Raw genomic sequence first — 55507 nt, 5'->3', positions numbered from 1 at the left:
GAAGAAATCGCACAGGCCTTGTGGGATCTGGCGGTTCTGATCGAGGATGGCACGCTGGCCGATGCGCTGGAGCGGATGCGCCGCGCACAGGAACGGCTGACCGAGGCGATGCAGAACGGGGCCAGCGACGAAGAGATCGCCGAGCTGATGCAGGAACTACGCGAGGCGACGCAGGATTACATGCGTCAGTTGCAACGTCTGGCGCAGGAAAATGGTGAGACGCCGCAGGGCCAGCAAGGGCCCAACGGCGAAACCCTGCAAATGACGCAGGATGACCTGCAGCGGATGATGGACCGCATTCAGGAACTGATGGAACAGGGCCGCATGGCCGAGGCGCAGCAGGCGCTGGAAGAGTTCCAGCAGATGATGGAAAACATGCGCGTCACCCAAGGGCAGGGTCAGGGGGGCCAATCCGAAGGGCAGCAAGCCATGGAAGGTCTGGCCGAAACCCTGCGTGAACAGCAGGGCCTCAGCGATCAGGCGTTCCGCGACCTGCAGGAACAGTTCAACCCCGGCGCGCAGGCCGGTGAAAATCAGGGCAACGAAGGCCGCTCGGGCGGTCAGGGCCGCGGCCAAAGCCACGAAGGTCAGGGCGGTCAGGGTCAAGGCCAGGATCAGGCGGGCGAAGATCAGCAGGGTCAGGGATCCTTGGCAGACCGTCAGCAAGCCCTGCGGGATGAATTGCAACGTCAGCAACAGGGCCTGCCGGGTGGCGGCAGCCCCGAAGGCGAAGCCGCGCGCGATGCGCTGGATCGTGCCGGTCGCGCCATGGACGAGGCCGAACAGGCCCTGCGCGGCGATGATCTGGCCGAAGCGATCGACCGCCAATCCGAAGCGATGGAAGCCCTGCGCGAGGGGATGCGGTCGCTGGGCGAGGCGCTGGCGCAAAACCAGCAGAACCAGCCGGGGCAGGGCACCGAGGCCGGTGACATGCAGGCCGACAACCGCGATCCGCTGGGCCGCGCACCCGGGTCCGCAGGCTCGATCTCAACCGAAGACAATCTGCTGCAGGGCGAGGACGTCTATCGCCGTGCCCGCGAGTTGCTGGACGAAATCCGCCGCCGGACCGGTGAAACCGACCGGCCGCAGATCGAACTGGAATACCTCAAACGGTTGTTAGAGCGGTTCTGACCGCCGGAAACGCCTGCGGCGCTCCCGGAACGCTATAGCTTCGCGGCACGAGTCAAATAAACCCGGAAACGCTTTAATTCTGCGCCGCGCCACCGGTTTGCGCCTCAAGCCACAGACGGGCCTGATCCACAAAGGACACGTAGGATTTCAGCACCGGGTCAGCCTGCGGAACAGCCTCGCTGATCTGGCTGGCGTTGCTGTAGACCAGCAACAGGATGATCCCGATAATCACGATCAACGCGAATCCACGCAGGAAGCCGCCCGATTTGCGCGGGGCCTCGGATGCCGTTTCTTTCGATTTGGCATCGCTGCCGCTTTTCAGCCCGGTATTGATGGCCTGAACATCCGGCAGTGCGTTTTTCTGGCCCGAATCCTCAGCAGTCGCCGTAGCCGCCGGTCGCTTGGGTTTGACCTTCGGTTCCTCGGGCGGGTCCAGCGCAAGATCGGGTTGGCTTTCCAGACTGCTGCCTTCCTGCGCCCGCAGCTCCGCCTCGCGCGCCGCCTCTTCCTTGAGGATGTTGGCGACACTGGGATCCACATTGCCGGTATCTTCCGCCTTTTCCGGCTCCGGCGCGACCTCATCGGCTGGCGCTGCGGCGGCATCCCCGACCGGCTCTGCCACCATGGCTTCGACCGTGTCGGGCTGATCCTTCGCGGTTTCGGGATGTTTCGGCTGAAACCATGTCTGCTCGCAATTCGAACACTGCACGTCACGCCCGTTCTCCGGGATGACGTCGTCCGGCACTTCGTACTGAGCGCTGCAATTCGGACACGTAAGTCGCATACTGCCTCCTGGCCTGACTGCGGGCCTGATAATAGTTTTTTTTATAATGATATTCCGTTAAGCCCCAAGCGCAAAGCGTGTTTTCGGTTTCCCGGACCAACTGTCACCAATTGGCCCCGTCCGGGGCATTGAAACCCGCGCCACGCTGGGGCAAGACAGGCAAATAACAAAGGGGACAGGCGTGATCGAGCTGGAAAGTGTCAGCTACAGCTACGGCGGCGGCGAATTGCTGAGCGATGTGTCGCTGCAACTGCAGTCTGGGTCGTTTCATTTTCTGACCGGCCCGTCGGGCGCAGGCAAGACCACGCTGCTCAAGCTTTGCTATGGCGCATTGCTGCCGACCTCGGGCAGGCTCAGCGCCTTTGGGGATGACATCGCCGGGCTGGATCGCGACCAGATGGCCGTGCTGCGGCGGCGCATCGGCATGGTGCATCAGGATTGCCGGTTTCTCGACCACATGACGCTGGCTGAAAATGTGGCGCTGCCGCTGATGGTTTCGGGCCGTGCTCTGGACACCGAACAGGACAACCTGACCGAGTTGCTGAACTGGGTTGGCCTTGGCAGTCGGCTTGAGGCGCATCCGCCCGAGTTGTCCGGCGGCGAGCGTCAACGCGCCGCCTTGGCCCGCGCCGTCATCCTGTCGCCCGATATCGTGCTGGCCGATGAACCAACCGGCAATGTCGACTGGGAGATGTCGCAACGCCTGCTGCGTCTGCTGGTCGAGTTGAACCGCATGGGCAAAACCGTTCTGATCGCCACCCATGACCTGTCCCTGATCCGCGCCGCCAAAAGTCAGGTGCAGGCGCGGGTGTTGCGGATTTCACAGCGCAGGCTGCAACTGGCGGGGGCAGATCTATGAGTGGTGAAGACATCCGCGCCCTGCTGCGCCGCGACACCCGCGCCGACCGCGTCGTGCCGCCCACCGGGTTTACCGCGCATCTGACGCTGTTCGTATCCGGCGCGATGGCGTTTCTGGCGGTGTTTGCGCTGGCGCTGTCACTGGCCTCGGGGCGCTTGGCGGATCGCTGGGCCTCGGAACTGGCCGGTGCCGCAACCCTGCGCATCAACGCACCGGCAGATCAGATGGCCGCCCAAACACAGGCCGCACTGACCGTCTTAAAGCAAACCCCCGGCGTCGCGTCTGCCCGTGCGCTATCGACCGAGGAACAGGCCGCCCTGCTGGCCCCCTGGTTCGGCCCCGACCTGCCGCTGGATACGCTGCCCATCCCGCAGTTGATCGAGATCACCGAGGGCGAACCCGGCCTCGACGCGGCGGGCCTGCGCCTGCGACTGGGGGCCGAGGTGCCGGGCGCGGTGCTGGACGACCATTCCCGCTGGCGCGAGCCGCTGGTATCCGCGGCCAACTCGCTGCGGCGGTTGGGCTGGGTGTCGATCCTGCTGATTGGTGGGGCCACGGCGGCAATGATTACGCTGGCCGCAAACGCCTCGCTCGCGGCAAATGCGCAGATCATCGAAGTGCTGCGTCAGGTCGGCGCAAAGGATGGCTTTATCGCGGGCGCCTTTGTACGCCGCTTCACCTTTCGCGCCCTGTTCGGGGCCGCCGTCGGCACCCTCTTGGGCATGAGCGGCGTTCTGCTGCTGCCCGAAGCCTCGGAAGAGGGTGGGTTTCTGACCGGCCTCGGCTTTCAGGGCATCGGCTGGCTGCTGCCCGCGCTCATCCCCGTTCTGGGGGCCGCCGTTGCCTTTGTCGCCACATGGTCTGCCGCGCGCCGCAAGTTAAAGGAGCTTTCGTGATGTTCATGGCCGTGCAATGGGTGCGATCGCTGATTTTCATGATCACGATCTACGTATGGATGCTGATCCTGGGTATCGTCTTTGCGCCCTACGCTCTGTTTACCAAACGCGGCGCGCTGCGGGCGTGCAAAACCTACGCCCGCACAACGATGTGGCTGGCCCGCTGGATGGTCGGTATCCGCTGCGAAACACGCGGTTCGGTTCCGACCGGCGAGGTTGTCATCGGTGCCAAACACCAGTCCTTCCTCGACATCATCATGATCTTCGACGCAATTCCGCACGGCAAGTTCATCATGAAACGCGAACTTCTCTGGACCCCTGTGATTGGCATGTATGCCCGCCGTCTGGGCTGTATCCCGGTCAATCGCGGCAAACGCGGCGCGGCGGTTGCGAAAATGGTCAAAGACGTTGCCAAGGAATTCAGCGAACCCGGCCAGCTGGTGATCTACCCCCAAGGCACGCGTGTGGCTCCGGGCGTGCAAAAGCCCTATAAGGTCGGCACGGCGGTACTCTACGAAGGGCTCGGCTTTCCCTGCGTTCCCGTGGCGACCAATGCCGGGGTGTTCTGGCCGCGCACCGGCGTGTTGCGCAAGCCCGGTCTGGCCATTGTCGACTTTCTTGATCCGATCGATCCGGGCATCGGGCGCAATGAATTTCTGGCACAGCTTGAGACTGTGATCGAAACACGCTCGGACGCGCTGATGCGGGAAGTGGGGTTTGATCCTGATGCAGTACATTGACGACATCGCAACGCTCGAAACGCTATACGGAGAGCCGGGTTCCGCATCGCTCCGCAAGGTCGCCCGCCGCCTGACCCCGCTTTATCGCAAATGGATCATGACCGCGCGCCTTTGCGTGCTCTGTACGGTCGGGCCCGAAGGGGTGGATGGCAGCCCACGCGGCGACGATGGCCCCGTGGTTCTGGAGCTTGATCCCGGCACGCTGGCACTGCCGGACTGGCGCGGAAACAACCGGCTGGACAGCCTGCGCAACATTGTCCGGGATGAACGGGTATCGTTGATGTTCATCGTCCCCGGCTCAAACAATGTGGTGCGCGTGATCGGCACCGCACGCCTGACTGCGGATGAAGACCTGCGCGCCCGGTTTGAAAAACAGGGCAAACAGCCCGCAACGGTTATCGTGATCAAAATCTCGGAAATCTACACGCAATGTGCACGCGCCCTGATCCGTGCCGGGACCTGGACCAGCGGTGATGAAAGCGCAGACTTGCCGACCGCGGGCGAAATTCTGGCCGAGATGACCGCAGGCGAGGAAGGCGGCGCGCGCTACGATTCCGAGTGGGGTGCGCGCGCGGCCAAAACCATGTGGTAGAGGGGGCTCTGCCCCCGCCGCGGCAAGCCGCGACTCCCCCGGAGTATTTTTGAAAAGATGAAGCCGGGATCCGCTCTTCATCTGTCTCTAAATATCCCGGAGCGCGAGGCAGAGCCTCGCATCCCGAACTTTCAACCCGCGCAGGTTTACGAGTGGATCGGACCGTCGCCACAAGCCAGTGCCGCTTCGCGCACGGCCTCGGAATAGGTCGGATGCGCGTGGCAGGTCAGGGCCAGATCCTCGGCGGATGCTCCGAATTCCATCGCCACGCAGACCTCGTGGATCAGGTCTCCGGCGGCGGGGCCGATGATGTGTGCGCCCAGAATGCGATCGGTTTCCTTGTCGGCAAGGATTTTGACAAACCCATCGGCGGCAAAGTTCGCCTTGGCGCGGCCATTGCCCATGAACATGAACTTGCCGACCTTGTAGGCGCGGCCCTGTTCCTTGAGCGTCGCTTCGGTTTCGCCGACATTCGCAACTTCGGGCCAGGTGTAGATCACGCCAGGAATGACGCCGTAATTCACATGCCCATGCTTGCCCGCGACCTGCTCGGCGGCGGCCATGCCTTCATCCTCGGCCTTGTGGGCCAGCATCGGGCCTTCGGTCACGTCGCCGATGGCGTAGATGCCGGGCACGTTGGTTTGCCAGTCTGCACCCACCTTGATCTGACCGCGCGGCGTCATTTCGACACCCAGCGCCTCAAGTCCCAAGCCATCCGAGAACGGTTTGCGCCCGGTGGCAACGAGAACGGTGTCGGCGTCGATCACATGCTCACTGTCATCCTTCAGCAGCTTGTAAGTGACCTTGGCCTTGGTCTTCGTGGCTTCGGTCTTTTGCACCGCCGCGCCCATGACGAATTTCAGGCCCTGTTTCTTAAGGATGCGCTGGAAGGTCTTCTGCACTTCGGGGTCCATGCCCGGTGTGATTTCCTTGAGGAACTCGATCACCGTCACCTCGGCCCCAAGACGGCTGTAGACCGAGCCCAGCTCCAGCCCGATCACGCCCGCGCCGATCACCACCATCTTCTTCGGGATCTTGCCCAGAGACAGCGCCCCGGTCGAGGTCACAACGACCTTCTCGTCCACGGTCACACCCGGCAGCGATGAAGGCTCGGACCCCGAGGCGATGATGATGTTCTTGGCTTCATGCACCTCATCCCCCACCTTGACCTGACCGGCAGCAGGGATCGAGCCCCAGCCTTTCAGCCAGTCGATCTTGTTCTTCTTGAACAGGAACTCGATGCCCTTGGTGTTGCCCTCGATCACTTCGTCCTTATAGGCCTGCATCTGCTTCCAATCGACCGAAGGCGATTTGCCCTTCAGGCCCATCTTGGCAAAGTTATGCTCGGCCTCATGCAGCTGGTGGCTGGCGTGCAGCAGCGCCTTTGACGGGATGCAGCCCACGTTCAAACAGGTGCCGCCCAGCGTCTCGCGCCCCTCGACAACGGCTGTCTTTAGGCCAAGCTGCGCGCAGCGGATGGCGCAGACATAGCCGCCGGGGCCGGCTCCGATTACGATAACGTCATAGCTGGACATTGGGGCACTCCTTGATGTGTCTTGACCGCGCCCGGATCATGGGCGCGGCAGTCAGGCCTTACAAGGCCGTAAGATATAGATAAACGGTTGCAAGAAATCCTGCCAGCCAGACAAGCGTGCGCAGGAACGGGACCGGGATGGCAAAGGCGTATACCGGGACAAAGACGATACGGGCGACCAGAAAGACCTGAGCTGCCAGCAGCGTTCCGGGCGTGAAGCTGTCGCTGACGGCAAGGATCAGCACAGCAGGCGCAAACAGCGCCATGGCGACGACCGAGTTCGACAGCGTGCGCTCAACCCGCGCGGCAACGCCCGTCAGCGGCGGCATGTCGTCCCGCGCGCCGCCCAGCGTCATCAGCCCGACCTGAGACATGGCGGTCAGGATGTTCAGCAGAATGATCACCACGACCAGCAGACCGTAAAGCGCAAGAATGGAAAGTTCCGAAGACATGGTCACATATCCTTTTTCAATGAATGTCCGGGTCCGGGACTAACATTTCGAAGGCTCATGGGCAGGCGGGGTTCACGCGTAAGTGCTGTTGCGTGTGCGGGAAAGGCCCCGCACACGCGGATTGTCAGACGGGCTCCAGCACTTTGACCTGAATATGCGCGACACCGCCGCGTTCATGGTGCATGGCCAGTTCTTCGGATTCCAGAAAGTCCTGCGCCCGGTTCAGATCGGTGACCTCGAACATCGCAACCGCATGGTCGCGCTGGTCGGGGTCCTTCCAGATGTGCAGGTCGCGGATGCCCGCGGCCTCGCGCATCGGTTTGTCGTCCCGGAACACCTTCAGCCAGGCATTGAAATCGGCCACATCGGCCTGCCAGAGTATATGTGTCGCCATGATTACAGATCCATCAACAGGCGGCGCGGGTCTTCCAGCGCCTCTTTCACGCGGACAAGGAACGTTACCGCGCCTTTACCGTCCACGATCCGGTGATCATAGGACAGCGCCAGATACATCATCGGGCGGATCTTGATCTCACCATTCACGACCATCGGACGGTCTTGAATCTTGTGCATCCCCAGAATACCCGACTGCGGCGGGTTCAGGATCGGCGAGGACATCAGCGAGCCATAGACGCCACCGTTCGAGATGGTGAAGGTACCGCCCTGCATTTCCGCCATGCTCAGCTTGCCGTCACGGGCGCGCTGGCCTTTTTCGGCGATGGCTTTTTCGATAGCGGCAAAGGACATCGAATCCGCATCGCGGATCACCGGCACCACCAGACCCTGCGGCGTACCGGCGGCCACGCCCATATGGACGAAGTTCTTGTAGACGATATCGGTGCCGTCAATCTCGGCATTGACTTCCGGAACCTCTTTCAGCGCATGGCAGCAGGCCTTGGTGAAGAAGGACATAAAGCCCAGCTTCACGCCGTGTTTCTTCTGAAACAGCTCTTTGTATTCGTTGCGCAGGGCCATCACCTCGGTCATGTCCACCTCATTATAGGTGGTCAGGATCGCAGCCGTATTCTGCGCATCCTTCAGGCGCTTGGCGATGGTCTGGCGCAGGCGCGTCATGCGCACGCGTTCCTCGCGGGCGGCGTCATCCGCAGCAACCGGGGCGCGCGGAGCCTGGGCAGCGGGGGCGGGCGCAGCCGCCGCAGGAGCTGGGGCCGAAGCCGCCGCCGCAACGGCTTTTGCCACATCCTCTTTCATGATGCGGCCATCGCGGCCCGTGCCGGTGACCTGATCGGCGGACAGACCAGCCTCGGCCATGGCTTTCTCAGCCGAAGGCGCATTGGCTACGTCCTTGCCCGTTGCAGCCGCCGCCGGGGCCGCTGCCGCTGCGGCGGGGGCCGGGGCCGCACCGGCTGCCGCGCCCGAGATCACCGCCAGTTTGGCACTTGCATCCACGGTTGCGCCTTCGGGGGCCACGATTTCGGCCAGAACGCCCGCCGCCGGGGCCGGAACCTCGACCGAGACCTTGTCGGTTTCCAACTCGCACAGCATCTCGTCCTGCGCGACGGCGTCGCCAACTTGCTTGAACCATGTCGAAACGGTTGCTTCGGTCACAGATTCGCCCAGCGTGGGCACCATGACATCAACGCTGCCGCCCGACGCTGCCGGGGCTGCCGCTGCAGGTGCCGCCGCCGCTGCAGGGGCCGGTGCGGCCCCGTCGCCGGCTGCGATCGTGGCCAGCAGGGCATCGACACCAACGGTTTCACCTTCGGCGGCGACAATCTCACCCATCACACCCGCGCTTGGGGCGGGCACTTCGACCGTGACCTTGTCGGTCTCAAGCTCACAGAGCATCTCATCTACGGCAACCGCGTCGCCGGGTTTCTTGAACCATGTCGCAACCGTGGCTTCGGTGACGGACTCGCCCAGCGTGGGAACTCGAACTTCAATGGACATCGATTATTTTCCTTCAATGCTCAGCGCTTCGTTCACCAGCGCTTCTTGTTGGGCTTTGTGTTGGCTGGCCAGACCCGTCGCGGGCGAGGCCGAAGTGGCGCGGCCGACATAGCGCGGCCTTTTGTACTCGGCCTTGATACGGCCAAGCACCCATTCAATATTGGGCTCGATAAAGTTCCAGGCTCCCTGGTTCTTGGGCTCTTCCTGACACCAGACCATCTCGGCCCCCTTGAACCGTTCAAGCTCGTTGATCAGCGAATGCGCGGGGAACGGATAGAACTGCTCGATCCGCATCAGATAGACATCGTCGATCCCGCGTGCATCGCGTTCCTCCAGCAGATCGAAATAGACCTTGCCCGAACACATGACCACACGCTTGATCTTGTCATCGGCCACCAGCTTGGTGTCCGAGTTTCCGTGCTGCGCATCGTCCCACAACACCCTGTGGAAGCTTGACCCGGTGGTGAACTGGTCGGCGGTGCTGACTGCCAGCTTGTGGCGCAGCAACGACTTGGGCGTCACCAGAATCAGCGGCTTGCGGAAGGTCCGGTGCAGCTGACGTCGCAGGATGTGGAAATAGTTCGCAGGCGTTGTGCAATTCGCCACGATCCAGTTGTCCTGACCGCACATCTGCAGGAACCGCTCCAGCCGCGCGGACGAGTGTTCGGGGCCTTGCCCCTCGAACCCGTGCGGCAGCAGACAGACCAGACCGGACATGCGCAGCCATTTGCTCTCGCCCGAGCTGATGAACTGATCGAACATGATCTGCGCGCCGTTGGCAAAATCGCCAAACTGTGCCTCCCATAAGGTCAGAGCATTGGGTTCGGCCAGCGAATAGCCATATTCAAAGCCCAGCACCGCATATTCCGACAGCATCGAGTCGATTACTTCGTAGTTCGACTGGCCTTTTCGAATATTGTTCAGTGGGTAGTAGCGTTCTTCACTTTCCTGATGCACGAAACCGGAATGGCGCTGGCTGAACGTGCCGCGCGTTGCATCCTGCCCGGACAAGCGCACCGGATAGCCCTCGGTCAGCAGCGAGCCAAAGGCCAGCGCCTCGCCCGTGGCCCAGTCAAACCCGGTACCCGTTTCGAACATCTTCTTCTTGTGGTCCAAAAGACGGGCCACCGTCTTGTGCACCGCGATGTCGTCGGGCGCATGGGTCAGCGCCTGACCAATCTCGGCCAGCGTTTCCGGCTTGATCGCGGTCTGACCTCGGACATATTCGTCCTTGTTCTTGTCCAGATGCGACCAGCGCCCGTCCAGCCAATCGGCCTTGTTGGGCTTGTAATCCTTGCCCGCTTCAAACTCATCATTCAGATGCGCCTGGAACGCGGCTTTCATATCTTCGATCTCGCCCTCGGGGATCAGCCCGTCCCGGACCAGACGCTCGGTGTACAGCGACAGTGTGGTCTTATGCGTCTTGATCTTCTTGTACATGATCGGGTTGGTGAACATGGGCTCATCGCCCTCGTTATGACCAAACCGGCGATAGCAGAAGATGTCGATGACCACGTCCTTGTGGAACTTCTGACGGAATTCGGTTGCCACCTTGGCGGCGTGCACCACCGCTTCGGGGTCGTCACCGTTGACGTGGAAAATCGGCGCCTCAACCATCAGCGCAATATCCGTCGGATATGGGCTGGACCGGCTGAAATGCGGCGCAGTGGTAAAGCCGATCTGGTTGTTCACCACGATATGCATGGTGCCACCGGTCTTGTGCCCGCGCAGACCGCTTAGGCCAAAGCCTTCGGCCACCACGCCCTGACCTGCAAAGGCCGCATCACCATGCAGCAGAATGCCCATGACGGCGGTACGATCTGTGTCCTTCAACTGATCCTGCTTGGCCCGCACCTTGCCCAGAACCACGGGGTTCACCGCCTCAAGGTGGCTGGGGTTCGCGGTCAGCGACAGGTGGACGCTGTTGCCATCAAATTCCCGGTCGCTTGACGCCCCAAGGTGGTATTTCACATCGCCCGAGCCATCCACGTCTTCGGGTTTAAAGCTGCCGCCCTGAAACTCGTTGAAGATCGCGCGATAAGGCTTGCGCATCACATTGGCCAGAATGTTCAGACGGCCCCGATGCGGCATCCCGATCACGATGTCCCGCACACCCAAAGCGCCACCGCGCTTGATGATCTGCTCCATCGCCGGGATCAGGCTTTCGCCGCCGTCCAGACCGAACCGCTTGGTGCCCATGTATTTGACGTGCAGGAACTTTTCGAACCCTTCGGCCTCGACCATCTTGTTCAGGATCGCCTTGCGGCCTTCCTTGGTAAACGCGATTTCCTTGCCGTAACCTTCGATCCGCTCTTTCAGCCACGCGGCCTCTTCCGGGTTCGAGATATGCATGTATTGCAGCGCAAATGTGCCACAGTAAGTCCGTTTCACGATCTCGACGATCTGGCGCATCGAGGCCACCTGCAGCCCCAGCACGTTGTCGATAAAGATCGGGCGATCCATGTCGGCATCGGTAAAGCCATAGGTTTTGGGGTCCAGTTCCGGATGCGTGCTGGCCGCGCGCATCCCCAGCGGGTCCAGATTTGCAGCCAGATGACCCCGGATACGATAGGCCCGGATCAGCATCAGCGCCCGCAGACTGTCCAGCACCGCGCGCTTGATCTGGTCTTCGCTGACCGCAACGCCCTTGTCCGCCGCCTTGTCCTTGATCTTCTTGCCAGCCGCCTTCGCGTCGATCTCAGCCCATTCCCCGGTCAGCGCCCCCGTCAGGTCATCGGTCGGCATCGGGGGCCAGTCGCTCCGTGCCCAGGAAGGCCCCTCAGCCTCGCGCTGCACGTCCGGTGTGGCATCACCCATCGCGCCGAAAAACTCGACCCAGGCGGCATCCACCGCACCGGGATCCTTGGTGTATTGGGCATAAAGCTGTTCCAGATATTCGGCATTATGCCCCTGCATAAAGCTCGAGGCATGAAACTGGTCGTTAGGGCTGTGTTCGGTCATGGGGCTACCTCTGTTGGGTTGGGACCGTATTTGTTGGTGCCGGGTTCGCTGGGACGGGCCAGCCACCAGAGCACCAGAAGGGGTGACACCACCAGAACGATGAGTGTCGGGATGACGATAAGCAACGTGGCCTCGGTCAGCAGGATGTCCAGCGTGCCGCCATGGAACTGGCTGGCAAGGCCGATGCCAAAGATCAGGACGGCCAAAGCACCAAGGATCAGCAGGATCGGCAACAAGGCATAAAGCCCGCTGCGCCCGGTATCATGCATCCGCCGCCAGGCGACAGCCAGATGCGGGAAGAAAACGATCAGCGCCACAATGGACTGCACCGGCCCCGAGGACGTGGCCGCAACGGATGTAGATGCCTCGGTCTCGGACACCGCGACCTGCGTGAAAAACTTCAGATCAACGACTCCGGCGATGATGCTCCAGATCAGAATGAAGAGGAAAAAGAACCAGTATTCGGGCCGCGAGGCACGGCCTGAGAAGGTGAAGAACTTGGCGAAACAGGTGCGGATGGCGTCAGAGAAGGTCATCTTCATAATCCGCAAACTATGCTCGCGCGCTGATTGTCGCGCAACCTGTCAAGGAATGTCGGCTCCAACTCTGAAACAACCGGCGTATCGCCGCAAAGCTGCCTGCCAAATGTGAACAATGCATCCGAAGAAATCAGACTTGGATCATAGGACACGATGTTCGGATCGCTTGGAAAATCGACCAAGACCACTCTGACCCCGCCTGGCGCTTCTTCCTGAGCCAAGCGCTCTGGAAACGACACGGCCCAGAACAACAAGGCAAAAAAGCCGCCTAGAAGGCAGCACAGAAAGCCTATGATCTTGAGAAACCTCATCTCAGATGTCCCGCCCGGCGGCAACGCCGGGCAGCGCCCGACCCTCCCCCCGGGAGGGCGCTTGCAGCACCCACCCAGGGTCCGGCGCTGCCCTCAGCGCCTGTTGAGGGTCGGTCAGCTATCATCCAATCGCTTCCAGCACAGCCTCACCCAGCTGCGCCGGGCTTTCCGCCACGACGATACCGGCGCTGCGCATGGCTTCGATCTTGTCCTCGGCACCGCCCTTGCCACCGGCGACAATCGCGCCCGCGTGGCCCATGCGGCGGCCCGGAGGGGCCGTGCGGCCTGCGATGAAACCAGCAACCGGCTTTTTGCGGCCCTTCTTGGCCTCGTCCGCCAGGAACTGCGCGGCTTCTTCTTCGGCCGAGCCGCCGATCTCACCGATCATGATGATCGAGTGGGTCTCGTCATCGGCCAGGAACCATTCCAGCACGTCGATATGCTCGGTGCCCTTGATCGGGTCGCCGCCGATGCCCACACAGGTGGACTGGCCCAGACCCACGTCCGTCGTCTGCTTGACGGCCTCATAGGTCAGGGTACCCGAACGCGACACAACACCAACCGAACCGCGCTTGTGGATGTGGCCGGGCATGATGCCGATCTTGCAGGCATCGGGTGTAATAACACCGGGGCAGTTCGGTCCAACCAGGCGCGATTTCGAGCCTTCCAGCGCGCGCTTGACCTTCATCATGTCCAGAACCGGGATGCCTTCGGTGATCGCCACGATCACCTCCATCTCGGCATCAATCGCCTCGAGGATAGAGTCTGCCGCAAAGGGCGGCGGGACATAGATCACGCTGGCATTGGCCTCGGTCACATGCTTGGCCTCGTGGACCGAGTTGAACACGGGCAGGTCAAGATGCGTCATCCCGCCTTTGCCGGGGGTCACGCCGCCGACCATCTTGGTGCCATAGGCGATGGCCTGTTCAGAGTGGAATGTGCCCTGCGAGCCGGTAAAGCCCTGACAGATCACTTTGGTATTTTCGTCGATGAGGACTGCCATCTGGCGTTCTCCTTTGATTTTCGTAGGATGGGTGCTCGCACCCATCATCTCAATTAAAGATGGGTGAAATCACCCATCCTACGTTCACTTTCCCTATGGCGACTGTATCGGAGCTTTGACCGCAACCCGGAAGTATCGCAGACCGTCAGCCTCAACCCTTGAGGTCACATCCACACCGGGTGGAACAGGGTAAACCATCGACACTGTTCCTTTGGCCAGTTGCGAAACGGCTGCATCAACAGGTTCGTCTGTAGCGAAAACCATCGAGCATTGGCCGTTTGCGACTTTCACCGAAAGATTAGCCCGGTTGTGATAGTAAGTTCCGGTCTGGGAATTTTGCGTCACGTTGTGGACCCGGACACCCTCTAGTGCATCTTCAAAATTAGTTCCGCGTATCAGACAGGTATCTGCAAATATGACCCCAGCGTCATATGGGGACATCAGATGTTGACCAGGCCCAGCATCAGGGCTTTTTGAAACTGTCTGGCTGTTCGCCGTGCAGGCACACAAGGCTAAAGTCGCGATCAGAGAGAGAGTTACCGAGCGCACAGACCTCAACCCTTAACCGCCTTCACGATCTTTTCGGCACCGTCTTTCAGGTTGTCCGCCGCGATCACGTCCAGGCCCGAGGTGTTGATGATCTCTTTGCCCTTCTCGACATTCGTGCCTTCCAGACGCACGACCAGCGGGACCTGCAGGCCGACCTCTTTCACGGCCGCCACAACGCCCTCGGCGATGACGTCACAGCGCATGATGCCGCCGAAGATGTTGACCAGAATGCCTTTGACGTTCGGGTCCGAGGTGATGATCTTGAACGCTTCGGTCACTTTTTCCTTGGTCGCACCGCCGCCCACGTCAAGGAAGTTGGCAGGCTCGGCCCCATACAGCTTGATGATGTCCATCGTGGCCATCGCCAGACCGGCACCGTTGACCATGCAGCCGATCTCACCATCCAAGGCGATATAGTTCAGGTCATACTTTGAGGCTTCCAGTTCCTTGGGGTCTTCCTCGGTCGTGTCGCGCAGCTCGGCAATATCGGGGTGGCGATAGACCGCGTTGCCGTCGAAACCGACCTTGGCGTCCAGCACCTTGAGATTGCCGTCATCGCCGACGATCAGCGGGTTGATCTCCAGCATCTCCATATCCTTCTCGACAAAGGCATTGTAGAGCTGGTTCATCAGCTTGACGCATTGCTTGACCTGCGCGCCCTGCAGGCCCAGCGAAAACGCGATGCGGCGACCGTGATAGGGCTGATAGCCCGTCGCGGGGTCAACCGAGAATGACAGGATCTTTTCAGGCGTGGCAGCCGCCACTTCCTCGATATCCATGCCGCCTTCGGTCGAACAGACAAACGAGATCCGGCTGGTCTGACGATCCACCAGAAGGGCCAGATACATCTCGGTCTGGATGCCCGATCCGGCCTCGATATAGATGCGGTTGACCTGCTTGCCCGCAGGGCCGGTCTGATGCGTGACCAGTGTGCGACCCAGCATCTTGCGGGCTTCCTCAGCTGCTTCCTCGACCGAATTGGTCAGACGGACGCCGCCCTTTTCCCCGGCGCCTGTTTCTTTGAACGACCCCTTGCCGCGCCCCCCTGCATGGATTTGCGCCTTGACGACCCACAAAGGCCCATCCAGTTCACCGGCTGCGGATTTAGCCTCCTCGGCGCGCAGAACCGCGCGACCGTCGGAGACCGGAGCGCCATAGCTGCGCAAAAGAGCTTTGGCCTGATATTCGTGAATATTCATCGAAAATTGTCCCGTCTGACTACGATTGCCTTTTAATAGGCGTGTCTAAGGGTCAAGTTTAAAGAGTTTTTTGACGTGTCACGGGAAATTGCGGAAGATTTTCGACATTTGTGATCACGGTGTTTTGGGGTGTGATCACAAAGATCAGGCGCGCATCATCACGATTCGATCTGGTTCCCAGAGGTGTAAAAACCCATTCAAAAAAGGCATGGGCGGCGTTTGCGCCAACATACCCGACACGGATGCGCCGAACGTCAGGCGGCTTTGGTTCTCTTTGGTCTGATTTTAGATTCCTCTCCACTGGGGGTGTGATGGAATAAAGGTCTAAGAGCCGGTCATTCTGATAGGATGGCAGCAGTGCGGACAAAACGGCCATTGCTTTGGAGCTATCCAACGGCCGCTTCTGAGGGCTAAGTCTTTCGCGCCAATCGCTATTCAGTTGATAACCTGGCAAGCACCACCTTGAAAGCGGCGCCGAACTCGATCCGACCATCTGCCTTGCGGTATGGAGCGATGGCCGAACGATGCGCTTCATCCACCGCATCCTTGCCTGCCAAGCTTATTGCTTTGGCAGCTACGCCAGATGCGGCAAGACCCGCGATTGCAGCCGGTTCATCGGGATAAGACCAAGGACTGTCGACATCGAATACATCGAATGCTTCGAACCCGCCGTTCTCAACGAACTGACGCAGAACTTCGTCATCAGACAAAGCGAACGGGCCCGGTGCGTTGGGTGGCGGCGGCGGCAATAGCGGCTTCAAAACTGTGACTACCTCAGCGGCTTCCATGCCTTCTGGGTCGCCCCAAGTCGCGATGGCAATTGTGCCACCGGGTGCAAGGACGCGTTTCACTTCGGACAAAGCCTCGGCGACATCCCCAGCATATTGGATCGCGTTGAAGCTTGTCACCAGATCAAAGCTGCCATCTGGAAATGGGAGCTGCTGCAAATCCCCTACGTGAAAGGCTGCTGCCGGTAACCGGGATTGGGCAATGTCGATCAATGCACTTGATGCATCTAGACCAGTCACCAACGCTCCCAGCGCGCTGGCTTTTGCGGCCGCCATTCCTGTCCCGCAGCCGATATCAAGATATCTTGTCCCCTCGCTCACGCCAGTATGGTCGAGAACCGCGTCAAATACAGGTGCACTGGAGGCCTCCTGATACTTGGCCCAATCCTGCGCCCGATGGCCCCACATCTCTCCGTTAGCGACCCCTGTCATGGTGCTGTTCCGTGTCATCGTTTTCTCCTCACTTTGCGATGACCAACTCAACCATGGCGCAGTTCAGTCAGAGTAGTGCGTGGAAGGTACTGATGCTGGTACTTCAGGCGTACTAGCCCAAGTGCGTTTGCTGGGTATGATGGGCAGTGAGGAGTTTCTTATGAACGTCAAACCATACGGTCTTCTATGCCCGATTTCCCGTGCCAGCCAATTACTGGAACCAAGATGGACTATTCCAATCCTGACTGAGATTTGGGCCGGAGCCACCAGGTTCAACACATTGCGACGACGTCTGGGCAGCATCTCTCCCGGCGTACTTTCACGGCGACTTTCGGAGATGGAGCACAATGGTCTAGTTGAGCGTGTCGAAGACAAAGCAACGGGTGCTGTGGACTATTTCCGTACGCCGAAGTCCGAAGCGTTGGAACCTGTCATCAAAGCGCTCGGGGTCTGGGCACAACAGAACATTGAGGCAGAGGTCGCGCTCGCTGGAACACTTGCCTCACCTATGATGTGGAAATGTCAAAGCGTGCTCCAGGTAGATGCTCTGCCTGACAAGCGATCCGTGATCCGCTTTCATTTCAGGGATGAGCCAACGGACTATGACACATTTTGGTTTTTGGCCCAGCGGGGAATGCCTCCTGAACTTTGCGTCCACGATCCTGATCTCGACGTTGACCTATATGTTGAAACAACATTGGTCGCGATGGGTGGCATCATCATGGGGCGAACAACACTGGCAAAGGAGACGGAACTGGGGTCTTTCTTTCTCAGTGGTGATCCACGACTGGCTCGGACATTTCAAAACTGGCTGCCCCCCGCACCTTACGCCAAGGTTCCTGACATCCTTCCACTACGACCGTAATGAGAACACCGGACGTTCGCTTAGCGCGTAGCATTTGGGAGGTTTGGGCTCATTGCGGACTTGCGGCACCGCAGTGCATCCCTAAGTCAAGACGAGATGTTGGAATTGGGATAAGTCAGCCGCGACCCTCTTGGGTCAATGCTGTGATGGACCGCTCAAACTTCTCTGGCGTCTTATGGGCAGCACTGTTGTCTTGGTTTGAAAAAAAGAAAACCGGCCCCCGTAGGGACCGGCCAAACGCGTCAGGCGCTCGATTTACGCCAACGAGCCATCAATCCCCTTGCACGCCTCAATCAGGCCCTTCACGGCGTTGACCGAGTTGTCGAAACCAGCCTGTTCGTCCGCGTTCAGCTTGATGTCGACGATGCGCTCGACACCGCCTGCGCCGATCACAGTCGGGACGCCGACGTAAAGACCGTCAACACCCAGCTCTCCGCTGCAATAGGCGGCGCAGGGCAGGACGCGTTTCTGGTCTTTCAGATAGGCCTCGGCCATCTCAATCGCCGAAGTGGCAGGTGCGTAATAGGCCGAGCCGGTTTTCAGAAGGCCAACGATTTCTGCCCCGCCATCGCGGGTGCGCTGCACGATGGCGTCCAGCTTGTCCTGCGTGGTCCAGCCCATCTCGACCAGATCGGGCAGCGGGATACCGGCAACGGTGGAATAGCGCACCGACGGCACCATCGTGTCGCCATGGCCACCCAGAACAAAGGCGGTGACGTCGCGCATCGAGACGTTGAACTCTTCCGACAGGAAATGCGCGAACCGGGCCGAATCCAGCACACCGGCCATGCCGCAGACCTTGTTGTGCGGCAGGCCCGAGAACTCGCGCAGGGCCCAGACCATCGCGTCCAGCGGGTTGGTGATACAGATGACAAAGGCATCCGGCGCGTTGGCGGCGATGCCCTCGCCGACCGACTTCATGACTTTCAGGTTGATGCCCAGCAGGTCGTCGCGGCTCATCCCCGGTTTACGGGCCACGCCTGCGGTGACGATGCACACATCCGCGCCTGCGATATCGGCATAGTCGCTGCTGCCTTTCATCGTGGCATCGAAGCCTTCCGAGGGGCCCGATTCCGCGATGTCGAGCGCTTTGCCCTGCGGCAGCCCGTCTGCGATGTCGAACAGGACAACGTCACCCAGTTCCTTGACAGCTGCAAGATGCGCAAGCGTGCCCCCGATGTTCCCTGCGCCGATCAGCGCGATCTTGGGTCTGGCCATTTGGAAAATCTCCGGTCGGTATTGAAATCGCGGTTTTGCTAGTCGCTAAAGCGGCAATGCGCAAGCCTCGTGCGACGTGGCATACAACCGCATACTGTTTGCGTGCCCGTGTCTGATTGCGCTAAACGACCAATCAGACAAGCCGATTCCGGGACGCTGCATGATTGAACTGAACCTGATGTTTTTTGCAGTGGCGATCCCGGCGGTGATCTTTGCGGGCGTCTCGAAAGGCGGGTTCGGGTCTGGCGTGGCCTTTGCCTCATCCTCGATTCTGGCGCTGATCCTGACACCCGGACAAGCGCTGGCGTTGATGCTGCCGATCCTTATGGTGATCGACGTGGCCACCCTGAAACCCTATTGGAACCGTTGGAGCTGGCCGGATTCGCGCCTGCTGATCCTGGGTGGCGTACCCGGCGTGGCGCTGGGCGCGTGGCTGTATCGCGCCACCGATGACGATCTGCTGCGCCTTCTGATCGGAGGGATCTCGGTGGGCTTCGTCCTATGGCATGTGGCCCAGTCAAAGGGCTGGATCCGCGGCTTTGCCAACCGCCTGCCGCCCTCTGCCGGACTGTTCGCAGGGTTGGTTGCGGGGTTCACCAGCTTTGTCAGCCACGCGGGCGGCCCGCCCGCCGCCGTCTATCTTCTGTCCCAACGCCTGACAAAGACCGAATTTCAGGCCAGCACCGTGTTGGTGTTCTGGGTCATCAACGCAGTGAAATTCGTGCCCTTCGCCTATCTGGGCCTGTTCACATGGCACACCGCGCTGGCCGATTTGCTGCTGACCCCGTTTGCCATCCTTGGCGCATGGCTGGGCGTCCGGGCGCATTTCATGCTGTCCGAACGCCTGTTCTTTGGCATCGCCTATGTGCTGCTGACCCTGACCGGCACCAAGCTGATCTGGGACGCGCTCACCTAAGTGTTGGGCGGCAGCGCCTCGGCCAGCGCCTCGAACGACTGCCCCGTGGCGATCAGGCAGGTTACGCCTTCGGGCATCGTGATAGTAATTGTCCAACTGCCGCTTTGGTCCGAGGCAAACAGCTCCATCACCGCGCCTTGACGCGCAATGCCGATGCTGCGGCGGGTCTCGCCATAGATCTCGGCCAGACGCTGCACCACATCCGCGCGCGGCGCGCAGTTTTGTGCGCTGACCTGCTGCGCCGCCAGCACCATGATCCCCAGCCCGATTGTCATCTTCAAATGCAGTTTCCGCATACCGCGCCCCGTTTCGATTCCATCTGCCAAACAGGATGTGACCCGCAGAACGATATCGCGTTAAGGCAACGCACGTTGCGCCATGAACCGAAAATGCTGCGCTGCGGCGATTTTCCTCTTGAACTTTCCGCCAAAAAATGCCCCATTTCGCGCAATATTATTTCTTGTGGAGCAGCCAGTGGACCCGCGTCAACGCCCCTATCGATCCGTTCTCTATATCCCCGGCTCGCGCGACCGGGCGCTGGATAAGGCCCGCACCCTGCCGGTGGATGCGATCATCTTTGATCTGGAAGACGCGGTTGCCGCCATTGAAAAAGACAACGCGCGCGAAACGCTCAAGGCCGCTTTGGCGGCGGGCGGTTATGGCGCGCGGGTCAAAATCGTGCGCATCAACGGGCTCGACACCCAATGGGGCCGCGCCGATGCCGAAGCGTTGCGCGACATGGATGCCGATGCAGTGCTGCTGCCCAAGGTCAACTCTGCCGCCGATGTTGATGCACTCGCGGCGATTACCGGCGACCTGCCGATCTGGGCCATGATGGAAACCCCGCGCGGGATGCTGAACGCGGCCGAAATCGCGGCGCATCCGCTGATGGCCGGGTTTGTGATGGGCACCAATGATCTGGCGAAAGAGCTGCAAACCCGCTTCCGCCCTGACCGCCTGCCGATGATGACCTCACTGGGCCTGTGCCTGTTGGCCGCCAAGGCCCATGGGCTGATCATTGTCGATGGCGTCTATAACGCCTTCAAAGATACCGATGGGCTCGCCGCCGAATGCGAACAAGGCCGCGACATGGGCTTTGACGGCAAGACGCTGATCCACCCCGCGCAGATCGATATCGCCAACGCGGCCTTTGCCCCGTCGGAGGTTGAGATCGATCTGGCCCGCCGCCAGATTGCCGCTTTCGAGGAAACGCAGGCGCAGGGGCAGGGCGTCGCCGTGGTCGATGGCAAGATTGTCGAAAATCTGCACGTTGTAACTGCCCGCGAAACTCTGGCAAAAGCAGAGGCGATAACAGCTTTGCAAGCGGGGTAAGCCAGCATGGGCTTTGTTCTTCTGATCCTTGGTGTGGCGCTATGGTGGGCCGCACATCTGTTCAAACGCGTGATGCCCGAACAGCGTGCTGCCATGGGCGACGCGGGAAAGGGCGCAGTGGCGCTGGCGCTGGTGGTGGCGATCTTGCTGATGATCTTCGGCTATCGCATGACCGATTTCATCTATGTCTGGGCGCCGCCGACCTTCCTGATCCACGTCAACAACCTGCTGGTCCTGATCGCCTTTTACATGGCCAGCCCGGCGGGCCAAAAGGGTCGTCTGCTGAACGGGATGCGTCATCCGATGCTGGCGGGTTTCAAGCTCTGGGCCTCTGCGCATCTGCTGGTCAATGGCGATCTGGCCTCGATTGTCCTGTTTGGTGGTTTGCTGGCCTGGGCCGTGGTCGAGGTCATCGTGATCAACAAATCCGAGCCCGACTGGACCCCGGGCGAACCCGGCACCTATGGCAAGGACGCGATGTTCTTTGTGGCCTCGATCGTGCTGCTGGGCGTCGTGGGCTATATTCACGGGCTGGTCGGCCCGTCTCCGTTTGGCGGGTAAGGGGCTGAAGCCATGGCAAAACTCTATCGTTTGCTGACCGAGGAAGACACCTCGGCCTTCTGCCACAAGGTCTCGGACGCGCTGGCAAAGGGGTGGGAGCTTTATGGCGATCCCTCCTATGCCTTTGACGCGGCCAACAACGTCATGCGTTGTGCGCAGGCAGTGACCAAAGAGGTTGAGGCCGACTATTCCCCCGACATGAAACTGGGACAGCAATAATGGTAAAAACCAATCCGGGTAATTTTTTCGAGGATTATTCCATCGGGCAGGTGCTGCATCACGCAGTCCCGCGCACGGTGACGAATGGCGAGCGTGCGCTGTACCATGCGCTCTATCCCGCGCGCCATGCGCTCTATTCCTCGGATGAATTTGCCCGGAATTGCGGCCTGCCGCAAAGCCCGATCGATGATCTGGCGGCCTTTCATGTGGTGTTCGGCAAAACCGTCCCCGACATTTCGCTGAACGCGGTCGCCAATCTGGGCTATGCCGAGGGTCGCTGGCTGCAACCGGTCTATCCCGGCGATACCTTGCGGTCGGAATCTCAGGTGATCGGCCTCAAGCAGAATTCAAACGGCAAGACCGGCGTGGTCTGGGTCCGCACCCGCGGCCTGAACCAGCGCGACGAGGTGGTGATCGAATATGTCCGCTGGGTGATGGTGCGCAAATCGAACCTCGACGCCCCCGCGCCTGAAACGGTGGTGCCCGATCTGAAACCGGCACTCTCGGTGGATGATCTGGTGGTGCCGCAGGGCCTCGATTTTTCGAAATATGATTTTGTACAATCCGGACAATCCGACCGTTGGGACGCGTACAAAACGGAAGAAACCATCGATCACGTCGATGGCGTCACCGTCGAAGAGGCCGAGCATATGCTGGCCACCCGCCTCTGGCAAAACACCGCCAAAGTCCATTTCGACCTCACCACCCGCCCCGAAGGCCGGCTGATCTATGGCGGCCACGTCATCTCGATGGCACGTGCGCTGTCGTTCAACGGCCTCGCCAACGCGCAGATGATCGTCGGCCTGAACGGCGGTGCCCACGCCAACCCCTGTTTCGCAGGCGACACGATCAAGGCGTGGTCGCAGGTTCTGGACAAGGCCGAGACTGGTGTTCCCGGCGTTGGTGCCTTGCGTCTACGCCTGGTGGCCACCAAAGGCGGTGCACCCTTTGCCCTGCGCGGCGATGATGGAAAATACCTGCCGGACGTCCTGCTGGACCTTGATTACTGGGCTTTGATGCCGATCTAGTCCACCTGACATTCAATTGATCACGCGGCGCGAAATCCGTGTTAGGTTGCCCCTATGATGGTTCTGCGCCCGTTACTCGCCAGCCTGTGTCTGGCCACTCAGGCTTATGCCTGCGATCTGGCTCTGGCATTGGCTGTGGACGTTTCCGGCTCGGTCGATTCCAGCGAGTATCGCATTCAGATGGACGGGCTTGCCACCGGTCTGCGCGACCCGATCGTGTCCGAGGCGTTGGTGCGCGGCCAAGCCAGGTTGAAACTGGTGCAATGGACCGGCAGTTCGCGCCAACGCACAACAATCCCCTGGACACATATCGACAGCTTTGCTGCGCTGGATGGCTTTGCCAGCAAAGTGGCGGCAGACCCCCGGGTGTGGCGAAATTTCTCAACCGCCATTGGCGAAGCGCTTGAGGTGACGGTCGAGGGATTTGATCAAGTATCTGATTGCAAACGACATTTGATTGATCTGTCCGGTGACGGCGTCTCGAACGAAGGTGTCGAGCCGGCCGAACTTCAGGGCCTGCTGAAGGATCGTGGCATCACTGTAAACGCCATCGCCATCGAAGAAAGCGAGCCGGACCTGACCGCCTATTTCTTCGAAAACGTTATCGTTGGTGAGGGCGCGTTTGTGGTTTCTGCCGCCGGGTTTGCCGACTACCCGGAACGTATCCGGAAAAAGCTGCTGCGCGAAGTGACGCAGCAAACGGCGGGTCTGAAATAGGGTCTGCATAGATTCGTGATCACAATACTTTCCCATTGAAAACGCTAACATTGCGGAATGCGAATGATATTTGTGATCACAAGATAATTTTGCGTGATCACATAAGCCAATTATCCGGGATTTTAGACGGAAATTGGCATTTTCTGCACCTGCAACCCGTGACAGAGTCGCAAAATACGGTAAAACCTTCGGTAGCCAACCGAAAAAGGAGCCAACATGGCCGATGTAAATCGGGGCAATCGCCCTCTTTCCCCACACCTTACGATATACCGCCCGCAAATGACGTCCATTTCGTCAATCATGGTGCGGATCACCGGCATCGCCGCGCTGGCTGTATCCTTTTTTGTCGTCTGGTGGCTGTTGGCCGCCGCAACCTCCGAAAGCGCATTCAATGTCATCGACGGGCTGATGCGCAGTTGGCTGGGTGATCTGGTGATGTTCCTGGCTGCTTGGGCGATTTTCTATCACATGCTGGGTCGGTTGCGCCATGTGATCTGGGATCTTGGCTACTGCGTCGAGGTCTCGATTTCCGAGAAGATGGGCATCGGAATGTTCGTCCTCGCCACCATTCTGGCGTTCATCACGGCAATTGCGGTTTAAGGAGACGGACCATGCAGAACTATCTGACAGACCGCAAACGCGCGCAGGGCGCAGGTGCCGGTGGGCAGGGAACGCATCATCACTGGCAGATGATGGTAAGCTCGTCCGCGCTGGTGTTTCTGGTTCCTTTGTTCGTCTTTACTTTCGCTGCAGGTCTGGGTGGAACTTACGAAGAAGTTCTGGCCTATTACAGCCGACCGTTCCCGGCGATCATCACGGCGTTGACGCTAGTTGTTGTCATCCTGCATCTGGTGCGCGAGGCGCAGGCTGCAATCGAAGATTACGTTCACGGCGTCGCCGAAAAGCTGAGCCAGATGGCGGTGATGGCTTTTGGTTACACACTGATCGCGGTCGGGCTTTTCGCCCTCGTCAAGCTCGCCCTTTGATTTGCGCGGTAAGGATTTCAAACGATGACTGCATATGAATATGAAACCCACGAATATGACGTCGTGGTTGTTGGGGCAGGCGGGGCCGGCCTCCGCGCAACGCTGGGTATGGCCGAGCAGGGGTTGCGTACGGCCTGTGTAACCAAGGTTTTCCCGACCCGCTCGCACACTGTTGCGGCACAGGGCGGTATCGCTGCGTCCTTGTCGAATATGGGGCCAGACCACTGGCAGTGGCACATGTACGACACCGTCAAGGGCTCGGACTGGCTGGGTGATACCGACGCGATGGAGTATCTGGCGCGCGAGGCGCCCAAAGCTGTTTATGAGCTGGAACATTACGGTGTGCCGTTCAGCCGGACCGAAGAGGGTAAGATCTATCAGCGCCCCTTTGGCGGTCACACAACGGAATTTGGTGAAGGCCCTGCGGTGCAGCGCACCTGCGCTGCCGCAGACCGGACCGGCCATGCGATCCTGCATACGCTTTATGGCCAGTCGCTGAAAAACAACGCTGAATTCTACATCGAATATTTCGCCATCGACCTGATCATGTCCGATGACGGGCAGTGTCAGGGTGTCGTCTGCTGGAAGCTGGACGATGGCACAATGCATGTCTTCAACGCCAAGATGGTGGTGCTGGCAACGGGTGGCTATGGCCGCGCCTATTTCAGCGCGACGTCGGCCCATACCTGCACCGGCGACGGTGGCGGCATGGTGGCGCGTGCGGGTCTTGCCCTGCAGGATATGGAGTTTGTGCAGTTCCACCCGACCGGTATCTACGGATCAGGCTGTCTGATCACCGAAGGCGCGCGCGGCGAGGGCGGGTATCTGACCAACTCGGAAGGCGAGCGGTTCATGGAGCGTTATGCGCCCCAGTACAAAGACCTCGCACCGCGTGACTATGTTTCGCGGTCTATGACGATGGAAATCCGCGAAGGGCGCGGCCACGGTGACAATGGCGACCATATCCACCTGAACCTCAGCCACCTGCCTGCCGAGGCATTGGCTGAGCGTTTGCCTGGCATTTCGGAATCCGCGCGTGTCTTTGCGGGCGTAGATGTCACCAAGGAACCGATCCCGGTTCTGCCGACCGTGCATTACAATATGGGCGGTATCCCGACCAACTATTGGGGTGAGGTCCTGAACCCGACCGAAGACAATCCAACCGCTGTTGTCCCCGGCCTGATGGCGGTGGGTGAGGCCGGATGCGCCTCGGTCCATGGGGCGAACCGGTTGGGTTCAAACTCGTTGATCGACCTTGTGGTCTTTGGCCGGGCTGCAGCGATCCGTGCGGGTAAGGTGGTCGACCCGACCGCATCCAACCCCGAACTGAACCAGGCGTCGGTCGACAAGGCCTTTGATCGGTTCGACGCGGTGCGCAACGCCAGCGGCGCCGTTCCGACCGCCGATCTGCGGCTTGAGATGCAGCGCACCATGCAAGAGGACGCTGCCGTGTTCCGCACCGCCAAGACGATGGCGGAGGGGGTCGAGAAAATGACAGCTATTGCTGCCAAGATGGACGACCTGAAAGTCTCGGACCGCAGCCTGGTTTGGAACAGTGACCTGATGGAGTCGCTGGAACTGACCAACCTGATGCCAAGCGCACTGGCGACCATTGTCGGGGCCGAGGCGCGCAAGGAATCGCGCGGCGCGCACGCGCATGAAGACTTTACCGAACGTGACGATGAAAATTGGCGCGTTCACACCATTAGTCGCGTTGAGGGCAACAAGGTGGACCTCAGCTATCGCCCGGTCATCGTTGATCCGCTGACAACCGAAGACGAAGGCGGCATCAGTCTGAAAAAAATCGCGCCCAAGGCGCGGACGTTCTAAGGAGAGGAACTTATGGTACAACTGACCCTCCCCAAGAATTCGCGCATCACGACGGGCAAAACATGGCCCAAGCCGGAAGGCGCGACGAATGTGCGGAAATTCCAGATTTATCGCTGGAACCCGGATGACGGACAAAACCCGCGTGTCGACACCTATTTCGTGGACATGGATACTTGCGGGCCAATGGTTTTGGACGCGCTGATCAAGATCAAGAATGAGATTGATCCAACGTTGACCTTCCGCCGCTCGTGCCGGGAAGGCATTTGTGGATCCTGCGCGATGAACATCGACGGGATCAACACGCTGGCCTGTATCTATGGCATGGATGAAATCAAGGGCGACGTGAAAATCTATCCGCTGCCGCATATGCCGGTGGTCAAGGACCTGATCCCGGACCTGACCCATTTCTATGCGCAGCACGCCAGCATCATGCCGTGGCTGGAAACCAAGACCAACCGACCGGCGAAGGAATGGAAACAATCCATCGAAGACCGTAAGAAACTTGATGGTCTTTATGAATGCGTCATGTGCGCCAGCTGCTCGACCTCGTGCCCCAGCTATTGGTGGAACGGCGACCGCTACCTTGGCCCCGCTGCGCTTCTGCACGCCTATCGCTGGATCATCGACAGCCGGGATGAGGCAACGGGTGAGCGGTTGGATGAGCTTGAAGACCCCTTCAAGCTGTACCGCTGCCACACCATCATGAACTGCGCCAAGACCTGCCCCAAGGGTCTGAACCCGGCCAAGGCAATCGCCGAAATCAAGAAGATGATGGTGGAACGCGCGGTCTGATGACCGGCACGTACACTTGATTAATCGCGCGTGATCGGCAAAGCAGAGGGATGCCTGTTCTTCTGCTATTGCTGGCCGCCGGGGTATTTGCCTATTTCATCTGGCGCGCGCGCACATCCTCGCTGACGCGCGATTGCAGATGGCGTCAGCACCGAAGCGAAGGCGTTTGGCGTTGCAGTTACTGCGGAGCGGTATCGCAAGGGGATGCCCAGCCGGTCGCGTGCCTGAGGCCGGGTAAGGAATAAACGGGCTTTCCTGCGATTGGTTTCTGCGCCAATGTCACGGGCATGTCAGACGAATTCTCCAATCACCCGCCCGAAGATGCCGAAGCTCGCCGAGCCATAGCGCCTGTTATCTGCTATCCGAACGACAGCCTGCCCAAGCCCGATCTGAAATTGCTGCGGTCTGCACGGGCTGGTGCCACGAAAACGAGTGAAACTTTGGTCCCCCCGCGTGACGCCAGGTGTTTTGAAGTTCCTGCCGGGCATTTCTTTCGCATCTCATCAGTCGCAGGCCCGCAGGTCGGCGATCTGAATCTCTGGAATCTCAAGGATTTGTCCGAGCGGTTCTATTCCGGCAAAACCCGCGCACTTCATGGAACCCATGTCACAACCGGAGAACGTTTGTGGTCAAGTTTTCCCCATATGCGCCCAATGGCGACAATCGTCGAAGACACGTTGGGCTGGTATGGCATCGATGCCTATGGCGGATCGGTGCATGATGTGATCGGCACGCGATGCGACCCGTATACAGGCAATCTGCTGTCCGGAACGCAATATCATCATTGCTGTCATTCCAACCTGACGCGTGCACTGGCGGATCATCTGGATATCCCTCTGGCCGAGGCGGAACCGGCCGTTCATGACGTGCTGAACGTCTTTATGTGCACCGGGTTCACACGCGACACGGGGCAATATTTCATGAAGGCTTCACCGGTTCGGCCCGGTGACTATCTCGAGTTCTTTGCTGAGATCGATCTGCTTGGGAACCTCAGCGCCTGTCCCGGAGGGGATTGTTCATCAGAACACTCATCGGATACGGCGGCGTGTCACCCCTTGCTTGTTGAGGTTTTTGCACCTGAAGCCAATGCGTTGTCAGGCTGGCAAAGCCCCAAACGTAATGGATACGACCGCTCTCATGGCAGATAAGTAATGCAAAGGCGCGATGACCGCGCCTTTGAGCGCATGTCAGGCGCTTGGAAATGCAGCCTGCAAAGCGATCTCGACCATGTCGCCAAAGCTGCTCTCACGCTCGGAAGAGGGCAGCGCCTCACCCGTCAGCAGATGGTCGGATACGGTCAAAACAGCCAGTGCTCGGCATTTGTGACGGGCCGCAAGGATGTAAAGCTCGGCCGCTTCCATTTCGACGCCAAGGATGCCGTGACGTACCATTTGCTCATTCAGATCGGGACGTTCGTCGTAAAACACATCAGAGGAATAGATCCCGCCCACATGGGTTGGCGTCCCTTTGGCCCGCGCGGCCGTAACAGCGGCCTCAAGCAAGCCCCAATCCGCGCAGGGGGCAAAATTCAGCTCTTTCATGATACCCCGAGACGGCGTGCTAAGTGTGGTGGATGTCATGGCAATAATCACATCGCGTACAGCGACGCTTTCCTGCATTCCGCCACATGATCCAATCCGGATCAGGGTTTTTGCGCCGAAATCTCGAATGAGTTCATTGGCATAAATGGACAGCGATGGCATTCCCATTCCGCTGCCCTGAATGGTCACGGGGTTTCCTTTCCAGGTGCCGGTAAAGCCCAACATCCCGCGAACGTTATTTATTTGACGAACATCATCCAGAAACGTTTCTGCCGCCCATTTTGCGCGATAGGGATCGCCGGGCAATAAAACCGTTTCTGCAATCTCGCCTTTTTCGGCGCCGATATGAATGGTCATTGCAATCCCGCCTGATCAGATTTCCAGATCGGAAATATCGGCACCCGCTTTCAGAGCGTCATGAATCCATTGCGGTTTTCTGCCCCGACCTGACCAGGTCTGCGCATGATTTTCAGGATTGCGATATTTCGCCTTAGCCTTCGATCCTTTTGAAGAGCGCGGTGAATCAGCTGACAGTTCCGACAATGAAAACCCGAATTCGGCTGCTGCCTTTTCTGCGGCCTTCAGCGCCTCGCGCCGCTCGCGCGTTTCGGCATTTTTGATAGCTTTTTCAACCTGCGCTCCTAATTCCAGCAATTCCTTGCGCGACATTTTTTCCAGATTGATCCCCATGGATCCTCTCCCCATATCTGTCCGATACCCGAGCATTATTGCACAGGTGAATTCCATTCGCAGGGATTACCTATCTCGATCAAGGGGGAAATAGAATCGAAAAAGTTCAGGAATGGATTGGGCGTTATTCCGCAGCCATTGCCTCGGGATCAACAAGTGTCACAATATCTCCCATGATTGCATTCAATTCGAAATTCTTGGGCGTATAGACTTTGGCAACACCCAGCGATTTCAACCTTTCAGCGTCTTCATCGGGAATGATCCCTCCGACCACCACAGGAACATGGCCAAGACCGGATTCAGCCAGACGGGTCATCACATCCTTCACCAGCGGCAGGTGGCTGCCGGACAGGATGGACAGGCCAATGACGTGCGCTTTTTCCTGCGCGGCGGCCGTTACGATTTCCTCGGGCGTCAGGCGAATACCTTCATAGCTGATATCCATACCGCAATCGCGGGCGCGGAAGGCGATTTGTTCGGCGCCGTTTGAATGCCCGTCCAGCCCAGGTTTGCCGACCAGGAACTTCAAGCGCCGACCCAGCCGGTCGCTGACCGCATCAACAGCAGTGCGCAGGTCGTCCAGACCCTCGGTCTGGTTCGACACCGATCCGGAAACGCCGGTCGGGCCGCGATAGGTGCCAAAGGCCTTGCGCATTTCCTCGGCCCATTCGCCGGTCGTGACCCCTGCCTTGGCCGCAGCGATCGAGGGCTCCATGACATTTGCCCCGGTCTGCGCCGCTGCGCGCAGTGCAGCCAGAGCGTCGGCCACGGCCGCTGGGTCGCGCTGTGCGCGCCAGCTGTTCAGACGTTCGATCTGGTCCTGTTCGGCTGCCGCATCAACCACCATGACGCTGTCATCCCCGGCCTGCAGCGGCGAGGGTTCGCCATGGGTCCATCGGTTTACACCAACAACAACCGTTTCGTTGCGTTCGATCCGGTTCAGGCGCTCGGCATTCGAGTCTACCAGCCGGGATTTCATATATTCGATCGAGGCGACAGCACCGCCCATCGAATCCAGATTGGCCAGTTCCGCGCGCGCACCTGTCTTCAGCTCCTCAACCTTTGCATCTATCGCCGGGTTGCCATCGAACAGGTCATCGAATTCCAGCAGGTCCGTCTCATAGGCCAGAATCTGCTGCATCCGCATCGACCATTGCTGATCCCAGGGGCGCGGCAGGCCGAGGGCTTCGTTCCACGCGGGCAATTGCACCGCGCGGGCGCGAGCGTTCTTCGACAGGGTCACGGCCAACATTTCGATCAGGATGCGATGGACGTTGTTTTCGGGCTGCTGTTCGGTCAAACCCAGCGAGTTGACCTGAACGCCATAGCGGAATCGGCGGTATTTGGGGTCTTCGACGCCATAACGATCTTGCAGAATTTCGTCCCAAAGGTCGGCAAAGGCCCGCATTTTGCACATTTCGGTAACAAACCGGATGCCTGCGTTGACAAAAAATGAGATGCGTCCGCAGAGCGCCGCAAACTCTTCGGCGGGAACACGGGGACGCAGTTCATCCAGCACCGCGATGGCGGTGGCCAACGCATAGGCCAGTTCCTGCTCGGGCGTCGCCCCGGCCTCTTGCAGGTGGTAGGAACACACGTTCATCGGGTTCCATTTCGGCACGTTGGTATAACAGTACTCGGCCACATCCGCGATCATCTTGAGCGATGGTTTTGGCGGGCAGACATAGGTGCCGCGGCTCAGATATTCCTTGATCAGATCATTCTGTACGGTGCCCTGCAGCTTGGACAGGTCCGCGCCCTGTTCCTCGGCCACCGCGATGTATAGCGCAAGCAGCCAAGGGGCCGTGGCATTAATCGTCATCGAGGTATTCATCTGCTCAAGCGGGATCTGATCAAACAGGACGCGCATATCGCCCAGATGACCAACCGGAACGCCGACCTTACCAACCTCACCGCGGGCCAGCGTGTGATCGCTGTCATACCCGGTCTGGGTCGGCAGATCGAAAGCCACTGATAACCCGGTCTGCCCTTTGGCCAGATTGGTCCGATACAGCGCGTTTGACGCCTGTGCTGTCGAGTGACCGGCATAGGTTCGGATCAGCCAGGGACGGTCTTTCTGCGTCTGCGTCATCAGATTTGCCTCATGAGTCGGTGAGTAACAAAATTACGTCTTATGCTGGTAAATAGTAATTTTCAGCCAATGTCAATTCGCTGCGTTGCGGCATAATCGCTTTCTTCAGATTGTGAGACGCGACTTTTGATGGCACTGTGCGCCAATGACCCAGACCGTGGAGCTTCCGCTGTGGCTTTTTGTGCTGATCGTGGTTTTTGCCGCGGTCACATTTGCCTCGCATTTTCTGTTTCCATCGGTTCGGTGGTTTTTCCGACGCCGTCTTGAACGCGCCGTTGCCCGGTTGAACAAACGCCTGCAGCGCCCGATCGAGCCGTTCAAGCTGGCCGGACGGCACGATATGATCCAACGCCTGATCTATGATCCGCAGGTCAGCAAGGCTGCGCAGCAATTCGCGCGCGAGGAACGCGTCCCCGAGGCCGTGGCCTCGGAAACCGTGCGGCGTTATGCCCGTGAGATCGTGCCCTCGTTTTCAGCCTTTGCCTATTTCAGCTTTGCTATCCGGTTGGCTCGGTTGCTCAGCAATTCTTTCTACCATGTCAGGCTCAGCTACGAAGATGAGGCCGCCATCAACAGCATCGATCCAGAGGCGACGGTTGTATTTGTCATGAACCATCGCAGCAATATGGATTACGTTCTGGTCACGTATCTGGCAGCCAGCCGCTCGGCCCTGTCTTATGCGGTTGGTGAATGGGCACGGGTCTGGCCGCTGAGCCGCCTGATCCGTGCGATGGGGGCCTATTTTATCCGACGCAAGTCGGGCAGCGATTTGTATCGCCAGGTACTTGCCAGCTATGTACGCCATGCGACCGAGGCAGGCGTGACACAAGCCATGTTCCCCGAAGGTGGCCTGAGCCTGACCGGAAAGCTGGGCAGGCCCAAGCTGGGACTGTTGAAATACATCATTGATGGTGCTGATCCCGGCGGGCGCGATGTGGTCTTTGTACCGGTTGCGCTGAACTATGACCGGGTTCTGGAAGACACCATTCTGACCGCCGCGGCGCATCATAGCGAAAGACGTTTTCGCGCCCGCATTGGAGTTGTGACGCGTTGGACGCTGAAACAGATTTGGCGTCGCATCATCGGTCGATACCAACGGTTTGGCCTGGCGTCGGTTCGTTATGCAACACCCATATCGCTGAACGCGTTTCGACAGACCCATGAGCGGGACCTGACGACCGATCTGGCCCGCGAGTTGATGCAGCGGATCGCTGGCGCGGTTCCATTCGCACCATTGCCCGAAGCGTGCCGGATCATTCAGGATGTTGGTGAAATAGATGAAGGAGAGTTGAAGGCACGGCTGCGCAGCGCGGCGCAATCAGAGTTGGCGGAAGGGGCGGACGCGTTGATCGAGGCAGCGATTGATCAGCTTGTCGATCGTCGCATGGTGCTGCGGCAGGCGGGCCTGCTGAAACCTTCCGACGAGCGGTCCGACCTGCTAACATACTACGCGGCCTCGTCTTCACGGGGGTCGTCAATCGAGAATGCTGCAATGGCAAAATAGAATTCTGCAACTGCTGGGTCATAAAATTACAAAACAAGGTTAAAAAAGGTTGCAATGTTACTCAGTGCTCAATATCCCAATTTTGAAAGCTGCGATTCTGCATCGCGGCAAAAGCAGTCATAGAAGGAGGCCAGCATGGCTTTGGACACCGACAGCGGTATCGCGTCCTACGAGGCACCCGAGAAGGACCTCTATGAAATGGGTGAAATCCCCCCGATGGGATTTGTGCCCAAGAAGATGTACGCGTGGGCCATCCGTAAAGAGCGTCACGGCGAGCCGGACACGGCTATGCAGCTGGAAGTGGTCGACGTTCCCAAGCTGGACAGCCACGAGGTGCTGGTTCTCGTGATGGCTGCGGGTGTGAACTACAACGGCGTCTGGGCGTCGCTGGGCAAGCCGATCAGCCCGTTTGACGGTCATGGACAGCCTTTTCACATCGCTGGTTCGGATGCGTCGGGCATCGTCTGGGCGGTTGGCGACAAGGTCAAGCGCTGGAAGGTCGGCGATGAGGTGGTGATCCACTGCAATCAGGATGATGGCGACGACGAACACTGCAACGGCGGCGACCCGATGTATTCCGACAGCCAGCGCATTTGGGGCTATGAAACGCCGGATGGGTCGTTTGCCCAGTTCACTAACGTGCAGGCACAGCAGCTCATGCCGCGCCCCCGGCACCTGACCTGGGAAGAAAGCGCCTGTTATACGCTGACGCTGGCCACGGCGTACCGGATGCTGTTCGGGCACGAGCCGCATGACCTGAAACCCGGTCAGAATGTATTGGTCTGGGGTGCGTCGGGCGGTCTGGGATCCTATGCGATCCAGTTGATCAATACGGCGGGTGCAAATGCAATCGGCGTGATCTCGGACGAAAGCAAACGTGACTTTGTCATGGATCTAGGTGCCAAAGGCGTCATCAACCGCAAGGATTTTAACTGCTGGGGTCAGTTGCCCACCGTCAACACGCCGGAATATGCCAACTGGTTCAAAGAGGCTCGCAAGTTCGGCAAGGCGATATGGGACATCACCGGCAAAGGCGTAAATGTCGATCTGGTGTTTGAACACCCCGGTGAAAGTACCTTTCCGGTTTCGACCTTCGTGGTGAAAAGAGGCGGAATGGTTGTGATTTGCGCCGGGACAAGCGGGTATAACCTGACTTTTGATGTGCGCTATATGTGGATGCACCAGAAACGCCTGCAAGGGTCGCATTTTGCGCATTTGAAACAGGCTTCTGCCGCAAACCAGCTGATGGTTGAAAAGCGTCTGGATCCTTGCATGTCCGAAGTGTTCTCTTGGGCAGATTTGCCCGAGGCGCATATGAAGATGATGCGGAATGAGCATAAACCAGGCAACATGTCGGTCCTGGTTCAGGCGCCCCGCACGGGGATGCGCACATTGGAAGAAGTACTGGCCGCGCGCGAGTGAAACGACCAACGACTAAGGTCCAACCCGCAAGGCGCGACGGTGTCTTGCGGGTTCTTTTTTGTTTTCAACAATCTAATTTTTCAGGACCCACCATTTTTGGGGGGTAGAAAGCAGTGAGTAGGCCAATATATCGCGCTCGTGCTATGGTTGTGTTAACCCTTCGTTAACTATTTCGGGGACACCCTCAATGGCGAAAAATGAGTGGATACTGGACGTTTTGTCGGACCTCAACGCCTTTGCGGTGGCGAACGGGCTAAGCGCGCTGGCCGAGCAGTTGGATGATACCAAACTGATCGCCGCGGCCGAGATTGCGTCCATGCAGGATAAGGTACGGACGCCCGCGAATGGGAACGAAACTCGATTTGAGCCAGATCCCCGAAGATTTGGAAAACACCAGCACGCTTGAAGAATTGACAAGCGTCGCTGTCCGGGTACGCGATGAATTGGGCCTGGACCACATCATTTACCATTGGGTGGACGGGGCCGGGGACCAGTATGGGTTCACCACCTACCCCGATGCCTGGGCCGAAAGATACCAGGACCGCAATTACCACCGGATCGACCCGGTTATTCTGGGCTGTTTTCAGCGCTTTCACCCGGTCGATTGGAAACAGTTGGACTGGTCGGCAAAATCCGCCCGCGCTTTTTTGCAGGATGCGCGCGAACATGGGGTTGGCAATCAGGGCTATTCTATCCCGCTCAGGGGTCCCAGCGGCCAGTTTGCGCTGCTGACCATCAATCATACATGCGATGATGCCTATTGGTCGGCGTTTATCTCGGATTATGGTCGCGATCTGATCCTGATTGCGCATTACCTGAATCGCAAGGCGCTGGAGTTTGCGCGCGCGCGCCAACCGGAAAACCAGCGCGGGCTTTCACCGCGAGAGATCGATGCCATGACATTGCTGGCATTGGGCTACAGCCGGGCGCAGGTGGCGCATTCCCTGTCGATCTCGGAACATACATTGCGCGCCTATATCGAAAGCGCACGGGCTAAACTGGGCGCCCAGAACACCACTCACGCCATCGCAACCGCGCTTAGCAGAGGTTTAATAGTCGTTTAACGACCGTACGTCGCTCTCATCGTTAATTAACCACGTGTCCGTACCCCCTTTGTTCCAGACATGGACGACAAGGGGAACAAGACATGTTGCGTTATCTGTATGCCGATGAGTTGTATAAATATCCAACGCTGGCCGACGGGATGTTTCGAGACCGCGCCGATCAGTTCAAGATCCGGCTTGGCTGGGACGTCACGGTGAATGCCAACGGCGAAGAACGCGATCAATACGACGGTCTGAACCCGCTTTATGTCATCTGGGAAGAACCCGATGGTAGCCACGGTGGCTCGATGCGCGTTCTGCCCACAACGGGCCGGGTCATGGTGAACGAGGTGTTTGGTCATCTGAACGGCGGCAAGCCGATTTGTGACCCCCAGATCTGGGAGGTTACGCGATTTTGCCTGTCGCGCACCGCCAGCCCGCATACCGCTGGGGCCATTATGCTCAGCGGGGGTGAGATGATGGAGGCTTTTGGCCTGACTCATATCGCCGGGGTCTTTGATGCGCGGATGATCCGGATCTATCGGCTGATTGGCTCGTCTCCGATTGTGCTGGGATCGCAAGGCAAGGGGCGGGATCAGATTTCGGTGGGGTTGTGGCGCTATTCAGCAGACGATTGCAATCGCGTGGCCGAGCGGGCAGGTATCCCGCGCGGGCTTTCGAGGCTGTGGTTGACCGCAGCGTTCGGCAACAGGGCGCAGCACCGGTTTGCAAAGTCCGCGTGAGGCGCGGAAAAACAAAATCCGTATCTGGCCGATGCTGGCGCGGCCCTGTAGGGTCGCGCCATGTCCTTGCCTCAAATCACCTTTTCCGAAGATCAGGCCGCCGCCTTTGACGCCATTGCCGAGATGCTGCGATCCGCTGGCGTGGACCTTGATGACGAGGCGTTGCTGAGGCCGCCCTCTGACGGCAAATCGGGTGTCATGGCGGTTGTCGGCAAGGCCGGATCAGGCAAAACATTGCTGCTTGCCGAACTGTACAAGGCACTGGCCGAGGCCGGGATCAATCTGATTTCCGGTGACTTCGAAAGCCGCAAGTCGCGTGACAAGCGCAGCCTCGCGATCCTTGCCCCAACCAACAAGGCCGCCAGCGTTTTGCGTCTGCGCGGCGTTCCCGCCACGACGATCCACCGTATTCTCTACACGCCCGTGTACGATCCCGAATACGAGCGCATTGCCGAGTGGCTGGCAGGTAATGACGACCGACCCGAGATCGAAGGGCTGACGGACGAGGCGCTAGACCGGGCTGCTGCGTTCTATGCCAATAACAAATCCATCCCCGGCGCGTTGGCGGCGGCTGGCCTCAGGGGATCGGATTTCATTACCGGCTGGAAACGCCGCGATGAACCGCTGGATATTGGGTTCGTTGATGAAGCTTCAATGTTGGATGACCGGCAGTTCGAAGACCTGAAAGAGATTTTTCCGACCCTTCTGCTGTTCGGCGATCCGGCGCAGCTTGCTCCGGTAAATCAGTCCGGTTCGATGGTGTTCGACGGTTTGCCAGAGCCGCGTAAACAGATATTGCACCGTGTGCATCGTCAAACGGCCGATAATCCGATTCTGGACCTGGCCCATGCGCTGGCCGACCCTGCGATGGGATTTGAAGACTTCGAGCGTTTGATCGAGGAAACCGCCCGCAAGGACGACCGTGTTGTCTGGGGTAAACGGGTCGAGGTTGATCTGATGGCCCGTAGCCCGGTTCTGGTCTGGCGAAACGCCACACGCATTCGCCTGATTCAGGCGTTCCGCAATGTGCACGGCGCGCCTGAAACCGAGTTGCTGGAAGGTGAGCCTTTGATTTGCGACGGCATCGAACTGCCGCTGAAGCATCGCAAGAAACGGCTGGACCTTGAGGCGCGCGGCCTGATCAAGGGCGCGCAGGTGATCTATCTGGGGCCGGGGCGCAAACCCGGCTTTTCGCGCCTGCATGTGATGGGGGCCGAAGATCCGCAGGTCAGCGCGGCCTCGATTGTTCAGATCGAAAAACCTGACGAAGAAGAACCATTCATTCCATATGCCGCCCGCATGGGTGCAACCTTTCTGCATGGCGCGGCAGTGACTATTCACAAGGCGCAAGGCTCGCAATGGGACACGGTGCAGGTGTTCGCCCCTGATATCTACGCCGCCGCTCGCATGGGTCGGACCGAGGCCGGGCAGCCACTGTGGAAACGCCTGGCCTATGTGGCGATCACCCGCGCGCAGGAAAGGCTGATCTGGGTCGTGCGCAACCGTCTGTCAAAGCCGACGCATCCCTTGCGGGTGGACGATCTGCGCGCCGCTCCGGCCGCATCCCTGACGCTGGAGGTGGAAGAGACATGAAGACCATCATCGTAACCGGTGCAAGTTCCGGCATTGGCCGTGCAACAGCCGAGCTGTTCCTTGACGAAGGCTGGACGGTCGGACTGCTTGCGCGCAGCGCTGAGACGTTGAAGGAGATGGCACAAGATCGTGCAAATGCGATACCGCTGGTCGCAGACGTGACCGACCCGATTGCGGTCGCGCGCGCCTTCAGGGCTTTTCGGAACGAGGCGGACCGGCTGGATGTTATGTTCAACAACGCCGGTATCTTTACTCCCGGCGGTACGATTGACGAGATTGCGCTGGAGGCCTGGTACCAGTCTGTAAACGTCAATCTGAACGGCATGTTCCTGTGCGCGCGCGAGGCGTTTCGCACCATGCGCAACCAGTCACCGCAAGGGGGAAGGATCATCAACAATGGCTCGATCGCGGCGCATGTGCCGCGTCCGAACTCGGTGCATTATTCAGCGACAAAACACGCTGTCACCGGGCTGACCCGCAGTCTTTCGCTGGACGGCCGGGATTTTGGGATTGCCTGCGGTCAGATTGATATCGGCAACGCCCGAACACCCATGGTGCAAGAGTTGGTGGATGCCGCCAAAGCTGAAGGGCGCACGCCTGATCCGACCATGCCGGTCGAGGACGCGGCCCGGTCTGTCCTGCATATGGCCAACCTGCCGCCCGAAGCGAACGTGCAGTTCATGACCGTTATGGCAACGACGATGCCCTATATCGGGCGGGGCTGAGCCCTATTTCTCACGCAGCAGACGGAAGGCAGTTGATGCGCCCCAACCTGCGGCGATTGCAATGACCAGAGACATCAGGCCATACCAGATCGGTTGCTGGCGTGACATGTTGTAGAGGAACCGTTCGAGTCCGACTTTGCGCACGTCGATTGCAGTTTCGAACTGCGATACCACTTTGCCACCGCGCGTCAGGAAGATACGTGCCTGATAATCGCCTTCGGTCAGATCGGCGGGCATATCGATCGAAGTACGGAACAGGGTCTGTTCGTCCACCGCAACGGTGTTTTCGCGTATCGAATAGAGCCCCTCGTTCTCGCGGATGCGAATGACGGCGGCGGCAAATTTCTGCGCGCCTTCGACGTCCATATCAGCTCCGACCGAGCGAATGGCGCGTTCAATTGAAACGCGATGGCGCAAATCCTCGGTTTGCGACAGAACCTGACTGAAAGGTGCACTGGTCGCAACGGCGTAAAAACTGGGGGCCAGGTCAACAACGATGCTGTCGGTATTGACCCAAATGCCGAACTTCTTTTCCTTGCGACGTACCGTTACCGGCTCGGACGGGCCGACAACGGACACGATAACTTCAAGCGGTGGGCCATCTGGGATTGGTGCCTCGCGCTTGACGGCTCCGAAGATCAGGATCTCGGATCCGTCGAAATTGGCGGTGATGGACACGCGATCCTGGCTGAGGCCCAGAACAACCTGTTCCTGCGCGGCCTGTACGGGCAGACACAGCAGACAAAGCGCGATGATCAGGCGAACCATGCTCAGTGCCCCCCCGCATCGCCCAGCGAATACAGCTCGGATGGTTGCAGTAACAGATCAAGGCCCAGCTTTCCGCAAACGACCAGCACCAGTGCGGCCAGCAGAACACGCAACTGTTCGGCGGGCATCCGCGCGCCGATCACGGTACCGATTTGCGCCCCGACGACGCCGCCAACCAGCAAAAGAACCGCCAGGACAACGTCCACGGTGTAGTTCGTGGTGGCGTGCAGCATTGTGGTAAACGCGGTGACAAAGATGATCTGGAACAGAGACGTGCCAACAACCACTTTGGTCGGCATCCCCAGCAGATAAATCATCGCAGGGACCATGATGAACCCGCCGCCGACACCCATGATGGCAGACAGAATTCCTACGAATACGCCGACAACCAGCGGCGGAATGACTGAGATATAGAGGCCCGAGGTCCGAAACCGCATCTTGAGAGGCATCGAGTGGACCCATGTGCGCTGACGACGTTTTGCAGGCGCGGCGCCTTTCCGGGATTTACGCAGCGCGTTGATGCTTTCGACAAACATCAGGCTGCCGATGATACCCAGAAAAACCACATAGCAAAGTTTGACCAGCAGATCGACCTGACCAAGACTCTTAAGGTAGTTGAAGACCACCACACCCAATGCAGCACCGGTCAGGCCACCAATCAGCAGGACCGTCCCCATCTTCAAATCGACCGTACGCCGCCTGAAATGGGCCAGTACACCCGAGAAGGACGAGGCGACGATCTGGTTCGCCTCGGTCGCTACCGCCACTGCGGGGGGGATGCCGATGAAGAATAGCAGTGGTGTCATCAGAAAGCCGCCGCCGACGCCAAACATGCCGGACAGGATGCCAACCATGCCACCGAGGCCAAACAGCAAAAAGGCGTTCACTGAAACTTCGGCAATCGGCAAGTAAATCTGCATGGCTTCTTCTAAACGGCTAGGGTCGTGCCGTTTGGCGCGGCAGACCCGTGACAAGGTAAAACGCGATAGACCAAGCACATGCAGCAGCGTGTCAGGCGGATGCCGGAACTGTGGCGAGGCAAGTCCATACCCCCTTAGAGCGGTTGCGGCATACAAAATCAACTCCGTATGCCGCTTTGCAGCAATCAGGACCGAGGATCAGTCCCGAACTGGCCTTATTACCGCTCTTTCACATAGGGTTCACCCCCTGCGCGTGGCGGGATCGCTTTGCCGACAAACCCGGCAAGAATGACCACGGTCAGGATATAAGGCAGGGCGTCCATCACCTGCACCGGGATTATGACGCCGCCCAGATCGATGTTCTGGAACCGCAACGCGATTGCCTGCAACAGGCCGAACAGCAGACAGGCCCACATCGCGTGCCAGGGTCGCCATTTTGCAAAGATCAGCGCAGCCAGAGCGATGAAACCGCGCCCGGCCGTCATTTCCTTGACGAAGCCAGCTTGCAAGGCCGTTGCCAGATAGGCTCCGGCAATGCCGCACAACACGCCACAGATCGCAACGGCGGCAAAGCGCAAACCGACGACCGAGACACCGGCGGTGTCCACTGCAGCGGGGTTTTCACCAACCGCGCGCAGGCGCAGACCAAACCGGGTGCGGAACAGAATCCACCATGTCAGAGGCACCATCAGAAAGGCGACATAAACAAGGATCGAATGACCCGACAGCAACTCGGAATAAATCAGATGCGGAACATTGGCGTCGGACATCAGGTCTGACACGGACCGCCCTGTCTGTTCTGCGTCGTCAGGGCCGATGGCCAGCGGAAACTCGGTGGCTTCAAAGCGCCCTCCGCCGAATAGGGACGGCGTGCGCCCACCCTGTTTGAACCAGCTTTGGGCAACAAGAACGGTCATACCTGACGCAAGGAAGTTGATGGCGACGCCCGAAATCAGCTGGTTGCCTCGGAAAGTGATCGATGCCACCCCATGCAGTCCGGACAGGATAAGCGAAGAGGTGATGCCTGCAAGCAGGCCCAGCCACACGGACCCGGTAACAGCTGCAATTGCCGCCGAGAAAAAGGCGGCCATCAGCATCTTGCCTTCAAGCCCGATGTCGAAGATCCCCGCACGTTCGGAATAAAGACCCGCCAGACAAGCCAGCAGAAGTGGCGTTGCCAGACGCACGGTCGAGTCGAGAATCTGGATCAGGGTCAGAAACATATCCATCAGGCTGACCCCTTCCGGAAGCTGAGGAACAGCTTTTCAAGCGGTATCCGTACCATGTTGTCCAAGGCTCCGGTGAAGAGGATCACCAACGCCTGGATGACGGTGATCAGCTCGCGCGGGATCGACGTCCACAGCGCCAATTCCGCGCCGCCCTGATAGAGGAACCCAAACAGCAGCGCTGCCAGGAAAACACCAAATGGGTGCGACCGCCCCATCAGCGCCACCGCGATCCCGATAAATCCAGCGCCTTCGGTTGAGTTCAGGACCAGACGCTCGGCCTCGCCCATGACGTTGTTGATTGCCATCATTCCGGCCAGCGCACCCGAGATCAGCATCGCGATAATCGTGATGCGCACCGGAGAGATGCCCGCATAGACCGCACCGGTTTCCGAGAAGCCATAGGCGCGGATTTCATAACCCAGGCGCGTGCGCCAGATCAGAGCCCAGACAACGATACAGGCGAGGATCGCCACAAAGAACGAGATGTTTGCGGGGGCACCGCGGAACATCACATTTTCAGCTGTCGAAAACATCGACTGGAAGGTCGGCAGATGAACGGCCTCGGGGAACCGCGCCGTGGATGGGTCTTGCGACCCGGCTGGACGCATCACATTGACCAGCATGTAGTTCAGCAATGCTGCGGCAATAAAGTTGAACATGATCGTGGTGATCACGATATGACTGCCGCGTTTGGCCTGAAGATAAGCCGGGATCGCCGCCCATGCGGCGCCAAACAGCGCCGAGGCGGCACAGGCTGCCAGCAAGGCAATGCTCCAATGCGGCCACGGGATATACAGACAGACCAGGGCGACGCCCAACCCGCCGAGCATCGCCTGCCCTTCGCCGCCGATATTGAACAAGCGTGCATGAAAGGCGACGGCCACGGCAAGACCCGTGAACATGAAATTGGTGGCGTAATACAGCGTGTAGCCCCAGCCATAGGTCGATCCCAGCGCGCCAGTGACCATCAGGTTCACCGCCTCGACAGGGTTTTCACCAATGGCAAGGATCACCAGCGCTGAAAGGATTGCGGCCAACAGAAGGCTGATCAGAGGGATCAGAACCACGTCGGCCCATTTGGGCATCTTTTCCATGTTACGCGGCCTCTCCTGCAACACCGGCCATCAACAGGCCCAGCTCTTTCTCATCTGTTTCATGGGGCAGGCGTTCGCCCATGATATGTCCGTCAAACATCACCGCGATCCGATCCGAGAGCGAGAAGATCTCCTCTAACTCGACCGAAACCAGCAGGATCGCCTTACCCTGATCGCGTAGCGCGACGATCTGCTTGTGAATGAACTCGATTGCACCGATATCTACGCCGCGCGTGGGTTGGCCCACTAACAGCAGGTCCGGGTTGCGTTCGATTTCGCGTGCCACAACAATCTTCTGCTGATTGCCGCCCGAAAAGCTTTTGGCGGTCAACCAGCCATTGGGCGGGCGTACATCGAACTTCTCGATCTTGGCTTCGGTGTCAGCCCGCAGTGCGGCGTTGTCCATGAAGATGCCACGCTTATAGGCCGGGTCGCGGTGATAGCCGAAGGCGACGTTTTCCCAGGCGTGGAACTCCATGATCAGGCCCTCGCGCTGGCGGTCCTCTGGCACGTGGGCGATATGCTGCGCGCGCCGCGCCTGCCCGTCAGAGCCTGCACCGCTTAGCGCAAGCGCCTCGCCGTTCAACCTGATCGAACCCTGACTGGGTCGCATTCCGCCCAGAACCTCAAGCAGTTCCGACTGACCATTGCCTGCGACACCGGCGATGCCAACGATTTCACCTGCGCGCACAGTCAGATCAATGCCTTTGACCCGTTCAACCCCGGCGGAATCAAAGACCTGCAGCTTCTCGATTTCAAGCACGGGTTTACCGGGTTGTGCGGGCACCTTGTCGACCTGAAGCAGAACCTTGCGGCCAACCATCAACTCGGCCAGTTCCTCGGGGCTGGTTTCAGATGTCTTGACCGTCGCGGTCATCTCACCGCGTCGCATCACCGAAACCGTGTCGGTGTTTTCCATGATCTCGCGCAGCTTGTGCGTGATGACGATGATGGTCTTGCCCTCGCTGCGCAGGCGGTCGAGGATGCGGAACAGCTGGTCGGCCTCGGTTGGGGTCAGAACGCCCGTCGGCTCGTCCAGAATCAGAATTTCGGCCTTGCGATACAAGGCTTTGAGGATCTCGACCCGCTGCTGCATCCCAACGCCGATCTCGTCGATACGCTTGTCGGGATCGACGAACAGCTCGTATTCTTCTTCAAGCTCTTTCAGCTCTTTGCGAGCTTTGGCGAGCGATGGAGCAAGCAATCCGCCATCTTCAGCACCCAGAACGATGTTTTCCAGAACGGTGAAGTTTTCGACCAGTTTAAAGTGCTGGAACACCATTCCGATGCCCGAGGCGATGGCCGCCTGGCTGTCCGGGATGTCGGTCTTTGATCCGTTGATCCAGATCTCGCCTTTGTCGGCCTTGTAGAAGCCGTAGAGAATGCTCATCAGCGTGGATTTACCTGCGCCGTTTTCACCGATGATCCCGTGGATCGTACCGGGGGCGACGCTGATGGAAATGTCCTTGTTGGCCTGAACCGGCCCAAAGGCTTTGGAAATCCCTTTGAGCTCAATGGCGGGGACGGTCATGTCTTGTCCTTGGGTTGCCGAAGGGGAGTGTGCATCTGCAATCATCAGATGCACCAAAGAAAAATGCAGGGCGGTGGCTGTTCACCGCCCTGCGCGATATCAGAACTGCAGCGCCGGGCAGCTGTCGTTCTCGTAATAGCTGACGACGGTGACGTTGCCGTCGATGATGTCGCGACGCGCACTTTCCACGGCCGAGCTCATCTCATCGCTGACCAGTTCAGCGTTGTTTTCATCCATGGCAACGCCGACGCCTTCCTGCGCCAGACCCATGGTGAACACACCGGTCTCAACGTCTTCACCCGCTTTCATTGCGTCATAGACAGCGACATCAACGCGCTTGAGCATCGAGGTCAGGACTTTGCCGGGGTGCAGGTGGTTCTGGTTGCTGTCCACGCCGATCGACAGGATGCCTTCGTCGGCTGCGGTTTGCAGAACACCAACACCTGTGCCGCCAGCGGCAGCGTAAATCACATCAGCCCCCTGGCTGATCTGGGCTTTGGTCAGTTCCGAACCCTTCACCGGGTCGTTCCAGGCCGCCGGGGTGGTGCCTGTCATATTGGCAACGATATTGATGTCCGGGTTAACGGATTTGGCGCCCTGCGCGTAACCGCAGCCAAAGTGACGGATCAGCGGGATATCCATGCCGCCGATAAATCCGACTGTGCCAGACTTCGATGCCATCGCCGCCATCATGCCAACCAGATATGATCCTTCGTGCTCGGCAAAGCCGATCTGACGGATATTCGGTGCGTCCAGCCAGTTGACGTCCACGGCGACGAACTTGGTGTCTGGGTAGTCAGCGGCAACCGCTGCCAGCGGATCTGCCATGCCAAAGCCCATGGTGATGATCGGGTTTGCACCCGCCTCGGCAAAGCGACGCAGTGCCTGTTCGCGCTGGGCTTCGGACTGAAGCTCGATCTCGCGATAGGTTTTGCCGGTCTGGTCAGCCCAACGCTGCGCTCCGTTATGCGCGGCCTCGTTGAACGACTTGTCGAACTTGCCGCCCAGGTCAAAGATCAGTGCCGGTTCGGCCAGTGCCGCGCCAGCTGTCAGTGCAACCGCAGCGGCCGCGCCCATCAAGGATTTCATCAGGGTCATTTGTTACTCCCGTTGGTTTTTGTCGGTCCAGGGCCAAGATAGCCCCGTTTACCCACTCAGAGCGAGCATAACCGTTGTGATGGCGGGAATTAAGAGTGTTTGCAACACCGGGGGTCAATAGGTTTTTGACCATATGGTTCAAAAAAGTGCCTGACCTTAGGGCAACGCCCGTTTCATCACGAATGCATCTACATTTGGCGCGTTTTCACGCAGGTAGTAGGCGCGGCGCGACCCGCATTGGACGTAGCCGCAGCGCTGATACAGCAAGATCGCGGGTTCATTGTCCGCCGCGACATCCAGAATCGCGTGCGTGGCCCCGGCGCGATGGGCTTCTGCCTGCCAGGCTTCCATGGTTTTCAATCCCAGACCCTGCCTTTGGCGGGATGGGTGCGTGGCGATCGTCAACAATTCTGCTGCATCGGCAATAACCTGATATATGGCAAAAGAGTCAGCATTTCCAACGATATGGGTGAACCGATTGGTCAGCAGATCGGCAAATTCATCCTCTGTCCATGGCCGCGATTTGCTAAAAGCTGCAGCGTGGGTTGAAGCCATTTCTTGCGGTGTCATCCGTCCAGCAGCACCGGAGGCACGTCACTGGATGGGGCTGCATCAGCGGGACGTAGATAAAATGGGACAGGAGGAACCGTTGCATTTTCCCAGCGATTCGCCGCGATGTGGGCGATGGCTTGCGCCTGCCGTGCAGGGTCTTCGCAGAAGAACAACGGCCCGAGCTCTTCGGCCTTGGACCGGTCGATCAGCTGCGCCCCATGTTCTTTGGTCTGAACATAAACCTGATCGCGCGGACCGGGAATGGCGGGAATCTGCGTGGGCTGCGCAAGGACAGCAAGCGCATCAAAACCCGTCACTCCGACGGCGTTGACCCCAAGACCCAGCGCCAGACCACGCGCCGCCGAGACCGAGATTCGGATGCCTGTGAAGTTGCCCGGACCAACACCCACACCGATCGCGTCCAGATCCCGCCAGACGCAACCCGCCTCGGCCAGAACCTCTTCGAGCAAGGGCATCAGGCGTTCGGCTTGTCCACGCTTCATGGTTTCGGCGCATGAGGCGACGATATCGGTGCCGCGCAACAAAGCGGCCGCGCAATGCGCGGCCGATGTATCAAATGCCAGTATCGTCGGGTCAGACGGCAACCGGGCGCACCTCGATCACTTCGGGGATGTAGTGGCGCAGCAGGTTTTCGATTCCCATCTTCAGCGTGATCGTCGAGGATGGACATCCGGCGCAGGCACCCTGCATGTGCAGATAGACGATGCCACGATCAAACCCGTGAAAGGTGATGTCGCCGCCATCCTGCGCCACCGCAGGCCGAACGCGGCTGTCCAGAAGGTCTTTGATCTGATGAACGATTTCGGCGTCTTCGCCGGTATGTTCGGCATGACCTGCCGCCGCATCCACGCCCGCGCCCATGACGGGCTGACCGGATTGGTAGTGCTCCATCACAGCGCCTAGGATCGCAGGCTTGATGTGATCCCACTGAACATCATCCGATTTGGTGACGGTGACAAAATCGTTTCCAAAGAAAACGCCAGTGACACCGTTGACCGAGAATATCCGGGTTGCCAGAGGCGATTTCTCAGCAGCCTCGGCGGACGGAAAATCTGCGGTGCCCGCGTCCAGAACCGTTTGGCCGGGCAAAAATTTCAATGTGGCCGGGTTTGGTGTGGATTCGGTCTGGATGAACATGGCGCAGCTCCGTTTTGGGTGCATCTGATATGCGCGCCACGGAGTGCGAAGTCAAGATTTGGAACAGTTCTAAATCGCAGATGCTAAGGAAATTGCCGCATCAAGGCGATCATCGCCCCAAAACATCTCTTCACCGACGACAAAACTGGGCGCGCCAAAGATGCCTAGGGATTTCGCCTGCGCGACCTGATCAAACAGAGCCGCCTTGATGTCGGCATCGACGGTTCGCTCTGTCAGCTTAGGCGACAAACCCGCGTCAGCCAGACATTCGATCAGAACCGAACTGTCGGAAATGTCCCGTCCCGCCCCGAATTGCGCGGAAAAGACAGCGCGCCCAAAGGCGGTGCGCTGTTCGGGCGCGCGTATCGCCAATGCAAGCCGCGCGGCCGTTAAACTATTGGCCGGAAATGTTTGAGGACGCGTCAAAGGCAACCCGCGTTCAGCGCAAAGCCGTTCCATATCACGCCACATATATCGGCCTTTTGCCGGATAGATATTGAACGGAGAATTGTTCCAACCCTGTTCCGAAAATATCGGCCCCAGCAGGAAGGGTTGCCACGACACCTGAACGCCTTTGGAAGACGCCAACTGCTCGATACGCATGGCGCTGAGATACGAATAGGTCGAGGCAAAATCGAACCAGAACTGGATGTGCGTGGGCATGAGTGCGCCCTCAGGTGATTTCTTCCAGCTTTTCCTTGCTCAGATCACCGGGAACGATAGTGATCGGGATCGGCAGGCTGCCCGAGTTCTTGGTCAGCTGTGTCACCAACGGTCCGGGGCCTTTCTTGTCTGTGCCAGCGCCCAGAACCAGAACGCCGATTTCCGGGTCGGACTGGACGTGTTCGATGATCTGCGGCACAGGATCACCTTCGCGAATGGCCAGATCGGGGTCGACATTCTGCTTGTCGCGCATCCATTTGGCAAACACCTCGTAATGCGCATGGATGCGTTCACGTGCCTCTTCGCGCATCACCTCGGCAACGCCGATCCAGTGGTTGAACTCGTCCGGCGGGATCACCGACAGGATCGTGACGCCACCACCGGTGTGGGCAGCACGCATCGCGGCAAAGCGCATCGCGTTCAGACATTCGCGGCTGTCATCCAGAACGACCAGGAATTTGCGCATGATGTTCCTCATTCATTTTCAGGGATCATGCCTGACCCATGGCACTGTGGCAACCGCGATGGCAGAGCCGGATCAGCGATTGCTGGCTGCCCAGTCCCAATACATTTCCCGTGCGCGTCGGGCAATCGGGCCAACCTGATATTGGGTGTCATCCAAAGCGGTTATCGGAGTGACCTTGCTCATGTTCCCGGTCATGAACACCTCGTCTGCATTGTGAAAATCGTCAAAGCTTAAGACGGTTTCATGCACGGTGACGCCATCTGCGCGCAGGTTCCCTATATGTCTTGCCCGTGTGATCCCGGCCAGAAACGTGCCATTGGGAATTGGGGTGAACACCTCGCCATCCCGAACCATAAAGATGTTGGCAGTTGCCGTTTCGGCCACATGTCCCATTGCGTCGGCGACCAGCGCGTTTGAAAAGCCCTTTGACCGCGCCTCTTGCAGCATCCGCGCGTTGTTGGGGTAGAGGCATCCGGCCTTGGCGTTGACGACCGCCGATTCCAGAACCGGGCGGCGAAAGCGCGTGGTGGTCAATGTGGCCGAGGCACTTTCGGTTGCCATCGGGATCTCTTCCAGACACACTGCAAACCCGGTGCTGTTCTCTTGCGGCACGATCGCGGTGTGGTCCCCGTCAAGACCCCAATACATCGGGCGGATATAGACCGCAGCATCCGGCGCGTAGGTGCTGAGCCCTTCGCGCACGATCTCGACCATCTGCTCGGGTGTGATTGTGGGCGTCAGCATCAACGCTTCGGCCGAGCGGTTGGCCCGCGCGCAATGCGCGTCCAGATCGGGGGCCATGCCTTCGAAATAACGCGCGCCGTCAAAGACCGACGAGCCCAGCCAGGCACCATGATCGGCTGCCCGCATGATTGGCGCGTCCCCGTCGTGCCACTGGCCTTCGAAATAGGTGCGGATATTCTTGCCTACTGCCATCGTGCCCTCCCAAGCTTAGGCAATACCTAGGAGGGCGCTTCGCGAAGGTCCAGCGTAATCAGCTGCTTTTCGCGCCAACCATCCCGACGACATCATAGGTCTGCTGCAGGATGGGCGCGGCAATCGCGCGGGCTTTTTCAGCACCTTTCGCCAGAATCCGGTCAATCTCGGCCTGCTCGCCCATCAGTCGGGCCATTTCGGACGAGATCGGCGACAGCTTTGTAACCGCCAGTTCGGCCAGCATGGGCTTGAACTCTCCGAACTGTTTGCCGCCAACTTCAGCCAGAACCTGTTCCGAGGTCTGGTCGTTCAGCGCGGCATAGATGTTCACCAGATTGCGCGCCTCGGGACGCTCGTCCAGGCCCTTGGTCTCCGATGGCAGCGCATCCGGATCAGTCTTGGCTTTGCGGATCTTCTTGGCGATGGTGTCGGCATCGTCAGTCATGTTGATCCGGCTCATGTCAGATGGGTCGGATTTGGACATCTTTTTCGACCCGTCCCGCAGGCTCATGACGCGGGTTGCTTCGCCTTCAATCACGGGTTCGGTGACGGGGAAGAATTCGACACCATAGTCGTGGTTGAACTTGATCGCGATATCGCGGGTCAGTTCCAAGTGCTGTTTCTGGTCTTCACCCACCGGCACATGGGTCGCGTGATAGACAAGAATGTCCGCCGCCATCAGCGCCGGATAGGCAAACAGGCCCAGCGAAGCGTTCTGCTGGTTCTTGCCCGCCTTGTCTTTCCACTGAGTCATCCGCTGCATCCAGCCCATCCGCGCGACACAGTTGAAGATCCATGCCAGTTGGGCATGTTCCGGAACCTGGCTTTGGTTGAACAGGATAGATTGCTCCGGGTCGATGCCGGCCGCGATGTAGCCCGCACACAGTTCGCGCGTGTTGTGGGTTAGGTCGGCAGGGTCCTGCCAGACTGTGATCGCGTGCAGATCGACCATGCAATAGATGGTTTCAAACTCGGGGCCTTGCATATCCACAAACCGCTTCATCGCGCCCAGATAGTTCCCCAATGTCAACCCGCCCGAAGGCTGGATGCCGGAAAACACGCGCGGCGTGAATTTGGATTCGGTCATCGAAGGGAACTCCCGTCTGGAAAAAATAGCCCCCGTCGCTTACCCATGAGGTCAAGGGACGTCAACAGCCGTGAAAGGCCGCCCAATGAGCAGCGAGAATTATACACCCCCCGTGAACCCATTGCCGCCCGTCGTGGTGGCCCTTGTCCTGTTCATCATGGGAATTGAACTGGCATTCACCCTTGGCACACGCGGTTTGGTCGGGGGGCCGTCTGCCGTTGGATGGCGGTTGGATGCGATCCAGCAATATTCGTTCTCTCCGGATATCTTCGACTGGATGGTTCAGAATGGGCAATGGCCGATGGAACATCTCATGCGTTTCGTCACCTATCCGTTTGTGTCTGGCAGTTTCACACAGGCGCTGTTTGTCTGCGTCTTTGTGCTGGCAATGGGCAAAATGGTCGGAGAGGTCTTTGGCGGTTTCCCGATGCTGATCATCTTCGTTTTGTCCGGCGTCGGCGGGGCCTTGGCCTATGCGGTATTGCTGAACCCGGAATACCCGCTGATCGGGGGCTTCCCGCCGGTTTACGGTCTGATCGGAGCCTTCACCTGGCTGCTATGGCGCAAGCTCTCGCTTGTCGGAGAGAACCAATCGCGGGCGTTCAGCCTGATCGCGGTGTTGATGGGTATCCAGCTATTGTTCGGATTGTTGTTTGGCGGCACCAAGGACTGGGTTGCTGATTTGGGCGGGTTTGCCACCGGCTTTGGCCTGTCATTCCTGTTGGCCCCCGGCGCCTGGGCGCGCATAGTTGGGCGCATACGCCGGGACTAAGCCGTACTATCCGCGTCGCAGGGCCTTGCGGAATTCGGACACATCGAACGCGCCCAGCAAATGCCCGAGGAAAAAGTACGAGCCACCGGCGGTTGTGATCAGCAGCAGCAAAGCCAGATAGCGCCAGCCCGCCAGATCAAAGGCCCAGCCAAGCAGATGGATGGCCGCAAACAGGACGACACCCATCCCAAGGGACGCCGCCACGATCCGCCATGCCCGGCGTTTCAGGCGCGCATCGAAACGGGCCTCATCCCCCATGTGCCGTGCCCCCAACGCCAGAAGGCCCACCATGGCCCACCCCGCGACCGAGGCGGCAATCGCGGGTGCGATCCATCCGACAATCGGGAACAAACCGAAGGCAAGAGCGGCGTTCACGATCATCGCGACCACCGCATAATGGAACGGTGAGCGGGTATTTTCCCGGGCAAAGAACAACGGCTGCAGCAGTTTTTGCAACATGAAGGCGGGCAGTCCAAGACCATAGATCGTGACCGCCAAGGCGGTTGCGGTGGTGTCTTCCGCGCTGAACTGTCCCCGTTGAAACAGGACTGACACAAGCGGGTAGGGGATCACGATAAAAGCCACGGTCGAGGGGATGGTCAGCAGCAAAGTGAACTCACCCGCCCGCGAAAACGCATTCCGCGCACCGTCCTTGTCGTCGGCGCGTAACCGGCGGGACAGGTCGGGCAACAGCACGATACCAACGGCGATGCCGACAACACCAAGCGGTAATTGATACAGCCGGTCCGCGGCAAACAGCCAGCTCACGGCTTTCTCGGTTTTGGACGCAACAAGTTGCCCGACGACAAGATTGACCTGTGTCACGCCCATGGCCAAAGCTGCCGGTACGGCGACACGGACCATGTTGCGCATCTCGGGGCTCAGGCGGGGTCTGCCGGGGCGAATGCGGATACCGGCGCGTTCCGATGCGACCCAGACAAGGGCCAGTTGCGCGATGCCAGCAAGTGGAATGACCGCGATCAGCCAGCGGATCACTTCTCCCCCTGACATGGCCCCAAGGATCAGCGCCGCGCAGGCGAAGATGTTCAGCAGAACCGGCGCGGCAGCTGCGGCAGCAAAACGGCCGGTGGCGTTCAATACGCCTGAAAACAGGGCGGCCAGCGACATGAACAAGATGTAGGGAAAGACGACATAGCTGTAGTCAACCGCCAGATCAAACCTTTCGTCCCCGTAAAACCCCTCGGCCGTCAGCCAGACCAGACCGGGCATGAAGACCATCGCCAGCCCGACCAAGGCCAGAACCGCCACGGCCAACAGGTTGAACGCGTCCTGCGCAAAGCCTTGCGCGTTCTCATCCGCCTCAAGTCGTTTTGAGAACATCGGCACAAAGGCCGCATTAAACGCTCCTTCGGCAAAGAACCGGCGGAACATGTTGGGCAGGCGGAAGGCGGCGACAAAGGCATCCATCACCGGGCCGGGCCCGATAAAGGCGGCCAGCAGGATCTCCCGCAGGAACCCAAGAATACGGCTTGCCAATGTCCAGAACCCGACAGTGAAAAAGCCGGAAAACAGCCGTATCTGCTTCATGAGGCCGCGCGCTCCGCACCCTCGGTTATGGCTTTGCGCAGTTTGGCTTCTAGTCCGCGCTTTTTGCTGTCCGAGTGGTATTTCAGCCCAAACATGTCCTTGACGTAGAAGGTATCCACCACCTGCTCGCCATAGGTCGCAATCACGGCGTTGGCGATATAGACATTCGCCCCGGCCAGTGTGCGCGTCAGATCATACAGCAGACCGGGCCGATCGCGGGTATCGACCTCGATGATCGTGTAGATTTCGGACCCGTCATTGTCGAAGGTGATATGGGTCGGAACGTTAAAGGCGCGTTCGCGTTTCTTGATCTTGTCCCGCGATTTCAGGGCGTCGCCTGTGACGACTTCGCCCTTCAGCGTCTTGTGGATCATCTGGTTCAAACGCGGCAGGCGGCTGGATTCAAACGGGTGTCCTTCGGCGTCCTGAATCCAGAATGCATCGGTTACGTATCCGTCCTTGGTGGTATAGCTGCGCGCATCCACCACGTTGGCCCCCACCAACGCCAGCGCCCCCGCGATCCGGGCAAAGATGCCGGGATGGTCCGTCATGGCAAAACAGGCGCGTGTCGCGTCGCGGTCTTCGTCGGGATGCAGACGGATTTCCACACCGCCCGGATCGCCGCTGTGCTCCAGATCGCGCAGCATTTCGGCGAACTCGACATGGGTCGCGACGTTCAGGCCTTGCCAATAGGGCTCGTAATGCCGCCCCGTTTCGGTCTTTAGGTCGCTCTTAGACCAATCCTGCAATGCCGCCCGCAGTGCCTTCTTGGCCCCAGCACCGCGATTGGCACGGTTGAGGTCTTCCATCCCGGTTTCCAACGCACGCTTTGTTTCCGCGTGAAGCGCACGCAGCAGCGTGGCCTTCCAATTGTTCCAGGTGTTGGGCCCAACGCCACGGATGTCGCAGACGGTGAGAACCGTCAGCAGGTCCAGCCGCTTGACCGTTTCAACCGCCTTGGCGAAATCGCGGACGGTGCGCGGGTCAGATATGTCGCGTTTCTGCGCCATATCCGACATCAGCAGATGATAACGCACCAGCCATTCAACGGTTTCTGAATCCGACTTGTTCAGCCCCAGCCGAGGCGCAACCTTGCGCGCGATCTGCGCGCCCAAAATCGAATGATCCTCGGGTCGGCCCTTGGCAATGTCATGCAGCAACAAAGCGACATAAAGAACCTTGCGATTGACGCCACGCTTGAGAATGGAAGACGCAAGCGGCAAAGACTCAACAAGCTCACCCCGTTCGATCTGGGCCAAATTGACGATGCACTGGATGGTATGCTCGTCCACTGTATAGCTGTGATACATATTGAACTGCATCATGGCGACGATGTGCTCGAACTCGGGCAGGAAGGCCGACAGAACGCCCAGTTCATTCATCCGGCGCAAGGCGCGTTCGGGATTGCCATGTTTCAGCATCAGGTCCAGAAAGATGCGCTGAGCCTCTTTGTCGTTGCGCATGTCATCGTCGATCAGGTCCAGATTGGCTGTCGCCAGCCGCATTGCATCCGGATGGATCAGCATCCCCGTGCGCAGACCCTCTTCGAACAGACGCAGCAGGTTCAGCTTGTCGGACAGGAATTTCCCCGGATCGCTGACATTCAGACGCCCATGCACGACCTTGTAGCCGGGTTTGACCTTTGGACGCCTGCGAAAGATACGCTCCAACAAGGGCGCGCTTTTGATATGGGTCGCTTCCAGCTTGGTCAGAAAGATGCGGGTCAATTCACCCACCCGCGTAGCCTCGCGGAAATAGCGCTGCATGAAGACCTCGACCGCGCGCCGTCCGGCTCGGTCCTGATAGCCCATGCGGTCAGCGACCTCGACCTGCAGATCAAAGGTCAGCTGCTCGGTTGCTCGCCCGGTGACCAGATGCAGATGAGAGCGGACGGCCCACAGGAAATCCTCGGCTTCAACGAATTTCCCGAATTCCTCGGGCGTGAACAGGCCCAGCGGCACCAGTTCAGCAACATCCTGAACGCCGTAGATGTATTTTGCGATCCAGTAAAGCGATTGAAGATCGCGCAACCCGCCTTTGCCCTCTTTGACATTGGGTTCCACCATATAACGCTCACCCTGCTTGAGGTGGCGCGCATCGCGTTCCTGCAGCTTGGCTTCGATGAACTCCTGCTCGCTGCCTTTGAACAAGTCGGTCTTAAGTCGCTTCTCTAGCTCATCCGCAAGCGGTTTGTCCCCGGCCAGATAGCGTTGTTCCAGCATGGCGGTGCGGATGGTGAAATCTTCGGCCCCAAGTCGCAGGCAATCTCGCGTCGTGCGCGAGGCATGACCGACCTTCAGCCGCAGATCCCACAGGATGTACAACATGGATTCGATCACGCTTTCGGCCCATGCGGTGATTTTGTAGGGCGTCAAAAACAGCAGATCGACATCCGAGGAGGGCGCCATTTCACCGCGCCCATAGCCGCCGACGGCCAGGACAGCGATCCTTTCGCCCTGTGTCGGGTTGGCCAGTGGATGCAGCCGCTCGCTTGCGACCTGCAAGGCGGTGCAGACCAGCTGATCCGTCAGATAGGTATAGGACCGCGTGAGCGGGCGCGCGTCAAAAGGGCGGTCGGCAAAGGCATCCGCGATCGCCTTGCGACCAAGTTTTTGCGCATCGCGCAGAATGCGCACGGTTGCCGCGCGCATCTCGGAATTGTCTTTGCAGTCATCGAAGGCGTTCGAAAGCCGGGTATTCACCCCGGTGCTGTCGAAGATTTCATGAGCCGGGCAAATCAGAGCGTCCTCTGACGCCTCGGTTTGCCCGGACCGATCAGAATCCGGCACCAGAGAAGCTTTGTGGGGCAGGGTCAATCACAACCACCTGTTTGTTCTGGATCGTGGCAACGGCCAGACCGCGTTCGTTTGTTCCGTTGGGACGCAGGCGGAAGATACCTCCGACACCCTGAAATCCGGCGTTTTGGGTCAGGGCCGCCCCGGTCAGGGCGTCCGATTTGCCCTGGCTCACAAGAGCGCCAATGGCGGCGATGCCATCATAGGCCAGCCCGCTGATCGGATGTGGTGCCTCGCCATAGGTTGCGTTGTAGCGCTGACGGTAGGCTGCGGCCTTGGCCGGGTCGGGCAACGCGAACCATCCGCCCTGAACGCCCGGCAGCTCCAGAGTTTGAGGCGGGATGTCCCACCGAGTCAGGCCGATAAACTGCGTGGTGGACGGCGATACCCCT

General features: G+C 59.2%; 57 protein-coding genes (2 of these 57 cut by a window edge). 25 read left to right on the top strand and 32 right to left on the bottom strand.

Features of this window, described 5'->3' with window-relative positions:
• Positions 1-1131, top strand: the 3' end of a protein-coding gene (locus ACR0FG_RS04410) for a TIGR02302 family protein (protein WP_480890530.1). 1416 nt of this gene lie to the left of the window's left edge; the window shows 1131 of its 2547 coding nt (coding positions 1417-2547); the start codon falls outside the window, past its left edge; it ends in the stop codon at positions 1129-1131.
• A gap of 73 nt (positions 1132-1204) precedes the next feature.
• Here ACR0FG_RS04410 and ACR0FG_RS04405 read toward each other — a convergent pair whose 3' ends face one another.
• On the bottom strand, positions 1205-1915 hold the full coding sequence (locus ACR0FG_RS04405; protein ID WP_480890527.1) for a zinc-ribbon domain-containing protein: 711 nt from the start codon (positions 1913-1915) through the stop codon (positions 1205-1207).
• Between the two features lie 181 nt (positions 1916-2096).
• On the opposite strand from ACR0FG_RS04405, the gene ACR0FG_RS04400 reads away from it, so the two are divergent.
• Genes ACR0FG_RS04400 through ACR0FG_RS04385 form a run of 4 tightly spaced genes read left to right on the top strand, consistent with a single transcriptional unit; the run spans position 2097 to position 5002 of the window.
• Entirely contained in the window at positions 2097-2774 is a 678-nt protein-coding gene (locus tag ACR0FG_RS04400; protein WP_480890524.1) for a cell division ATP-binding protein FtsE, read from the top strand.
• A complete protein-coding gene (locus ACR0FG_RS04395; protein WP_480890522.1) occupies positions 2771-3670 on the top strand; it encodes a cell division protein FtsX in 900 nt (299 codons plus the stop codon). Before ACR0FG_RS04400 ends, ACR0FG_RS04395 begins: the two co-directional genes overlap by 4 nt.
• The gene (locus ACR0FG_RS04390) at positions 3670-4410 is read left to right on the top strand and encodes a lysophospholipid acyltransferase family protein (RefSeq protein WP_480890903.1); all 741 of its coding nucleotides are present in this window, start codon (positions 3670-3672) and stop codon (positions 4408-4410) included. Before ACR0FG_RS04395 ends, ACR0FG_RS04390 begins: the two co-directional genes overlap by 1 nt.
• A complete protein-coding gene (locus tag ACR0FG_RS04385; RefSeq protein WP_480890520.1) occupies positions 4397-5002 on the top strand; it encodes a pyridoxamine 5'-phosphate oxidase family protein in 606 nt (201 codons plus the stop codon). The genes ACR0FG_RS04390 and ACR0FG_RS04385 overlap by 14 nt, the downstream gene beginning before the upstream one ends.
• Before the next feature lie 146 nt (positions 5003-5148).
• On the opposite strand, the gene lpdA is transcribed toward ACR0FG_RS04385, so the two are convergent.
• The 10 genes from lpdA to ACR0FG_RS04335 form a co-directional block, all read right to left on the bottom strand.
• Positions 5149-6537 carry a dihydrolipoyl dehydrogenase gene (lpdA, locus tag ACR0FG_RS04380; protein WP_480890518.1) on the bottom strand — a complete coding sequence of 463 codons (1389 nt, stop codon included), beginning with the start codon at positions 6535-6537 and terminating at the stop codon, positions 5149-5151.
• A gap of 58 nt (positions 6538-6595) precedes the next feature.
• Positions 6596-6988 (bottom strand): MAPEG family protein, encoded by a 393-nt coding sequence (locus ACR0FG_RS04375; RefSeq protein WP_170712655.1) that lies wholly within the window; start codon positions 6986-6988, stop codon positions 6596-6598.
• A 124-nt stretch (positions 6989-7112) separates the two neighbouring features.
• Positions 7113-7382 (bottom strand): hypothetical protein, encoded by a 270-nt coding sequence (locus ACR0FG_RS04370; RefSeq protein ID WP_170712657.1) that lies wholly within the window; start codon positions 7380-7382, stop codon positions 7113-7115.
• 2 nt (positions 7383-7384) lie between these two features.
• Positions 7385-8899, bottom strand: a complete 1515-nt coding sequence (gene odhB, locus ACR0FG_RS04365; RefSeq protein ID WP_480890514.1) for a 2-oxoglutarate dehydrogenase complex dihydrolipoyllysine-residue succinyltransferase — start codon at positions 8897-8899, stop codon at positions 7385-7387.
• A gap of 3 nt (positions 8900-8902) precedes the next feature.
• Positions 8903-11860 (bottom strand): 2-oxoglutarate dehydrogenase E1 component, encoded by a 2958-nt coding sequence (locus tag ACR0FG_RS04360; RefSeq protein WP_170712660.1) that lies wholly within the window; start codon positions 11858-11860, stop codon positions 8903-8905.
• A complete protein-coding gene (locus tag ACR0FG_RS04355) occupies positions 11857-12396 on the bottom strand; it encodes a DUF805 domain-containing protein (protein ID WP_480890512.1) in 540 nt (179 codons plus the stop codon). The genes ACR0FG_RS04360 and ACR0FG_RS04355 overlap by 4 nt, the downstream gene beginning before the upstream one ends.
• A gap of 435 nt (positions 12397-12831) precedes the next feature.
• Entirely contained in the window at positions 12832-13713 is an 882-nt protein-coding gene (gene sucD, locus ACR0FG_RS04350; protein WP_170795565.1) for a succinate--CoA ligase subunit alpha, read from the bottom strand.
• Between the two features lie 93 nt (positions 13714-13806).
• On the bottom strand, positions 13807-13977 hold the full coding sequence (locus tag ACR0FG_RS04345; protein WP_480890508.1) for a hypothetical protein: 171 nt from the start codon (positions 13975-13977) through the stop codon (positions 13807-13809).
• Between the two features lie 290 nt (positions 13978-14267).
• Complete coding sequence (sucC, locus tag ACR0FG_RS04340; protein WP_480890507.1) at positions 14268-15461, bottom strand: ADP-forming succinate--CoA ligase subunit beta; 1194 nt, start codon at positions 15459-15461, stop codon at positions 14268-14270.
• Between the two features lie 431 nt (positions 15462-15892).
• Positions 15893-16699, bottom strand: a complete 807-nt coding sequence (locus ACR0FG_RS04335) for a class I SAM-dependent methyltransferase (RefSeq protein ID WP_480890504.1) — start codon at positions 16697-16699, stop codon at positions 15893-15895.
• A gap of 142 nt (positions 16700-16841) precedes the next feature.
• Between ACR0FG_RS04335 and ACR0FG_RS04330 the strand changes: the two genes are divergently transcribed.
• Positions 16842-17546 (top strand): winged helix-turn-helix transcriptional regulator, encoded by a 705-nt coding sequence (locus ACR0FG_RS04330; protein WP_170733194.1) that lies wholly within the window; start codon positions 16842-16844, stop codon positions 17544-17546.
• Positions 17547-17801: 255 nt separating this feature from the next.
• Here ACR0FG_RS04330 and mdh read toward each other — a convergent pair whose 3' ends face one another.
• Complete coding sequence (mdh, locus tag ACR0FG_RS04325; protein ID WP_480890501.1) at positions 17802-18764, bottom strand: malate dehydrogenase; 963 nt, start codon at positions 18762-18764, stop codon at positions 17802-17804.
• Positions 18765-18924: 160 nt separating this feature from the next.
• Between mdh and ACR0FG_RS04320 the strand changes: the two genes are divergently transcribed.
• Positions 18925-19680, top strand: a complete 756-nt coding sequence (locus ACR0FG_RS04320) for a sulfite exporter TauE/SafE family protein (RefSeq protein ID WP_480890499.1) — start codon at positions 18925-18927, stop codon at positions 19678-19680.
• Here the strand turns inward: ACR0FG_RS04320 and ACR0FG_RS04315 are convergent.
• On the bottom strand, positions 19677-19976 hold the full coding sequence (locus ACR0FG_RS04315; protein ID WP_480890497.1) for a hypothetical protein: 300 nt from the start codon (positions 19974-19976) through the stop codon (positions 19677-19679). The genes ACR0FG_RS04320 and ACR0FG_RS04315 overlap by 4 nt on opposite strands.
• A gap of 178 nt (positions 19977-20154) precedes the next feature.
• On the opposite strand from ACR0FG_RS04315, the gene ACR0FG_RS04310 reads away from it, so the two are divergent.
• From ACR0FG_RS04310 to ACR0FG_RS04265, 10 genes are all read left to right on the top strand, one after another.
• Positions 20155-21012: an HpcH/HpaI aldolase/citrate lyase family protein gene (locus tag ACR0FG_RS04310; protein ID WP_480890495.1), complete on the top strand. Its 858-nt coding sequence runs from the start codon at positions 20155-20157 to the stop codon at positions 21010-21012.
• Between the two features lie 6 nt (positions 21013-21018).
• Complete coding sequence (locus ACR0FG_RS04305; protein ID WP_480890493.1) at positions 21019-21573, top strand: NnrU family protein; 555 nt, start codon at positions 21019-21021, stop codon at positions 21571-21573.
• Positions 21574-21585: 12 nt separating this feature from the next.
• Positions 21586-21792, top strand: coding sequence for a DUF1737 domain-containing protein (locus tag ACR0FG_RS04300; protein WP_170712686.1), 207 nt, complete (start codon positions 21586-21588; stop codon positions 21790-21792).
• Complete coding sequence (locus tag ACR0FG_RS04295; RefSeq protein ID WP_480890490.1) at positions 21792-22820, top strand: MaoC family dehydratase; 1029 nt, start codon at positions 21792-21794, stop codon at positions 22818-22820. The genes ACR0FG_RS04300 and ACR0FG_RS04295 overlap by 1 nt, the downstream gene beginning before the upstream one ends.
• 54 nt (positions 22821-22874) lie before the next feature.
• Complete coding sequence (locus ACR0FG_RS04290) at positions 22875-23537, top strand: DUF1194 domain-containing protein (RefSeq protein ID WP_480890487.1); 663 nt, start codon at positions 22875-22877, stop codon at positions 23535-23537.
• 216 nt (positions 23538-23753) lie between these two features.
• On the top strand, positions 23754-24137 hold the full coding sequence (gene sdhC, locus ACR0FG_RS04285; RefSeq protein ID WP_170712691.1) for a succinate dehydrogenase, cytochrome b556 subunit: 384 nt from the start codon (positions 23754-23756) through the stop codon (positions 24135-24137).
• A gap of 11 nt (positions 24138-24148) precedes the next feature.
• Positions 24149-24523 (top strand): succinate dehydrogenase, hydrophobic membrane anchor protein, encoded by a 375-nt coding sequence (gene sdhD, locus ACR0FG_RS04280; RefSeq protein ID WP_170712693.1) that lies wholly within the window; start codon positions 24149-24151, stop codon positions 24521-24523.
• Between the two features lie 24 nt (positions 24524-24547).
• A complete protein-coding gene (sdhA, locus tag ACR0FG_RS04275; RefSeq protein WP_480890483.1) occupies positions 24548-26353 on the top strand; it encodes a succinate dehydrogenase flavoprotein subunit in 1806 nt (601 codons plus the stop codon).
• A gap of 12 nt (positions 26354-26365) precedes the next feature.
• The gene (locus ACR0FG_RS04270; RefSeq protein WP_480470895.1) at positions 26366-27145 is read left to right on the top strand and encodes a succinate dehydrogenase iron-sulfur subunit; all 780 of its coding nucleotides are present in this window, start codon (positions 26366-26368) and stop codon (positions 27143-27145) included.
• A gap of 287 nt (positions 27146-27432) precedes the next feature.
• Entirely contained in the window at positions 27433-28293 is an 861-nt protein-coding gene (locus ACR0FG_RS04265) for an urea carboxylase-associated family protein (protein WP_480890480.1), read from the top strand.
• A 39-nt stretch (positions 28294-28332) separates the two neighbouring features.
• On the opposite strand, the gene deoD is transcribed toward ACR0FG_RS04265, so the two are convergent.
• The 3 genes from deoD to ACR0FG_RS04250 all read right to left on the bottom strand — a co-directional run bounded on the left by deoD (position 28333) and on the right by ACR0FG_RS04250 (position 31468).
• A complete protein-coding gene (gene deoD, locus ACR0FG_RS04260; RefSeq protein ID WP_170712703.1) occupies positions 28333-29043 on the bottom strand; it encodes a purine-nucleoside phosphorylase in 711 nt (236 codons plus the stop codon).
• Between the two features lie 15 nt (positions 29044-29058).
• Positions 29059-29376: an H-NS histone family protein gene (locus tag ACR0FG_RS04255; RefSeq protein WP_170712705.1), complete on the bottom strand. Its 318-nt coding sequence runs from the start codon at positions 29374-29376 to the stop codon at positions 29059-29061.
• Positions 29377-29500: 124 nt separating this feature from the next.
• Positions 29501-31468, bottom strand: coding sequence for a protein meaA (locus tag ACR0FG_RS04250; protein WP_480890477.1), 1968 nt, complete (start codon positions 31466-31468; stop codon positions 29501-29503).
• A 145-nt stretch (positions 31469-31613) separates the two neighbouring features.
• Here ACR0FG_RS04250 and ACR0FG_RS04245 point away from each other — a divergent pair, with 145 nt between their 5' ends.
• The 7 genes from ACR0FG_RS04245 (at position 31614) to ACR0FG_RS04215 (ending at position 38498) form a co-directional block, all read left to right on the top strand.
• On the top strand, positions 31614-32972 hold the full coding sequence (locus ACR0FG_RS04245; protein WP_480890476.1) for a 1-acyl-sn-glycerol-3-phosphate acyltransferase: 1359 nt from the start codon (positions 31614-31616) through the stop codon (positions 32970-32972).
• 135 nt (positions 32973-33107) lie between these two features.
• Positions 33108-34394, top strand: a complete 1287-nt coding sequence (gene ccrA / locus ACR0FG_RS04240) for a crotonyl-CoA carboxylase/reductase (RefSeq protein ID WP_170712711.1) — start codon at positions 33108-33110, stop codon at positions 34392-34394.
• 187 nt (positions 34395-34581) lie between these two features.
• Positions 34582-34800, top strand: a complete 219-nt coding sequence (locus ACR0FG_RS04235) for a hypothetical protein (RefSeq protein WP_170712263.1) — start codon at positions 34582-34584, stop codon at positions 34798-34800.
• A complete protein-coding gene (locus ACR0FG_RS04230; protein ID WP_480890471.1) occupies positions 34739-35458 on the top strand; it encodes a helix-turn-helix transcriptional regulator in 720 nt (239 codons plus the stop codon). Before ACR0FG_RS04235 ends, ACR0FG_RS04230 begins: the two co-directional genes overlap by 62 nt.
• Positions 35459-35541: 83 nt before the next feature.
• Entirely contained in the window at positions 35542-36180 is a 639-nt protein-coding gene (locus ACR0FG_RS04225; RefSeq protein WP_480890468.1) for an acyl-homoserine-lactone synthase, read from the top strand.
• Between the two features lie 60 nt (positions 36181-36240).
• Positions 36241-37773: an ATP-dependent DNA helicase gene (locus tag ACR0FG_RS04220; protein WP_480890465.1), complete on the top strand. Its 1533-nt coding sequence runs from the start codon at positions 36241-36243 to the stop codon at positions 37771-37773.
• Positions 37770-38498, top strand: coding sequence for an SDR family oxidoreductase (locus ACR0FG_RS04215; protein ID WP_480890462.1), 729 nt, complete (start codon positions 37770-37772; stop codon positions 38496-38498). Before ACR0FG_RS04220 ends, ACR0FG_RS04215 begins: the two co-directional genes overlap by 4 nt.
• Positions 38499-38501: 3 nt before the next feature.
• Here ACR0FG_RS04215 and ACR0FG_RS04210 read toward each other — a convergent pair whose 3' ends face one another.
• From ACR0FG_RS04210 to trpS, 13 genes are all read right to left on the bottom strand, one after another.
• On the bottom strand, positions 38502-39266 hold the full coding sequence (locus tag ACR0FG_RS04210) for a TIGR02186 family protein (RefSeq protein WP_480890460.1): 765 nt from the start codon (positions 39264-39266) through the stop codon (positions 38502-38504).
• Positions 39267-39268: 2 nt separating this feature from the next.
• Positions 39269-40186 carry a sulfite exporter TauE/SafE family protein gene (locus ACR0FG_RS04205; protein WP_170712726.1) on the bottom strand — a complete coding sequence of 306 codons (918 nt, stop codon included), beginning with the start codon at positions 40184-40186 and terminating at the stop codon, positions 39269-39271.
• 218 nt (positions 40187-40404) lie between these two features.
• On the bottom strand, positions 40405-41415 hold the full coding sequence (locus tag ACR0FG_RS04200; RefSeq protein WP_480890456.1) for an ABC transporter permease: 1011 nt from the start codon (positions 41413-41415) through the stop codon (positions 40405-40407).
• The gene (locus ACR0FG_RS04195) at positions 41415-42509 is read right to left on the bottom strand and encodes an ABC transporter permease (protein ID WP_170712730.1); all 1095 of its coding nucleotides are present in this window, start codon (positions 42507-42509) and stop codon (positions 41415-41417) included. Before ACR0FG_RS04195 ends, ACR0FG_RS04200 begins: the two co-directional genes overlap by 1 nt.
• A 1-nt stretch (position 42510) precedes the next feature.
• Positions 42511-44040 (bottom strand): ABC transporter ATP-binding protein, encoded by a 1530-nt coding sequence (locus ACR0FG_RS04190; protein ID WP_480890453.1) that lies wholly within the window; start codon positions 44038-44040, stop codon positions 42511-42513.
• A gap of 99 nt (positions 44041-44139) precedes the next feature.
• Positions 44140-45138, bottom strand: a complete 999-nt coding sequence (locus ACR0FG_RS04185; protein WP_480890451.1) for a BMP family lipoprotein — start codon at positions 45136-45138, stop codon at positions 44140-44142.
• A 156-nt stretch (positions 45139-45294) separates the two neighbouring features.
• A complete protein-coding gene (locus ACR0FG_RS04180; protein WP_480890448.1) occupies positions 45295-45693 on the bottom strand; it encodes a GNAT family N-acetyltransferase in 399 nt (132 codons plus the stop codon).
• An 11-nt stretch (positions 45694-45704) separates the two neighbouring features.
• Complete coding sequence (tsaB, locus tag ACR0FG_RS04175; protein WP_480890447.1) at positions 45705-46295, bottom strand: tRNA (adenosine(37)-N6)-threonylcarbamoyltransferase complex dimerization subunit type 1 TsaB; 591 nt, start codon at positions 46293-46295, stop codon at positions 45705-45707.
• The gene (locus ACR0FG_RS04170) at positions 46285-46848 is read right to left on the bottom strand and encodes a NifU family protein (protein ID WP_480890444.1); all 564 of its coding nucleotides are present in this window, start codon (positions 46846-46848) and stop codon (positions 46285-46287) included. Before ACR0FG_RS04170 ends, tsaB begins: the two co-directional genes overlap by 11 nt.
• Positions 46849-46917: 69 nt before the next feature.
• Positions 46918-47511: a DsbA family protein gene (locus tag ACR0FG_RS04165; protein WP_480890442.1), complete on the bottom strand. Its 594-nt coding sequence runs from the start codon at positions 47509-47511 to the stop codon at positions 46918-46920.
• 10 nt (positions 47512-47521) lie between these two features.
• Positions 47522-47977 (bottom strand): universal stress protein, encoded by a 456-nt coding sequence (locus tag ACR0FG_RS04160; protein ID WP_170712744.1) that lies wholly within the window; start codon positions 47975-47977, stop codon positions 47522-47524.
• A gap of 72 nt (positions 47978-48049) precedes the next feature.
• A complete protein-coding gene (locus tag ACR0FG_RS04155) occupies positions 48050-48913 on the bottom strand; it encodes a branched-chain amino acid aminotransferase (RefSeq protein WP_480890439.1) in 864 nt (287 codons plus the stop codon).
• A gap of 58 nt (positions 48914-48971) precedes the next feature.
• Complete coding sequence (gene trpS, locus ACR0FG_RS04150) at positions 48972-50000, bottom strand: tryptophan--tRNA ligase (RefSeq protein ID WP_480890436.1); 1029 nt, start codon at positions 49998-50000, stop codon at positions 48972-48974.
• Between the two features lie 85 nt (positions 50001-50085).
• Here trpS and ACR0FG_RS04145 point away from each other — a divergent pair, with 85 nt between their 5' ends.
• On the top strand, positions 50086-50772 hold the full coding sequence (locus ACR0FG_RS04145) for a rhomboid family intramembrane serine protease (protein ID WP_170712750.1): 687 nt from the start codon (positions 50086-50088) through the stop codon (positions 50770-50772).
• Between the two features lie 6 nt (positions 50773-50778).
• On the opposite strand, the gene murJ is transcribed toward ACR0FG_RS04145, so the two are convergent.
• The 3 genes in view from murJ to ACR0FG_RS04130 are tightly spaced (each overlapping or abutting the next) and all read right to left on the bottom strand, a layout consistent with a single transcriptional unit that may run on beyond the window.
• Entirely contained in the window at positions 50779-52320 is a 1542-nt protein-coding gene (murJ, locus tag ACR0FG_RS04140; RefSeq protein WP_480890433.1) for a murein biosynthesis integral membrane protein MurJ, read from the bottom strand.
• Positions 52317-55136 carry a [protein-PII] uridylyltransferase gene (locus ACR0FG_RS04135; RefSeq protein ID WP_480890430.1) on the bottom strand — a complete coding sequence of 940 codons (2820 nt, stop codon included), beginning with the start codon at positions 55134-55136 and terminating at the stop codon, positions 52317-52319. The genes murJ and ACR0FG_RS04135 overlap by 4 nt, the downstream gene beginning before the upstream one ends.
• A protein-coding gene (locus ACR0FG_RS04130; RefSeq protein ID WP_480890428.1) for a penicillin-binding protein activator crosses the window boundary here: on the bottom strand, positions 55096-55507 show its end. The gene runs 761 nt beyond the window's last position; the window shows 412 of its 1173 coding nt (coding positions 762-1173); its start codon lies beyond the right edge, outside the window; it ends in the stop codon at positions 55096-55098. Before ACR0FG_RS04130 ends, ACR0FG_RS04135 begins: the two co-directional genes overlap by 41 nt.

The sequence above is a fragment of the Ruegeria sp. E1 genome, assembly GCF_056534225.1.
This window is presented reverse-complemented; position numbering and strand designations above follow the sequence as displayed.

What these genes read in the sequence shown, in the direction of transcription:
- ACR0FG_RS04405 (WP_480890527.1), bottom strand. Translation starts at nt 1,915, where the DNA reads ATGCGACTTACGTGTCCGAATTGCAGCGCTCAGTACGAAGTGCCGGAC.
- ACR0FG_RS04395 (WP_480890522.1), top strand. Translation starts at nt 2,771, where the DNA reads ATGAGTGGTGAAGACATCCGCGCCCTGCTGCGCCGCGACACCCGCGCC.
- ACR0FG_RS04390 (WP_480890903.1), top strand. Translation starts at nt 3,670, where the DNA reads ATGTTCATGGCCGTGCAATGGGTGCGATCGCTGATTTTCATGATCACG.
- ACR0FG_RS04385 (WP_480890520.1), top strand. Translation starts at nt 4,397, where the DNA reads ATGCAGTACATTGACGACATCGCAACGCTCGAAACGCTATACGGAGAG.
- lpdA (WP_480890518.1), bottom strand. Translation starts at nt 6,537, where the DNA reads ATGTCCAGCTATGACGTTATCGTAATCGGAGCCGGCCCCGGCGGCTAT.
- ACR0FG_RS04375 (WP_170712655.1), bottom strand. Translation starts at nt 6,988, where the DNA reads ATGTCTTCGGAACTTTCCATTCTTGCGCTTTACGGTCTGCTGGTCGTG.
- ACR0FG_RS04370 (WP_170712657.1), bottom strand. Translation starts at nt 7,382, where the DNA reads ATGGCGACACATATACTCTGGCAGGCCGATGTGGCCGATTTCAATGCC.
- odhB (WP_480890514.1), bottom strand. Translation starts at nt 8,899, where the DNA reads ATGTCCATTGAAGTTCGAGTTCCCACGCTGGGCGAGTCCGTCACCGAA.
- ACR0FG_RS04360 (WP_170712660.1), bottom strand. Translation starts at nt 11,860, where the DNA reads ATGACCGAACACAGCCCTAACGACCAGTTTCATGCCTCGAGCTTTATG.
- ACR0FG_RS04355 (WP_480890512.1), bottom strand. Translation starts at nt 12,396, where the DNA reads ATGACCTTCTCTGACGCCATCCGCACCTGTTTCGCCAAGTTCTTCACC.
- sucD (WP_170795565.1), bottom strand. Translation starts at nt 13,713, where the DNA reads ATGGCAGTCCTCATCGACGAAAATACCAAAGTGATCTGTCAGGGCTTT.
- ACR0FG_RS04345 (WP_480890508.1), bottom strand. Translation starts at nt 13,977, where the DNA reads ATGGTTTTCGCTACAGACGAACCTGTTGATGCAGCCGTTTCGCAACTG.
- sucC (WP_480890507.1), bottom strand. Translation starts at nt 15,461, where the DNA reads ATGAATATTCACGAATATCAGGCCAAAGCTCTTTTGCGCAGCTATGGC.
- ACR0FG_RS04335 (WP_480890504.1), bottom strand. Translation starts at nt 16,699, where the DNA reads ATGACACGGAACAGCACCATGACAGGGGTCGCTAACGGAGAGATGTGG.
- ACR0FG_RS04330 (WP_170733194.1), top strand. Translation starts at nt 16,842, where the DNA reads ATGAACGTCAAACCATACGGTCTTCTATGCCCGATTTCCCGTGCCAGC.
- mdh (WP_480890501.1), bottom strand. Translation starts at nt 18,764, where the DNA reads ATGGCCAGACCCAAGATCGCGCTGATCGGCGCAGGGAACATCGGGGGC.
- ACR0FG_RS04320 (WP_480890499.1), top strand. Translation starts at nt 18,925, where the DNA reads ATGATTGAACTGAACCTGATGTTTTTTGCAGTGGCGATCCCGGCGGTG.
- ACR0FG_RS04315 (WP_480890497.1), bottom strand. Translation starts at nt 19,976, where the DNA reads ATGCGGAAACTGCATTTGAAGATGACAATCGGGCTGGGGATCATGGTG.
- ACR0FG_RS04305 (WP_480890493.1), top strand. Translation starts at nt 21,019, where the DNA reads ATGGGCTTTGTTCTTCTGATCCTTGGTGTGGCGCTATGGTGGGCCGCA.
- ACR0FG_RS04300 (WP_170712686.1), top strand. Translation starts at nt 21,586, where the DNA reads ATGGCAAAACTCTATCGTTTGCTGACCGAGGAAGACACCTCGGCCTTC.
- ACR0FG_RS04295 (WP_480890490.1), top strand. Translation starts at nt 21,792, where the DNA reads ATGGTAAAAACCAATCCGGGTAATTTTTTCGAGGATTATTCCATCGGG.
- ACR0FG_RS04290 (WP_480890487.1), top strand. Translation starts at nt 22,875, where the DNA reads ATGATGGTTCTGCGCCCGTTACTCGCCAGCCTGTGTCTGGCCACTCAG.
- sdhC (WP_170712691.1), top strand. Translation starts at nt 23,754, where the DNA reads ATGGCCGATGTAAATCGGGGCAATCGCCCTCTTTCCCCACACCTTACG.
- sdhD (WP_170712693.1), top strand. Translation starts at nt 24,149, where the DNA reads ATGCAGAACTATCTGACAGACCGCAAACGCGCGCAGGGCGCAGGTGCC.
- sdhA (WP_480890483.1), top strand. Translation starts at nt 24,548, where the DNA reads ATGACTGCATATGAATATGAAACCCACGAATATGACGTCGTGGTTGTT.
- ACR0FG_RS04270 (WP_480470895.1), top strand. Translation starts at nt 26,366, where the DNA reads ATGGTACAACTGACCCTCCCCAAGAATTCGCGCATCACGACGGGCAAA.
- ACR0FG_RS04265 (WP_480890480.1), top strand. Translation starts at nt 27,433, where the DNA reads ATGTCAGACGAATTCTCCAATCACCCGCCCGAAGATGCCGAAGCTCGC.
- deoD (WP_170712703.1), bottom strand. Translation starts at nt 29,043, where the DNA reads ATGACCATTCATATCGGCGCCGAAAAAGGCGAGATTGCAGAAACGGTT.
- ACR0FG_RS04255 (WP_170712705.1), bottom strand. Translation starts at nt 29,376, where the DNA reads ATGGGGATCAATCTGGAAAAAATGTCGCGCAAGGAATTGCTGGAATTA.
- ACR0FG_RS04250 (WP_480890477.1), bottom strand. Translation starts at nt 31,468, where the DNA reads ATGACGCAGACGCAGAAAGACCGTCCCTGGCTGATCCGAACCTATGCC.
- ACR0FG_RS04245 (WP_480890476.1), top strand. Translation starts at nt 31,614, where the DNA reads ATGACCCAGACCGTGGAGCTTCCGCTGTGGCTTTTTGTGCTGATCGTG.
- ccrA (WP_170712711.1), top strand. Translation starts at nt 33,108, where the DNA reads ATGGCTTTGGACACCGACAGCGGTATCGCGTCCTACGAGGCACCCGAG.
- ACR0FG_RS04235 (WP_170712263.1), top strand. Translation starts at nt 34,582, where the DNA reads ATGGCGAAAAATGAGTGGATACTGGACGTTTTGTCGGACCTCAACGCC.
- ACR0FG_RS04230 (WP_480890471.1), top strand. Translation starts at nt 34,739, where the DNA reads ATGGGAACGAAACTCGATTTGAGCCAGATCCCCGAAGATTTGGAAAAC.
- ACR0FG_RS04225 (WP_480890468.1), top strand. Translation starts at nt 35,542, where the DNA reads ATGTTGCGTTATCTGTATGCCGATGAGTTGTATAAATATCCAACGCTG.
- ACR0FG_RS04220 (WP_480890465.1), top strand. Translation starts at nt 36,241, where the DNA reads ATGTCCTTGCCTCAAATCACCTTTTCCGAAGATCAGGCCGCCGCCTTT.
- ACR0FG_RS04215 (WP_480890462.1), top strand. Translation starts at nt 37,770, where the DNA reads ATGAAGACCATCATCGTAACCGGTGCAAGTTCCGGCATTGGCCGTGCA.
- ACR0FG_RS04210 (WP_480890460.1), bottom strand. Translation starts at nt 39,266, where the DNA reads ATGGTTCGCCTGATCATCGCGCTTTGTCTGCTGTGTCTGCCCGTACAG.
- ACR0FG_RS04205 (WP_170712726.1), bottom strand. Translation starts at nt 40,186, where the DNA reads ATGCAGATTTACTTGCCGATTGCCGAAGTTTCAGTGAACGCCTTTTTG.
- ACR0FG_RS04200 (WP_480890456.1), bottom strand. Translation starts at nt 41,415, where the DNA reads ATGGATATGTTTCTGACCCTGATCCAGATTCTCGACTCGACCGTGCGT.
- ACR0FG_RS04195 (WP_170712730.1), bottom strand. Translation starts at nt 42,509, where the DNA reads ATGGAAAAGATGCCCAAATGGGCCGACGTGGTTCTGATCCCTCTGATC.
- ACR0FG_RS04190 (WP_480890453.1), bottom strand. Translation starts at nt 44,040, where the DNA reads ATGACCGTCCCCGCCATTGAGCTCAAAGGGATTTCCAAAGCCTTTGGG.
- ACR0FG_RS04185 (WP_480890451.1), bottom strand. Translation starts at nt 45,138, where the DNA reads ATGACCCTGATGAAATCCTTGATGGGCGCGGCCGCTGCGGTTGCACTG.
- ACR0FG_RS04180 (WP_480890448.1), bottom strand. Translation starts at nt 45,693, where the DNA reads ATGGCTTCAACCCACGCTGCAGCTTTTAGCAAATCGCGGCCATGGACA.
- ACR0FG_RS04170 (WP_480890444.1), bottom strand. Translation starts at nt 46,848, where the DNA reads ATGTTCATCCAGACCGAATCCACACCAAACCCGGCCACATTGAAATTT.
- ACR0FG_RS04165 (WP_480890442.1), bottom strand. Translation starts at nt 47,511, where the DNA reads ATGCCCACGCACATCCAGTTCTGGTTCGATTTTGCCTCGACCTATTCG.
- ACR0FG_RS04160 (WP_170712744.1), bottom strand. Translation starts at nt 47,977, where the DNA reads ATGCGCAAATTCCTGGTCGTTCTGGATGACAGCCGCGAATGTCTGAAC.
- ACR0FG_RS04155 (WP_480890439.1), bottom strand. Translation starts at nt 48,913, where the DNA reads ATGGCAGTAGGCAAGAATATCCGCACCTATTTCGAAGGCCAGTGGCAC.
- trpS (WP_480890436.1), bottom strand. Translation starts at nt 50,000, where the DNA reads ATGACCGAATCCAAATTCACGCCGCGCGTGTTTTCCGGCATCCAGCCT.
- ACR0FG_RS04145 (WP_170712750.1), top strand. Translation starts at nt 50,086, where the DNA reads ATGAGCAGCGAGAATTATACACCCCCCGTGAACCCATTGCCGCCCGTC.
- murJ (WP_480890433.1), bottom strand. Translation starts at nt 52,320, where the DNA reads ATGAAGCAGATACGGCTGTTTTCCGGCTTTTTCACTGTCGGGTTCTGG.